32 protein-coding genes and 2 pseudogenes are annotated in these 40,855 nt (G+C 73.6%); 18 read left to right on the forward strand and 16 right to left on the reverse strand.

The window, feature by feature from the left end; translation table 11 throughout:
* Window positions 1–465 precede the first annotated feature (465 nt).
* Complete coding sequence (locus tag AB0A69_RS33050; RefSeq protein ID WP_361429687.1) at window positions 466–915, forward strand: PTS glucose transporter subunit IIA; 450 nt, start codon at window positions 466–468, stop codon at window positions 913–915.
* Window positions 916–999: 84 nt separating this feature from the next.
* A complete protein-coding gene (ptsP, locus tag AB0A69_RS33055) occupies window positions 1,000–2,670 on the forward strand; it encodes a phosphoenolpyruvate--protein phosphotransferase (protein WP_361429689.1) in 1,671 nt (556 codons plus the stop codon).
* 60 nt (window positions 2,671–2,730) lie between these two features.
* On the opposite strand, the gene AB0A69_RS33060 is transcribed toward ptsP, so the two are convergent.
* Both AB0A69_RS33060 and AB0A69_RS33065 read right to left on the reverse strand, forming a co-directional pair.
* Window positions 2,731–3,627 carry a hypothetical protein gene (locus tag AB0A69_RS33060; RefSeq protein ID WP_361429691.1) on the reverse strand — a complete coding sequence of 299 codons (897 nt, stop codon included), beginning with the start codon at window positions 3,625–3,627 and terminating at the stop codon, window positions 2,731–2,733.
* Window positions 3,628–3,640: 13 nt separating this feature from the next.
* Window positions 3,641–4,945 carry an MFS transporter gene (locus AB0A69_RS33065; RefSeq protein ID WP_361429693.1) on the reverse strand — a complete coding sequence of 435 codons (1,305 nt, stop codon included), beginning with the start codon at window positions 4,943–4,945 and terminating at the stop codon, window positions 3,641–3,643.
* Window positions 4,946–4,992: 47 nt separating this feature from the next.
* Here AB0A69_RS33065 and AB0A69_RS33070 point away from each other — a divergent pair, with 47 nt between their 5' ends.
* Window positions 4,993–6,315 (forward strand): aminotransferase class I/II-fold pyridoxal phosphate-dependent enzyme, encoded by a 1,323-nt coding sequence (locus tag AB0A69_RS33070; protein WP_361429695.1) that lies wholly within the window; start codon window positions 4,993–4,995, stop codon window positions 6,313–6,315.
* A 1-nt stretch (window position 6,316) separates the two neighbouring features.
* On the opposite strand, the gene AB0A69_RS33075 is transcribed toward AB0A69_RS33070, so the two are convergent.
* Window positions 6,317–8,311 carry an acetoacetate--CoA ligase gene (locus AB0A69_RS33075; RefSeq protein ID WP_361429697.1) on the reverse strand — a complete coding sequence of 665 codons (1,995 nt, stop codon included), beginning with the start codon at window positions 8,309–8,311 and terminating at the stop codon, window positions 6,317–6,319.
* A 223-nt stretch (window positions 8,312–8,534) separates the two neighbouring features.
* Here AB0A69_RS33075 and AB0A69_RS33080 point away from each other — a divergent pair, with 223 nt between their 5' ends.
* Together AB0A69_RS33080 and AB0A69_RS33085 are read left to right on the forward strand one after the other, a co-directional pair.
* On the forward strand, window positions 8,535–11,027 hold the full coding sequence (locus tag AB0A69_RS33080; protein WP_361429699.1) for a glycoside hydrolase family 31 protein: 2,493 nt from the start codon (window positions 8,535–8,537) through the stop codon (window positions 11,025–11,027).
* 158 nt (window positions 11,028–11,185) lie between these two features.
* Window positions 11,186–11,395 carry a hypothetical protein gene (locus AB0A69_RS33085; RefSeq protein WP_361429701.1) on the forward strand — a complete coding sequence of 70 codons (210 nt, stop codon included), beginning with the start codon at window positions 11,186–11,188 and terminating at the stop codon, window positions 11,393–11,395.
* A gap of 24 nt (window positions 11,396–11,419) precedes the next feature.
* Here AB0A69_RS33085 and AB0A69_RS33090 read toward each other — a convergent pair whose 3' ends face one another.
* The gene (locus AB0A69_RS33090) at window positions 11,420–11,938 is read right to left on the reverse strand and encodes an NUDIX domain-containing protein (RefSeq protein ID WP_361429703.1); all 519 of its coding nucleotides are present in this window, start codon (window positions 11,936–11,938) and stop codon (window positions 11,420–11,422) included.
* A 214-nt stretch (window positions 11,939–12,152) separates the two neighbouring features.
* On the opposite strand from AB0A69_RS33090, the gene AB0A69_RS33095 reads away from it, so the two are divergent.
* Window positions 12,153–12,956: a M15 family metallopeptidase gene (locus AB0A69_RS33095; protein WP_361429705.1), complete on the forward strand. Its 804-nt coding sequence runs from the start codon at window positions 12,153–12,155 to the stop codon at window positions 12,954–12,956.
* 47 nt (window positions 12,957–13,003) lie between these two features.
* Here AB0A69_RS33095 and AB0A69_RS33100 read toward each other — a convergent pair whose 3' ends face one another.
* Genes AB0A69_RS33100 through AB0A69_RS33115 form a run of 4 tightly spaced genes read right to left on the reverse strand, consistent with a single transcriptional unit; the run spans window position 13,004 to window position 17,334 of the window.
* On the reverse strand, window positions 13,004–13,618 hold the full coding sequence (locus AB0A69_RS33100) for an ATP/GTP-binding protein (protein WP_361429707.1): 615 nt from the start codon (window positions 13,616–13,618) through the stop codon (window positions 13,004–13,006).
* Window positions 13,599–14,027, reverse strand: a complete 429-nt coding sequence (locus tag AB0A69_RS33105; RefSeq protein WP_361429709.1) for a DUF742 domain-containing protein — start codon at window positions 14,025–14,027, stop codon at window positions 13,599–13,601. The genes AB0A69_RS33100 and AB0A69_RS33105 overlap by 20 nt, the downstream gene beginning before the upstream one ends.
* A gap of 11 nt (window positions 14,028–14,038) precedes the next feature.
* Window positions 14,039–14,494, reverse strand: a complete 456-nt coding sequence (locus AB0A69_RS33110; protein WP_361429711.1) for a roadblock/LC7 domain-containing protein — start codon at window positions 14,492–14,494, stop codon at window positions 14,039–14,041.
* Window positions 14,491–17,334, reverse strand: a complete 2,844-nt coding sequence (locus AB0A69_RS33115) for a nitrate- and nitrite sensing domain-containing protein (RefSeq protein WP_361429713.1) — start codon at window positions 17,332–17,334, stop codon at window positions 14,491–14,493. The genes AB0A69_RS33110 and AB0A69_RS33115 overlap by 4 nt, the downstream gene beginning before the upstream one ends.
* A gap of 383 nt (window positions 17,335–17,717) precedes the next feature.
* Here AB0A69_RS33115 and AB0A69_RS33120 point away from each other — a divergent pair, with 383 nt between their 5' ends.
* On the forward strand, window positions 17,718–18,194 hold the full coding sequence (locus AB0A69_RS33120; RefSeq protein ID WP_361429715.1) for a hypothetical protein: 477 nt from the start codon (window positions 17,718–17,720) through the stop codon (window positions 18,192–18,194).
* 351 nt (window positions 18,195–18,545) lie between these two features.
* Here the strand turns inward: AB0A69_RS33120 and AB0A69_RS33125 are convergent, their stop codons facing one another.
* From AB0A69_RS33125 to AB0A69_RS33140, 4 genes are all read right to left on the reverse strand, one after another.
* Entirely contained in the window at window positions 18,546–23,258 is a 4,713-nt protein-coding gene (locus tag AB0A69_RS33125; RefSeq protein ID WP_361429717.1) for a hypothetical protein, read from the reverse strand.
* A 28-nt stretch (window positions 23,259–23,286) separates the two neighbouring features.
* Entirely contained in the window at window positions 23,287–24,189 is a 903-nt protein-coding gene (locus tag AB0A69_RS33130; RefSeq protein WP_361429719.1) for a hypothetical protein, read from the reverse strand.
* 472 nt (window positions 24,190–24,661) lie between these two features.
* Complete coding sequence (locus AB0A69_RS33135) at window positions 24,662–26,188, reverse strand: hypothetical protein (protein ID WP_361429721.1); 1,527 nt, start codon at window positions 26,186–26,188, stop codon at window positions 24,662–24,664.
* A gap of 109 nt (window positions 26,189–26,297) precedes the next feature.
* Window positions 26,298–27,017: a GntR family transcriptional regulator gene (locus AB0A69_RS33140; protein WP_361429723.1), complete on the reverse strand. Its 720-nt coding sequence runs from the start codon at window positions 27,015–27,017 to the stop codon at window positions 26,298–26,300.
* Window positions 27,018–27,185: 168 nt separating this feature from the next.
* Between AB0A69_RS33140 and AB0A69_RS33145 the strand changes: the two genes are divergently transcribed.
* From AB0A69_RS33145 to AB0A69_RS33160, 4 genes are read left to right on the forward strand one after another with little or no spacing between them, the layout of a single operon-like run.
* Window positions 27,186–28,466 carry an MFS transporter gene (locus AB0A69_RS33145; protein ID WP_361429725.1) on the forward strand — a complete coding sequence of 427 codons (1,281 nt, stop codon included), beginning with the start codon at window positions 27,186–27,188 and terminating at the stop codon, window positions 28,464–28,466.
* Window positions 28,467–28,489: 23 nt separating this feature from the next.
* Window positions 28,490–29,254, forward strand: coding sequence for a 5-oxoprolinase subunit PxpA (locus AB0A69_RS33150; RefSeq protein WP_361429727.1), 765 nt, complete (start codon window positions 28,490–28,492; stop codon window positions 29,252–29,254).
* Window positions 29,255–29,289: 35 nt separating this feature from the next.
* On the forward strand, window positions 29,290–29,931 hold the full coding sequence (pxpB, locus tag AB0A69_RS33155) for a 5-oxoprolinase subunit PxpB (RefSeq protein ID WP_361429746.1): 642 nt from the start codon (window positions 29,290–29,292) through the stop codon (window positions 29,929–29,931).
* On the forward strand, window positions 29,928–30,794 hold the full coding sequence (locus AB0A69_RS33160) for a biotin-dependent carboxyltransferase family protein (RefSeq protein ID WP_361429729.1): 867 nt from the start codon (window positions 29,928–29,930) through the stop codon (window positions 30,792–30,794). The genes pxpB and AB0A69_RS33160 overlap by 4 nt, the downstream gene beginning before the upstream one ends.
* Here AB0A69_RS33160 and AB0A69_RS33165 read toward each other — a convergent pair.
* The 3 genes and pseudogenes from AB0A69_RS33165 to AB0A69_RS33175 form a co-directional block, all read right to left on the reverse strand.
* A pseudogene (locus tag AB0A69_RS33165) lies at window positions 30,793–31,059 on the reverse strand (hydantoinase/oxoprolinase N-terminal domain-containing protein); the annotation flags it as partial. The gene AB0A69_RS33160 and the pseudogene AB0A69_RS33165 sit on opposite strands and share 2 nt — an antisense overlap.
* Window positions 31,060–31,178: 119 nt before the next feature.
* Window positions 31,179–32,597, reverse strand: coding sequence for a HEAT repeat domain-containing protein (locus tag AB0A69_RS33170; protein ID WP_361429731.1), 1,419 nt, complete (start codon window positions 32,595–32,597; stop codon window positions 31,179–31,181).
* A 232-nt stretch (window positions 32,598–32,829) separates the two neighbouring features.
* Window positions 32,830–33,222 carry an ankyrin repeat domain-containing protein gene (locus AB0A69_RS33175; RefSeq protein WP_361429733.1) on the reverse strand — a complete coding sequence of 131 codons (393 nt, stop codon included), beginning with the start codon at window positions 33,220–33,222 and terminating at the stop codon, window positions 32,830–32,832.
* Window positions 33,223–33,540: 318 nt separating this feature from the next.
* On the opposite strand from AB0A69_RS33175, the gene AB0A69_RS33180 reads away from it, so the two are divergent.
* Both AB0A69_RS33180 and AB0A69_RS33185 read left to right on the forward strand, forming a co-directional pair.
* A complete protein-coding gene (locus AB0A69_RS33180; protein WP_017949565.1) occupies window positions 33,541–33,735 on the forward strand; it encodes a hypothetical protein in 195 nt (64 codons plus the stop codon).
* A gap of 98 nt (window positions 33,736–33,833) precedes the next feature.
* Window positions 33,834–35,318, forward strand: a pseudogene (locus tag AB0A69_RS33185) (hypothetical protein); the annotation flags it as partial.
* Between the two features lie 168 nt (window positions 35,319–35,486).
* Here the strand turns inward: AB0A69_RS33185 and AB0A69_RS33190 are convergent.
* Window positions 35,487–36,992, reverse strand: coding sequence for a PLP-dependent aminotransferase family protein (locus AB0A69_RS33190; protein ID WP_361429736.1), 1,506 nt, complete (start codon window positions 36,990–36,992; stop codon window positions 35,487–35,489).
* Window positions 36,993–37,093: 101 nt separating this feature from the next.
* Between AB0A69_RS33190 and AB0A69_RS33195 the strand changes: the two genes are divergently transcribed.
* The 5 genes from AB0A69_RS33195 to AB0A69_RS33215 form a co-directional block, all read left to right on the forward strand.
* Window positions 37,094–37,765, forward strand: coding sequence for a hypothetical protein (locus tag AB0A69_RS33195; protein ID WP_361429738.1), 672 nt, complete (start codon window positions 37,094–37,096; stop codon window positions 37,763–37,765).
* Entirely contained in the window at window positions 37,762–38,520 is a 759-nt protein-coding gene (locus tag AB0A69_RS33200; protein WP_361429740.1) for a glycerophosphodiester phosphodiesterase family protein, read from the forward strand. The genes AB0A69_RS33195 and AB0A69_RS33200 overlap by 4 nt, the downstream gene beginning before the upstream one ends.
* Before the next feature lie 43 nt (window positions 38,521–38,563).
* On the forward strand, window positions 38,564–39,901 hold the full coding sequence (locus AB0A69_RS33205; RefSeq protein WP_361429742.1) for an MFS transporter: 1,338 nt from the start codon (window positions 38,564–38,566) through the stop codon (window positions 39,899–39,901).
* Window positions 39,902–40,155: 254 nt separating this feature from the next.
* On the forward strand, window positions 40,156–40,530 hold the full coding sequence (locus tag AB0A69_RS33210; protein ID WP_026278069.1) for an RNA polymerase-binding protein RbpA: 375 nt from the start codon (window positions 40,156–40,158) through the stop codon (window positions 40,528–40,530).
* A gap of 70 nt (window positions 40,531–40,600) precedes the next feature.
* On the forward strand, window positions 40,601–40,855 hold a 255-nt coding region (locus AB0A69_RS33215; RefSeq protein ID WP_361429744.1), incomplete at its 3' end, for a beta-L-arabinofuranosidase domain-containing protein.

Here is a 40,855-nt window from a genome sequence, read left to right on the forward strand (position 1 = left end):
CCTCTCGGGCTTTCCTCCGGGCGCTTCCCTTCGGTCTTTCGTGTTTCCAGCTTAGCAGATCCGTTTTCCGTTTCCGCCACCCGCTGGAGCGGGCTACCGGGCCGTTCTTCGCTTTCGCGCTTCCCTTTCCGGCGGGTTCAAACACTATCAGGCTTTCTCCGCCCCTCTGACCACCACCCGGAGGCGTCGGCACAGAGGTGTAGACCACTGGTGTAGACCAGTTAGGATCTCGGCTTGATAGGTGCTGCCGACGACCTGCGACTCACTGTTGTGTCGGGGTCAGGCAGGTGTACGACCCTACCTGCAGCCGGTAGTTGAGGCAAATCGCTCCGGTGCTCCCGAGGGCCATGAACATGGGCTTCTCGGGCGGAACCGGGACATCTCATGACATACGCTTCTGACAGTACGCCGTCCGGGACAGGCAGTGACGGCGACACAGAATCTCCGCCCCCTGGGAGGCTCCCCATGACCATCGTGACGTCGCCGCTCGCCGGCCGGGCCATCGGACTCGCCGCTGTGCCGGACCCCGTGTTCTCCGGGGCGATGGTCGGGCCCGGTACCGCCATCGATCCCGTGCGTGAGCCTTCCGAGGCGCTCTCCCCCGTCGACGGCGTGGTCGTCTCCCTCCACCCGCACGCGTTCGTCGTCGTGGACTCGGAGGGGCACGGGGTGCTGACGCACCTGGGCATCGACACCGTGCAGCTGAACGGCGAGGGCTTCGAGCTCCTTGTGAGCAAGGGCGACACCGTTTCGCGCGGGCAGGCCGTCGTGCGGTGGAACCCTGCGGCCGTCGAGGAGGCCGGCAAGTCCGCGATCTGTCCGATCGTGGCCCTGGAAGCCACCGCCGACTCCCTCGGTGAGCTCCGTGAGAAGGGCGACGTGGAAGCCGGAGAGTCTCTCTTCACCTGGCAGTGAGCGTGCCGCTGTCCCCGGGACGGCGACGGGTCGGACATTCAAACGTGGTGGCGGCGGGCCGCCACTCAATCGGAGACAGGTGTAATGGAGACAACGCTGCGAGGCGTCGGCGTCAGCCACGGTGTGGCGATCGGCGAGGTTCGGCACATGGGCACGGCAGTCCTGGAGCCGCCGGCCAAGCAGATTCCGGCCGATGAGGCGGAGCGCGAGCAGGGGCGTGCTCGCCAGGCCGTGGAAGCGGTCGCGGCGGATCTGATCGCGCGCGGCAATCTGGCCGGCGGTGAGGCCCAGCACGTGCTCGAGGCGCAGGCCATGATGGCCCAGGACCCGGAGCTGATGGCCGACGTCGACCGTCGTATCGCCGTGGGCAGCACGGCCGAGCGGGCGGTGTACGACGCGTTCGCCGCGTACCGGGCGCTGCTCGCCGGGGCCGGGGAGTACCTGGCGGGGCGGGTCGCGGACCTCGACGACGTACGGAACCGGATCGTGGCGCGGCTGCTGGGTGTGCCGATGCCGGGTGTTCCGGACAGTGACGAGCCGTACGTGCTGATCGCGCGGGATCTGGCTCCGGCGGACACGGCGCTGCTGGACCCGTCGCTGGTCCTGGGCTTCGTGACCGAGGAGGGCGGACCGACCAGCCACAGCGCGATTCTGGCGCGGGCGCTCGGTGTACCGGCCGTGGTGGCGCTGCCGGGTGCCGGGGAGCTGGCGGAGGGCACCATGATCGCGGTGGACGGCAGCACGGGTGAGATCTTCGTCGAGCCGAGCGCTGAGCGCCGTGCCGAGCTGGAGCGGGCGGCCGCAGAGCGCAAGGCGGCACTGTCGGCGGCGACCGGTCCGGGGGCGACGTCCGACGGGCACAAGGTGCCGTTGCTGGCGAACGTGGGCGGGCCGGCCGATGTGGCGGCGGCCGTGGAGGCTGGTGCCGAGGGTGTCGGTCTGTTCCGTACCGAGTTCCTGTTCCTGGACGACAGCAAGCAGGCGCCGTCGGAGGACAAGCAGGTCGAGGCGTACCGGAAGGTGCTCGAGGCGTTTCCCGAGGGCCGGGTTGTCGTGCGGGTGCTGGACGCGGGCGCGGACAAGCCGCTGGACTTCCTGACGCCGGCGGACGAGCCGAACCCGGCGCTCGGCGTGCGGGGGCTGCGGGCGCTGCTGGATCACCCGGAGGTGCTGCGGACGCAGCTGTCCGCGCTGTCGAAGGCGGCCGAGGGGCTTCCGGTGTACCTGGAGGTCATGGCGCCGATGGTGGCGGACCGTACGGACGCGAAGGCGTTCGCGGACGCGTGCCGTGAGGCGGGGCTGCGGGCGAAGTTCGGTGCGATGGTGGAGATTCCGTCCGCCGCGCTGCGGGCGCGCTCGATCCTGCAGGAGGTCGAGTTCCTGTCGCTGGGCACGAACGACCTGGCGCAGTACACGTTCGCCGCCGACCGGCAGGTGGGTGCGGTGTCGCGGCTGCAGGACCCGTGGCAGCCGGCGCTGCTGGACTTGGTCGCGCTGTCGGCGGAGGCCGCCCGGGCCGAGGGCAAGAGCTGTGGTGTGTGCGGCGAGGCCGCGGCCGATCCGCTGCTGGCCTGTGTGCTGACGGGTCTCGGGGTCACCTCCCTGTCGATGGGCGCCGCTTCGATTCCGTACGTACGCGCGACGCTGGCGAAGCACACGCTGGCGCAGTGCGAGCGGGCGGCCGCGGCGGCGCGGGCGGCGGACACCGCCGAGGAGGCGCGGCTGGCCGCGCAGGCGGTCCTGTCCGGCGAGTAGGCGCACGGAGGGTGGAGGGGCTTTCCCGCGGTGGCGGGGAAGCCCCTTTCGCTTGCGCGCTCAGTGGTGCGGGGGCGGCAGGTCGTCACTTCCGGTGATGTCGAATCCGGCGAGGTAGTCGACGTTGGGCTCCGGGGAGAGCGGTTCACCGGTGTCGGCGTCGGTGCAGTAGGCGTTGAAGACCTCGGCGGCGCTCAGCGGGATGAGGCGGCCGCGGTCGAGGCGCCAGCCGTGGACGCGGTCGGGGGCGGCCGGTGTGGTGGTGCGCAGGACCAGTCCACCGGCGCTTTGGAGGGCGATGCCGACCGCGAGGACGGTGGTGAACTCGGCGCCTTCGGAGGAGTCGAGCAGGGTGGGGCCGGTGTCCGGGCGCTCGGCGTGGAGCACGGCCAGTAGTTGCTCGTCGCGCGCGGGGATGCTGCAGACGACGTGGTGGGTGCCGGGTCCGGCCTCTTGAAGGAGGCGGTGCAGGAGGTGGGAGGCCCGGTCGAAGGCGTCGCGGCCGATGTCCTGGCCGCAGCGGGCGCACTCTCCGGCGTCGGCGAGGAGCATGGTGGCGTACTCCCAGGTGGCGTGGCGTACGGCTTTGTTGATGAGGGCGGGGACGAGCCGGTCGATGGGTTGTCCGGTGTAGGCGAGGCCGGCGCCGGTGGTGGCGACTTCGGCGGTGAAGCGGCTGCGGCTGGCGGGGCTGTCGGGGTCGAGGCCCGCTTGCGCGCAGTACACGGCGTAGTCCTCGGGGTCGAAGAGGGTGACCGTGGTGTGGCCACCCTGGGAGGCGAGGCTCCTCAGGAGGGCTTCGACCTGGTGGAGGTAGGTCGCGTGGTCGTCGAAGGTGAAGGTGCGGTAGCGGCGCATGGCCGTGAAGTCCTCTTCGTCCGCCAGGAGGCCGACGATGGTCGGGACTTCGCGGCGCAGGGCGCGCCGCATCGCGGTGGTGCTCCGGGTGTGTGCCATGAATCCCCCTGGTTCATCGGTGCTCACTCACCGTAACCGAGGGGTCTGACAACGTGGCTTCGCGGACTCGGTCGCGGACCAGGCGGCGCTGGGCGAGGCAGAGGGCGGCATAGCCGGCGCCGAGGAGGGGCCAGGCGAGTGGGCCCGCGGCGATGACGGCGGTGACGAGGAGCGGTCCCGCGCTGCGCTGGGTGGATGCGGCGAGGCCGTGGACGCCGAGGTAGGCGCCTTGGGCGTCGGTGGGGGCGAGAGCGACGGAGAGTTCCCAGGAGACGACGGCGTGGAGCATCTCCACGAAGGTGAGGGCGATCGCGCCCGCGGTGAGCGTGGCGATGGCGGTCCAGGTGCCGCCGGTCGCGGAGGCCGCCAGGGCGAGGCAGCCCGCGAGGAAGAGGCAGGCGAGCGGGGTGAGCAGGCGTCGGGCGGCGGCGGGGGTGGTGCCGAAGCGGGCGAGCGGCACCTGGAAGACGATCACGAGGACCGAGTTGAGGACCAGCAGCATCGGGGCGAGGCCGACGGGGGCGTCCGTGGCGTGGATGATCCACAGGGGCAGGCCGACCTGGAGGATCGCGTCGTCGAGGAAGAGCGCGGCTTCGGTGGCGGTGTAGAGGAGGAAGGTGCGGTCACGCCAGGGGTTGGAGGGCGGGGCGGGGGTGGGCGTGGCCGCGGAGGTGGTGGAGGCGGCGGCGACGCGCGAGGGTGACGGGGGTTCGGCGCAGCGGAGGGTGAGCGCGGCGATCACGACGTACGAGAGGGCGTTGCCGACGAGCAGGGCCTGGTAGGCGGTGGTGGTGCCGACGGTGAGGGCGGCTGCCGCGGCGAGGCCGCCGAGGGCCCAGCCGATGTTGGCCGCGGTGCGGTTGACGGCCTGGTAGCGGGTGCGTTCGGGGCCCGCGACGCGCGCGGCGTAGAGCTTGGTGAGGACGTTGGAGCCCCGGTCGGGAAGGGCGCCGATGGCGGAGTAGAGCAGCAGGAGGGCGTAGCTGTCGGTGGTGAGGAGGGCCAGGAGGGCGGCGGCGCGGAGGAGTTGGGCGCCGATGAGGACGCGGGTGACGGGGAAGCGGTCGGCGAGGCGTCCGGCGAGTGGGGCGCCGGCGATGCCTATGGCGCCGGAGACGCCGATGAGGATGCCGACTTGGGCGACGGACGCGCCGCTGACCTGGGTGAAGTAGAGGGCGACGGCCGTGGCCCAGAGTCCGGTGCCGGTTTTGTCGATGAGGGTGACGACGAGCATGCGGCGGCCGTCACGGCCCCCTGGGATGTGGATGCGGCTCCGCGTGCGCGGGGTGGGCGCGGTGCGGTGACGGTGCTGGTTCACCGTTTCCCCCTTGACTCCGTATTATGTATTGATACATAGTTGAGTACGTGGCAGCACAATATGCGATCAGTGGGACGTCGGCCAAGGGGATTGCCGCGTCCATCGAGCGGGCCGTGGCCGACGGAGGCCTGGGGCCGGGTGCCGCGCTGCCTCCGGTGCGGCGGCTCGCGGACGATCTGGGCGTCAGCCCCGGGACCGTGGCGACGGCGTACAAGGAGCTGCGGCAGCGCGGGATCGTGGTGACGAGGGGCAGGGGCGGGACCGTGGTGGCGCAGGCGCCGTCGGTCGGGTCGCGGCGGCCGCCGAGGGTGCCGGACGGGGTGCGCGATCTGGCGGGCGGCCATCCGGACCCGGCGTTCCTGCCGGAGCTCCGGCCCCCGTCACCGGTGACGCCGGTGCCCGGGTCGCACCGGGCGTCACCGCGGCTGGCGGCGCTGGAGGAGCTCACGCGCGCGTGGTTCGCGCGGGACGGGGTTCCGGCGGAGCACGTCACCTTCGCGCACGGCGCTCTCGACTGCGTGGCGCGGCTGCTCTCCACGGAGTTGAAGCCGGGCGATTCGGTGGCGGTGGAGGATCCGGGGTTCCATCACCTGCTGGACCTGGTTCCGGCGCTGGGCCTGCGGATGGTGCCGGTCGCGGTGGACGACGCGGGGATGCTGCCCGAGGCGCTGCGGGCGGCCCTTCGCGCGGGCGTACGGGCGCTGGTGTGCAGTCCGCGCGGGCAGAGCCCCAGGGGCGCGTACTTCACTCGGGAGCGGCGGGACGCGCTGGTGGAGGTACTGGCAGGCTCCCCCGAGGTGCTGGTCATAGAGGACGACCACAACGCGGAGATCTCCGGGGCGCCGTCGGCCGTGACGCTGGCGGCCGCCGGGCTGCCGCGCTGGGCGCAGGTGCGCACGGTCTCCAAGCATCTGGGCATCGACCTGCGGTGGGCGGGGCTCGCGTGTGACGCGACGACGCTGGCCCGGCACGACGGGCGGATGCTGCTGACCTCGGGGTGGGTCAGCCACGTGCTGCAGGAGACGGTGGCGCGGCTGATGGCCGACGAGGAAGCCGCACGGCTGGTGAGGCGGGCCGAGGCGGCCTACACCGAGCGGCGGGAGGCGCTGCTCGGTGAGCTGGCGCGGCGCGGGATCGCGGCGCACGGGGCGAGCGGCCTGAACGTGTGGGTGCCGGTGCGCGACGAGTCGGCGGTCGTCAACGGGCTGCGGTCGTACGGCTGGTGGGTGGCCGCGGGGGCCCGCTTCCGGATCGCGGCGCCCACCGCCGTACGGGTCACGACGGCGACGCTGGAGCCGTCCGGCGCGGCGCGGCTGGCCTCGGACTTCGCCGGCGTACTGGGCGAGTCCGAGGCCATGTACGGGGGTTGAGTCAGCCCGTCTTCCCGCCCTTGGCGGCGCGGGTGCGCGCGAGCCCCTCGTAGAAGCGCAGCAGGTCGAGGTTGTCCACGGAGCCGGGGTTGACGGCCTTGGAGAGCTCGGTGCCCTGGAGGAGGCGTTTGACCGGGACCTCGATGCGCTTGCCGGTGAGCGTGTGCGGGACGCCGGGGACCTCGATGATCTCGTCGGGTACGTGACGCGGGGACAGCTCCGTACGGATGGTCCGCTTGATGCGGTCGATCAGCTCGTCGTCGAGGGCGGCCCCTTCGGCGAGGTGGACGAAGAGCGGCATCCAGTAGCCGCCGTCGGGCTCCTCCAGGCCGATGACGAGCGACTCGCGGATCTCGGGGAGGCGTTCCACCGCCTCATAGATATCGGCGCTCCCCATACGGACGCCCTGGCGGTTGAGGGTGGAGTCGGAACGGCCGTGGATGACGACCGAGCCGCGGTCCGTGATCGTGATCCAGTCACCGTGGCGCCAGACGCCGGGGTACATCTCGAAGTAGCTGTCGCGGTAGCGGCTGCCGTCCGGGTCGTTCCAGAAGTGGATGGGCATGGACGGCATGGGCTGGGTGACGACCAGCTCGCCCACCTCGCCGGTCACGGGCTTGCCCTGCGGGTCCCAGGCCTGGAGGTCGGTGCCCAGGCAGGCGGCCTGGAGCTCCCCCACGTGGACGGGGAGGGTGGGGACGGCGCCGGCGAAGCAGCTGCACACGTCCGTGCCGCCGCTGACGGAGGCGATCCACAGGTCGTCGCGGACCTCGTCGTGGAGCCAGCGGAAGCCGTCCGGAGGGAGCGGGGAGCCGGTGGTGGCGACGCACGTGATGCGGGACAGGTCGTGGTCGCGGGACGGGTGGACGCCCGCCTTGCGGCAGGCCATGACGTACGCCGCGGACGTGCCGTAGAGGGTGGTCCCGGTCAGTTCGGCGACGCGCCACTGTGCGCCGGTGTCCGGGTAGCCGGGGCTGCCGTCGTACAGGACGACCGTGGTGCCGGTGAGCAGGCCGGAGACGAGGAAGTTCCACATCATCCAGCCGGTGGAGGTGTACCAGAAGAAGCGGTCCTCCGGGCCGAGGTCGCAGTGCAGGCCGAGCTGCTTGATGTGCTCGAGGAGGATGCCGCCCTGGGACTGGACGATCGCCTTGGGCAGGCCGGTGGTGCCGGAGGAGTACAGGACCCACAGGGGGTGGTCGAAGGGCACCTGCTCGAAGACGGGTTCCGCGTCGCCGTCGGTCAGCGCGGACCAGTCGAGGGCGCCCTCGGGGGCGTCCGTGCCGAGGAGCGGGATGTGGACGACGGCGCGCAGGGTGGGCAGTTCGCGGCGCAGCTCGGCGACGGTGTCGCGGCGGTCGTGCTCCTTGCCGCCGTAGCGGTAGCCGTCGACGGTGAACAGGACGACGGGTTCCACCTGCTGGAAGCGGTCCAGCACGCTGCGCGCGCCGAAGTCGGGGGCGCAGGAGGTCCACACGGCGCCGACGGCGGCCGTGGCGAGGAGGGCGGTGACGGCCTGCGGGATGTTGGGCAGGTAGCCGCTGACGCGGTCGCCGGGGCGTACGCCGAGGGCGCGCAGCTCGGCGGCGAGGGCGCCCACCTGCCGGCGCAGCTCCGCCCAGCTGATGGGCGTCGCCTCCTGGGTCTCGTCGACGTGGAGCAGGGCCGCCGCGTCGGGGCGGTCGGCGGCGGCGCGCAGGGCGTGCTCGGCGTAGTTGAGGGTGGCGCCGGGGAACCACTGGGCACCGGGCATCGAGCGGTCGCCCAGGACCCGCTCGTACGGTGTCGAGAAGCGGATGTCGAACCACTCCGCCACCGCTTGCCAGAAGGTGTCGAGGTGGTCGATGGACCAGCGGTGCAGCGCGGGGTAGCCGCCGTCGGCCGGGGCTCCGTGCCGCTCGGCCGCCCAGGCCTGGAAGCGGGTGACCGCGGCGGTGGCGATACGGTCCTGGTCGGGCTGCCAGAGCGGCTCGGGCTGCGCGTGCTCTGAGGTCATGGGGCTGCTCCCTGGCTGTACGTCCCTGTACGCGGGTCTGCGTGGGTCGCGCGCACGTGCGGGGTGTGCGCGTGACGCGGCTGACAGGGACGATGCCATGTGATCGTTGTTCGCACCAGGGTTCCCCGCCCATGGTCGCGAGGCTGAATATGTGGTCCCACCACGGGTGAACGGCAGTTGAACGGCCCTCCCCCGCGCGTGGGCGGGTGGCAGGGTGAGCCGCATGGACGGTCGTGATCTGGTGCGTTCGGTGAAGGTCTTCTCGACGGTACGGGGCCTGCGGGCCGTGCGCTCGGCGTGGCGGCAGCGCCGTACGGACGCCTGGGGGCTGCCGCCGCGCGGAGCCGAACGGGCGCGGACGCCGGGGCCCGCTCAGGGGGCGCAGCCGCTGCCGGGCGGCGGCGTGGTCACGTTCGCCCGGTCCGTGCTGCGGGTGTGGGTGACGGCCGGCGGCACGGTCTTCTGGGGCTGGGACGGGGCCGAGCCGCTCCCGTCGTACGCGCTGGCCGGCGCCCCTCCGGAGCCGGACCAGCGGGCCGTACTGGAGCCGGACACGGGCGGCGGCTGGCGGGTGGTGGCGGAGCGGGTGACGGTGGCGGTGTCGCGCGACGGCGCTGTGGAGATCCGCACGCCGGGGGGCGTCATGCTGCGCCGGGAGCTGCCGCCCCGCTGGTGGGAGCCGGTGGGCCGGGAGCCCGCGGGCGACGGGACGACGGGCGGGGAGCCGACAGGCGGGGAGCCGACAGGCGGGGAGCCGACAGGCGGGGACCCGGCGGACGGGAGGGCCCCGGCGGGCGGTGCGGCGGCGGGTCCCGTGCGGTGGGTGCAGCGCTCGGAGGTGCCGGCCGACGCGCGGTTCTTCGGGCTCGGCGGGCGGGCGTCGGGGCCACGGCTGCGGGACGGCACGTACCGGCTGTGGAACACCGATCCGGGCGGCGGCTTCGGTCCCGGTGACGACCCGCTCTACATCACCATGCCGGTGCAGCTGGTGGTGTCCGACGCGGGGACCCATCTGGCCTTCCACGACAACTCCTGGGACGGGCTGGTGAGCCTGCGGGAGGGCGAGGAGGGCGCCGGGTCGGGGCACGACCGGCCGGGGGCGAGCGAGGTGCGGATGAGCGGTGGCCCGCTGCGCTGCTGGGTCGTGGTGGGGACCCCCGCGCGCGTGCTGCACGGCTGGACCACCCTGACCGGCGCGCCCGCGCTGCCGCCGTCCTGGGCGCTGGGACCGCAGCACGCGCGGTGGGGCTTCGGCACGGAGCGCGAGGTGCGGCGCGTGGTGGCCGGCTACCGGGAGCACGATCTGCCGCTGTCGGCGCTGCACCTGGACATCGACCACTACCGGGAGCACCAGGTGTTCACGGTGGACCGGGAGCGGTTCCCCGACCTGCCCGGGCTCGCCCGGGAGGCACGCGAGGCGGGGGTACGGCTGGTGTCGATCGTCGACCCGGGGGTCAGGGCGGAACGCGGCAACGCGGTGTACGAGAGCGGGCGGTCGGTCGGGGCCTCGGGTGCGTACGTACGGGACGGGCGGGGCGGTGAGGTGCGGGGGCTGGTGTGGCCGGGTGAGTGCGTGTTCCCGGACTTCACCGATCCCGCCGTACGGACGTGGTGGGGCGGCCTGTACGAGGAGCGGCTCGCGCAGGGCTTCTCCGGGGTGTGGCACGACATGAACGAACCGGTGTCGTTCGCGGCGTTCGGTGACAGGACGCTGCCCCGTTCGGCGCGGCACGCCCTGGAGGGGCGGGGCGGCGACCACCGCGAGGCGCACAACGTGTACGGCCTGACGATGGCCAGGGCGGGCTACGAAGGGCTGCGGCGGCTGCGGCCCCACGAGCGGCCGTTCCTCTTCTCGCGGTCCGGCTGGGCGGGGATGCAGCGGTACGGCGGGACGTGGTCGGGCGATGTGTCGACCGGGTGGCCGGGGCTGCGGGCGTCGCTCTCCCTGGTGCTGGGGCTGGGCCTGTGCGGGGTGCCGTACTCGGGGCCCGATGTGGGCGGGTTCGACGGGATCCCGTCGCCGGAGCTTTTCCTGCGCTGGTTCCAGCTGGGCGCGTGGCTGCCGTTGTTCCGTACGCACTCGGCGATCGACGCGGGGCTGCGCGAACCGTGGGAGTTCGGGCCGCGGGTGCTGCGGTACGCGCGCGTGGCGCTGGCCGAACGCGAACGGCTGCGGCCGTACTTCGTGACGCTGGCCCATCTGGCGCGGCTCACGGGGGCGCCGTACGCGCGGCCGTTGTGGTGGGGTGCTCCGGAGGACCGTGCGCTGCGCGACTGCGAGGACGCCTTCCTGCTGGGCGACGCGCTGCTCGTGGCGCCGGTGATGGCGCGCGGCATGGACCGCCGGGCCGTACGGCTTCCGCGCGGGCGCTGGTACGACACCGCGACCGGCCGGGCGTACGACGGGCCGGGGCAGGTGCTGTTGGACGCTCCGCTGTCGCGTATCCCAGTGCTCGCGCGGGGCGGGGCGGTGATCCCCGTACGGGGCGAGGACGGCGAGGAGGAGCTGGAGGTCTGGGCTCCGGCGGCGGGGCGCACGGGCGGTGGGCTGGTGGTGCGCGACGCGGGTGACGGCTGGGAACGGGCGGAGGTGGAGCGGTACACGAGCCGACTGGTGGACGGCGGGGTCCGGGTGGAGCGGGTGACGGACGACGGCGCGCGGCCGGTGGAGGAACGACGGGTGAGGGTGCGGGGGCTGGGCGCGGTGGCGGGATGACGGCCCCGGCCGGGGCGGGTGGCCGACGGGGGTGGCGGGCTGGGGGTCACGTGTGTGACGGCAAACGGGTGAACGCCACGCACACGCGCGCCGGGTGCGGCGTTACGCAGGGTGGGCCCGGCCGCTCGGTGCCGGGCCGCTCGACGAAGGGATGGACCATGATCAAGCAGGTGCTGGCGGCTGCCGGTGTCGCCGCGGCCGTGCTCGGCGCTTCCGCCTCGGCCGCCTCGGCGGTCGGCGACCGCGGGGTGAACACCCAGAACGGCAACTACTCGGTGCAGGAGTACGGCAACACGGGCAGCGACCCGGCGCTGACGGCCGACCGCAGCGCGGACGAGGCGGCGCTGCGGTCGCTGGATCGCCTGTAGGTCTCAGCAGGGCCCCGCGCGGGATCACCCGGAGGGTGTCCCCGTCCCGTAGCGGCTGGCGAACCAGTTCCGTACGGCCGCGGTGTGCAGCGGGAACGCGAGCTCCGTCGGCGCGTACAGGACGTGGTGGCCCGACGTCTCGGCGGTGGCGGCGGAGGGCGGCAGCCCGGCGGCGGGGCGCTCCGGGAGGAGGCCGAAGAGCAGCAGGTGACCGGCGGGTGAGCTCATGGCGTCGGCGAGGCGGACGTCGGCGGCGGCCGCGGGGATGCCGGTCTCCTCCCACAACTCCCGTACCACCGCGTGCCGCCAGTCCTCCGCGTGGTCGATGAAGCCGCCGGGCAGGGCGACGCCCCCGCGGTGGGGGTCGATGGTGCGGGTGATGACGACGAGGCCGGTCCCGCGTGTGCCGGTGACGGGGAGCAGGGCGACCGCGACCGGCAGGGGGTTGCGGTAGGCGGTGTCGCCGCAGGAGGCGCACGTGCGGGGCCAGTCGGCCGCGGACGGGTAGGGCGCGCCGCAGGCGCCGCAGTGGGAGTCCTTCACAGGGCGGACTGTAGCCGGGGGCCTTGGACCCGGGGCCTCGAGGCTTGGGGGCTGGGCCGGGGCCTTGAGGCTTGGGGCCGGGGCTTGCGGCAAGGCCGGCTCGGGCGAGGGCGTCTCAGAACGAGGCAGGCTCAGGACGAGGGGCTCTCAGGGCGAGGGGCCTCAGGGCGAGGCGGGCTGTACCCGTCCGGGCGGAGCTGGTAGATCCGTGAGCATGACACGACTCGGTACCGCTCTCCGCGCGCTCGTGGCGGCCGCCACCGCGCTCCTCTCCGTGGCGGCGGCACCCGCCGCGCAGGCCACGCCCGAGCCCAAGGCGCCGCAAGAGTTCGTGGCGCTGCGCTCCGTGGATCCGACCATCATCCAGGAGATGCGCTACACCACGGCGCACAACTTCGTCGGCGAGCCGGTGGACGGGTACCGGCAGCCGCTGTGCATCCTCACCAGGCCGGCCGCGCAGGCGCTGCACCGGGCCCAGGTGCGGCTGTTGCGGCAGGGGTACTCCCTGAAGGTGTACGACTGCTACCGGCCGCAGCGTGCGGTGGACCACTTCGTACGGTGGGCGAAGGACCTCCAGGCCGAGCGGATGAAAGCGGAGTTCTATCCGCTCGTGGACAAGTCGCGGCTCTTCGCGGACGGTTACATCGCCGAGAAGTCCGGGCACAGCCGCGGCTCGACGGTCGACCTCACGATCGTGAAGCTGCCCGCCCCGCCGACACGGCCGTACGTGCCGGGCGAGAAGCTGGTGCCCTGCTACGCGCCCCGCGAGGAGCGGTTCCCCGACAACTCCCTCGACATGGGCACGGGTTTCGACTGCTTCGACACGCTGTCCCACACGGACGATCCCCGCATCCAGGGGGTCCAGCGCGCGAACCGGCAGCTGCTGAAGAGCACGCTCGCCGCCCAGGGTTTCGTGAACCTGCCCGAGGAGTGGTGGCACTTCACGTACAAGCCGGAACCCTTCCCGGAGACGTACTTCGACTTCCCGGTGGCACGGCGTTCGGTGGCCGGGCGCTGAACCGACGCTGGAAGACGTGCCACCCGCCGTCCGGGGGCGCGGGGTCCTCAGGGAGCCGCCGGTTCGCGCTGCCGGTCGGCGAGGGTCAGGGCGTGCTCGACGACCGCCACCAGCACCTCCTTGACCGACGCGCGCTCGCGCGCGTCGCACATCAGCAGCGGCACCTCGGGGTCGAGGTCGAGCGCCGCCCGCACCGTCTGGGCGGGGAAGGCGGGCGCGCCCTCGAAGCGGTTCACGGCCACCGCGAAGGGGATGCCCCGCCGCTCGAAGTAGTCGATGGCGGCGAAGCAGTCCTCCAGGCGGCGGGTGTCCACGAGGACCACCGCGCCGAGCGCACCCTGCGCGAGCTCGTCCCACAGGAACCAGAAGCGGTCCTGTCCCGGCGTACCGAACAAGTACAGGACCAGGTCCTCGCGGAGGGTGATCCGCCCGAAGTCCATGGCGACGGTGGTGGTGGACTTCGACTCGACGCCGTGCAGGTCGTCGACGGGCCGGCCCGCCTCCGTGAGGGTCTCCTCGGTGCGCAGCGGCCGGATCTCGCTGACCGCGCCGACGAGGGTCGTCTTGCCCACTCCGAACCCGCCCGCGACGAGGATCTTGAGTGTCACCGGCTCGACCACCGGCCGATTGGCGCGGTGGGAGCTAGAGCGCCCGAAGGCCATTGATCACCTCACGCAGAATGTTCACGTCCGGCAGTTCTGCCGGCGGGACGGGACGGGTTACGTGGACGAGTTCGTCCTCGACGAGGTCGCCCACCAGGACGCGGACCACCCCGACGGGGAGGTCGAGTCCGGCGGCGAGCTCGGCGATGGACTGGGGGAAGTCGCTGCACCGCTCGACGATCTCCACATGCTCCGGGGAGAGCATCTGGTCGCGGCCGGGGTCCTCGGCCGCGGGTTCGGGGACGACCACCGCGATCAGGTCGAGGCGGTGGCGGGTGGCGCTGCTGGTACGGCCGCGGGTCATCGCGTACGGACGGACCACGGGGCCCGCTTCGTCGTCGAACCAGTGGTGTGGCTCCCGGCGGGTCCGGCCTCTGTGCCGGCTGTGCTGCCCTGCTGCGTCACTCATCGCATCCCCCGTTATCCTCCTGCGGTCAGTCCGGTCCGCGGCGCCGTCCCCAGGTGGGCCCCCACCCGCTTGACCATCAGCGTCATCTCGTACGCGACGAGGCCGACGTCGGAGTCGGCGTCCGCCAGGACGGCGAGACAACTGCCGTCGCCCGCCGCCGTGACGAAGAGGAAGGCGTCGTCGAGCTCGACGACGGTCTGCCGGACCCGTCCGGCGTCGAAGTGGCGGCCCACGCCCTTGGCGAGGCTGTGGAATCCGGAGGCGACGGCCGCCATGTGCTCGCTGTCCTCACGGCTGAGGTCCTGGGAGGCGCCGGTGGGCAGGCCGTCGCTGGAGAGGACCAGCGCCTTGCGGATGGAGCCGACGCGGTCGACGAGTTCGTCGAGGAGCCAGTTCAGCTGGCCTGCTGAACCTGGCGCGCCCGGCGAGCCGGTCGACGTGGTTGCTGCGGCGTTCGGTGCGGTCATGGACCGTCCCCCTCCGGTGTCGTTCGTGGTGCTGTCTCACCGCGGAGCGCGCGGGGTGCCGGCGGGGCGTCGCCCTCGGCGTTCTCCCGGCGCCCGCGCTGCCAGCCGCGCTGCATGGCGGCCATGCGGGTGCGTACTGCTTCGGCGTCACGCTCGGCGTCGTGACGGGCGGCGCGCTCACCGGTGCGCCCGGCGTCGCGTCCAGCGTCGCGTTCGGCGTCCCCTGCGGCGGACCGGTCCGTAGATCGGTCGGCGGACCGGTCGGGGGTGTCCCTCAGCTGCGGGGCCAGGCTGGCCTGCCGTACGCGGCGGGGCAGGCCGCCGAGCAGCAGGGTGGCCTCCGGGTCGGAGCCGTGCGCCCCGCGGCTCTGCTCCGCGGTGCCCTCGGTGGCGGGGTGGGCGCGGCCGCGTTCGTCGAGGCGCCGGCCGCGGTGCGCGATCAGGGTCGGGACCGAGGGCTTGCGGCGGGGCAGCGGGACGGGGCCGTCGGCCTGGCGCTCGCGGGCCTGGTCGGCCGTCTGGTGGTGCTGCGTCTCGTCGGAGGCCGCGGAGGAGCGGCCGGTGACCGGACGCAACGGGCTCCTGGGGCGGAAGAGTCCGCCCCGTTCGCTCTCCGTCTCGTCGATGTCCGCGAGGTCGGCGAGGTCCGCGATGTCGCCCAGGCGGCCGAGGGGACCCGTAAGAGGGCCGGTGAGAGCGTCGTCGAAGGGCAGGGCGCCGACCGGAGGCTCCAGCTCGACGGGGCCGTCCAGCAGGGAGGGGTCGAGCCCGGAGGGCACCTGGGAAAGGGCCGCGCGCCGGGGCGGCACCTCGTCGGTGCGGCCGTCGACCGCCCCGCGGTCCAGCGTCTTGCGGTCCAGCGCCTTGCGGTCGCCGGTCCTCCGGTCGCCGGCCCTGCGGTCGCCGCCCTTGCGGTCGAGCCGGAAGCCCGAGCCCTGGGTTTCGGGCGCCTCGGTGAGCAGCGCGGCCGGGATGAAGACGACCGCGGTGGTGCCGCCGTACGGGGAGGGCTGGAGCGACACCCGTACGTTCTGGCGCTGGGCGAGCCGGCTCACCACGAAGAGGCCGAGCCGGTCGGTGTCGGAGAGTTCGAACTCCGGTGTCTCGGCGAGACGCAGGTTGGCGTCGAGCAGCGCCTCCGGGGCCATACCGAGCCCGCGGTCGTGGATTTCGAGGGTGAAGCCGTTGGCCACCGGCTCGCCGTGCACCTGGACGGCGGTGTGCGGCGGGGAGAACACCGTGGCGTTCTCCAGGAGTTCGGCGACCAGGTGGGTGAGGTCGGCGACGGCCGGCCCGCTGACCCCGATGCGCGGCAGCCTGCGCACCTCGATGCGTTCGTAGTCCTCGACTTCGGCGACCGCCGCCCGTACCACGTCCATCAGCTGGACGGGCTTGCGCCACTGGCGGGAGGGGGCGGCACCGGAGAGGATCACGAGGCCCTCGGCGTGACGGCGCATGCGCGTGGTCAGGTGGTCCAGTTTGAACAGGTCGGCCAGTTCGTCCGTATCCTCCGTACGACGCTCCATGGTGTCGAGGAGGGTGAGCTGGCGGTGCAGCAACACCTGGTTGCGGCGGGCGAGGTTGACGAAGACCTCGGAGACGCCGCGGCGCATGTCGGCCTGCTTGACGGCGGCTTCGACGGCGGCGCGCTGCAGGGTGTTGAGGGCCTGGCCGACCTGGCCGACCTCGTCCTTGTCGTACTCGAGCTGCGGCACTTCGGTCTCGACGTCGACCTGTTCGCCGGCGGCCAGGCGGCGCATCACGCTCGGCAGGCGTACGCCGGAGACCTCCTGGGCCTCCTTGCGCAGCCGCCGGAGGTCGCGGACGAGGTCGCGGCCTATGCGGACGGAGACGATGATCGAGACGAGCAGCGCGAGGAAGCCGAGGACACCGGCGATCCCCGCCTTGAGCAGGACGTTGTACGCGGTCGGCTGCACGCGGTCCTGGTAGCGGTCGCCCGCCTCGGTGTTGGCCGAGGCGAGGTGGTCCAGGACCGGGGTGGCGGCGTCCCGCCAGTGGGACGCCTGGACGGTGCGGGGTGTCTCGGTGGCGCCGGCGGCTATGAGCGCCTCTTCGGCGTCGCGCAGCGGTTCGGTCGCGGGGCTGCGCCAGTACTGCTCGAAGAGCTCGCGTTCGGAGCCGGGCAGGAGCTCCAGGTTGACCTCGTAGAAGAGCCGGCGCTGGGCGACGAGGTCGGTGAGGGCGCGGATCTCCTCGGGGGTGATACGCCTGTTGATGAGGGCGGAGGAGACGAGGGCGTCCTCGCGGGAGAGCATCTCGCGGGCACGCACGACGCCGACGAGGGCGCGGCCCTGCTTGTCCATCTCCACGTTCTCCAGGGCGTGGAGGTTGAGGAGGAAGGTGTAGCAGGGGTCGACGAGGCGGTTGTAGAACTCGAGCGCCTGCATGCGGCCGACGGCACGGTTCTCGACGGAACGGCGCAGTCCGGAGAGGCCGTCGAAGGCTTGGAGGAGCGAGCTCAGCCGACGGGCCGCCTGGGGTTGCATGGCGTCGGTGACGCCGGAGTCGGCGGCGTTGGCCCGGATGCGGGCGATGGTCCGGTCGGTGGCGGCCTGTTCGCGGCGCAGGGTGGGGAGGGCGTCGGACGCGCGTGGATCGGCGAGGTAGACGAGGGTCTGGCGGCGTTCCCGCTGGATGACGCGGACGGTGTCCTCCAGGGGGTAGCCGACCTTTTCGACGATGTAGCCGACGTCGAGGAGTTGGTCGGCCTCCCGGCCGGTGAGGAGTGTCGCGAACCCCCACAGCCCGGTGAGGGAGACGAGCGGCACGAGCAGCAACGCCACGATCTTCCTGCGGATCGACTTCCCGCGAAAGCGCATGGCCTCCCCCAGCTCGGACCCGACCGGTGAGGGTGCCGTCCGGCGCGGGTGTACACATCAACACATCAACAAACGGCGCGAGCCTACTACTGCATCGCAGGCATCTCGAAGGTGCGTCCGGGCGATTTTCAGCCGCGGGACGGGGCGTCGATCACGGGTTTTCCGGGTATTCGCCGCCCTGGCACTTCCGTCTGCGGTGGATGGTCCCTGGCGGGGCGACATGTGCCCGGCGGTAACGGTTGGCTGGAACTGTGCGTTCCGCGGGGAATCTTCGCCGTCGGCCGGACGTCTACGAACAGGGGAGGCGCGGAACTGTCGGCGTAAAGCGGCTCATGACGGGCAGCCACCCTGAAAACGGTCGGCTGTGGGGAGTGGCGGTTGCGATGACGACGGAGCGGCGGGAACTGTGGGTGGAGGAACCGGCGACGCGGCGCAGGCTGCCCGATCCGGTCCGTACGGCGGCGGTGCGTGCCGTGCTCGTCGCCTCGCTGACCCTGATACAGGCGACGGTGGCGTTCCTGTGCACGCTGGCGGGCTCGTGGTTGGCGTTTCCGATGGTGCTGAGCAGCATCGCCAGCACGGTGGTGGCGACGTGGGCGGCGGCGGACGTGTGGGTCACCCGGCAGGTGTGGAACCAGCGCCATGGTGTCGTCTCCGTGCCGAGCAGCACGGCGCGTCAGCTGCGGCGTGAGCGGCGTATGGCCCGCCGGGCGGCGCGCGTGCAGACGCGGGCGGCGCGGGAGGCGGCACGCATACGGCTAGGCGGGGAGGAGGCCGGCGCGGGTGCCGGTACCGGCGCGGGTTCCCGTTCGGGTTCCGGCCGCGGGCGGCAGGGCGCGGGAACGCTCTCCCGGGCCTGAGGCACACCGGAGCCGGTGCCTGCCGGGCGCTGGTGCCTGGCAGGTGCCGGTGCCTGCCCGGGCGGCGGTGCCCTGGCCGGGCAATGGCGCCTGGCCGGTGCAACCTGCCCGTGCGGCGGTGCCTGGCCGGGCAATGGCGCCTGGCCGGGCGGCGGTGCCTGCCCCAGACGCTCGTGCCTGCCCGGCTGCCAGTGCCTGCCCGGGCGGCGGTGCCCGGCAGGAGCCGGTCTCCGGCCCGGGGCGCCGCGAGGCGGGCCCCTGACGATCACCGGGCTGCTGCGCCGCAACGCCCAGCAGTCCGCCGACCGGCCCGCGCTCCGGCGGGCCCGGAATCCGGCGGCGGTTCCGCGGCTACTCCGCGGAGGGCGCCGGCTCGGGCGCCGGCGTGCGCTTGAACATGCGCGTCGCCGTGATCTCGCCGTGCACGGCCGCCTCCCCCGCCGGGCTCTGCTGCGGCAGCCCGGGCCGCAGGTGTTCCTCGACGCTGATGTACTTCAGCCCCGCGCGCAGGTCCGCGTCGTTGCGCAACCGGATGACCAGCGGGAACTCCGCGAGCGCGGTCGTGTCGAACAGGCCCGTCGTGTACAGCAGCTGGACGCCGAGCGCGTCCGACACGGCCCGCTGCAGCTCCAGCAGGTACGTGGCGTTGGCGCGGCCGATCGGGTTGTCGAGGAAGAGCGTGCCCGCGTGGCGGTGCTTGTCGCGGCCCCGGTCGTTGCTGCGCAGGGCGGCCATCGTGCAGTAGAGCGCGATGGCGGCGGTGAGCAGCTGCCCACCGGAGAAGACGTCGCCCATCTGCCCGACCGGTACGCGCTCGGCGCGCAGCACCGCGTCGGGCTTGAGGATCTCCACGGCCACGCCCTTGGGCTGCAGGGCGGCCTGGACGCCCCGCAGCAGCAGCGACATGCCGTCGCGGCGCAGGTCGGAGTTCTTCTTGACGGCGGCGCGGGTCGCCTCGTCGATGACCTCGCCGAGCCGCTCGGTCAGCGTCGCCTGGTCGGGCTCCTCGAACCGGATGCGCAGGAACTCCTGACCGGACCACTCGCCGAGCCCCTCGGGCAGCCGGGAAAGGCGCTGGGCCGAGCGGAGCGTGGTGAGCGCGGACTCCACCAGCCCGCGCAGCCGGTCGACGATGGAGTCGCGGTTGCGCTCCAGCTGCGCCAGCTCGTCGGTGAGCACGCGCAGCCGGGGCGCGAACGCCTCGGCCCACTTGGCGGCGTGCTCGGGCAGCGCGGAGGCGGGCAGTTCACGGATCTGCTGGCGGGCCGGGGTGCGGACCTGTTCGTACCGCGTGGAGTTGGCGTGCCGGATGAGGACGTCGCAGGCCTCGCGTACGGCGGCCTCGGCGGCCGACAGGTCCTGGGAGCAGCCGCGCAGGGAGCGGCGGGCCTCGGCGGCGGACTGCCGCGCCTCCTCCAGGCTGCCGGGGTACGGCTCGGGGGCCTCCGGCTCCTCCTCGGTGGCGTGGTCGCGCAGGAGGTCGCGCAGGAGCGCCGCCGTCTCGTCGAAGCCGCCGGCGGCGTCCTCGGCGGCGCGGTGCGCCTGGACGAGACGGGCGTGCGAGGCGCGGGCGGCTTCGAGCTCGTCCGTGCGGGCGGCCAGATCGGCGGTGGCGGAGCGCAGGAGGGACTGGGCGTGGTCGGGCTCGGTGGGGATGAGCTCCTCGGGGAGCTCGGTGTGCGACTCGCCGTCCGCGGGGGCGAGGCGTTCGGCCTCGCCGCGCAGACGGCCGAGCTTCTCGCTGGCCTCGGAGGCGCGGGTCTCCAGCATCTGGACGAGGGACTCGGCGCGGGCGGCGGCGGCCTGGCGGGAGGGGCCGTCGGCGCCGTCCGGGCTCTGGAGGAGTTGTTCGGCGCGGGTGCGGACCTTGTTGGTGAGGCGGTCGAGCTCGGCGAGGGCGGCGGACTCGTCGCTCTCGGCGCGGGCCTGCTCGGCGCGCAGGTCGGCGCCGACGCCGACCTTCTCGTACAGCTGCGAGGCGGCGCGGTACGCCTCGCGCAGGGCGGCCAACGGTACGCGCGGGGCGTCGCCGTCCTCCTCCGGCAGGTTCTCCGGGGCGCCGGCGATCTCGGAGCGCTCGGCGCGCAGGGCGCGGGCGGTGCGGTGGGCGTCGTCGGCGGCGCGCTGGGCGGCGCGGCGGTCCTCGTCGGCGGCGCGTGCCCGCTCCAGGCAGGTCTGGGCGCGGGCCTCGTACTCGGCGGCCTCGTCGGCCAGTTCGCGCAGGCGGGCCTGCCAGCCGGCCCGTTCGCGCAGCCGGAAGGCCAGGCCCGCGAGGGCGTCGGCGACACGGCGGGCGCGCTGCGCGGCGTCCTGCCGCTCGTCGCGTACGCGGGCGGCGTCGGCGGCCGCCTCCTCCGCCTCGGCCCGTACGGTACGGGCTTCGGCGAGCGCGGCCTCGGCCGCTTCGGCGGCCACGCGCGCGGTGGCGGCGGCTTCCGCGAGCTCGGTGAGCATGCCGGGCGGGCAGTCGGCGCGCCAGGAGCCGATGCGGGCGGCGAGCGAGCGGTCGCGGGTGAGGCGGGCGGCGAGGGCGCGGATCTCCTCGTCGCGGGCGGCGGCGCGGGCGCGCAGGGCCTGGCGCTCCTCGTCGGCGGCGTGCTCGTCGTGCATGGCCGGGTTCGGCGGCACGAGGAACACGTCCGTGTCCGTGTCCGTGGGCGCCGGCACGGGCGCGAGGAGCGCGGCCGCGGTGCCCACGGCGACGGCGGAGCGGGGCAGCAGGGCGGCGTCGGCGAGGGCCTCGCGGGCCCGGGCGTACGAGACGGGGTCGGTGATCACGACACCGTCGACCAGCTCGGGCCGGGCGGCGAGGACGGCGGCGTGGTCGGCCGGGTCCACGGCCTGGGCGAGGTAGCGCCAGCCGGGGAGCGCGGGGATGCCCTGTTCGCCGAGGAACTCGACGGTGGCGAGGACGTCCGGGCCGGGTGGCAGCAGGCCGCCGTCGCCGAGGGCGCCGAGGATGCGGGAGTCGTCGGCGGCGGCGGTGCGCAGCTCGAAGAGCTTGCGCTCGGCGGTGGCGATGCCCTGGTCGAGGAGGTCGCGCAGCTCGTCGGCGTACCGGTCGAGCTCCTCGGCGGTGAGGGGGCCCTGGGCGGCGGGGCGGGTTCCGGTCGCGGCGCCGTCGATGCCGTCGGTGCCGTCGGATACCGCGTCCTGATCGGACGGGTCGCCGTCGCCGCGGCGGGGTGCCGGGACGACCGAGGTGCCGGGCGGGGTCGGCCCGGGCAGGCTCAGCAGTTCGGCGAGGCGTTCCTCGGCGGCGAGGGAGTCGGCGGCGCGGCGCTCGGCCTGGTAGGCGTTCTCGGCGGCCTGGGCGGCGTCGGCGGCGCGGGCGGCGGCCAGTTCGGCGCGGGACTCGGCGGCGGCGGCCTCGCGGGCGCGTTCGGCCGCGGCGCGGGCGGTTTCGCGGGCCTCGTCCCAGGCGGCGACGGTGGTCTTTTCGGCGTCGCTGGCCGCGAGCGCGGCGCGCGCCGGGTCGGCGTCGGGGGCGGTGTCGTCGAGCCATCCCGCGCGTACGGCCTCGGCGGTCTCCTGCTCGACCTCGGCGAGGCGCTGGCGCAGGTGACCGGCCTCGCTGCGGGCGCGCTGGGCCTCGGTGGCGGCGGCGGTGGCGTCGCGGTGGGCGGTCTCGGCCGCCTCCTGGAGGGCGGCGGAGCGCTCCTCCTCCTCATCGGCCTGCCGCTCCCCGTCCGCGGCGGCGGCGTGCAGCGCCCGTACGAGGTCGGCGGCGGCCTTCGCGCGGGCGGCGAGCGCGGGTGCGGCGTCCCGCTCGGCCTCGCGGATGGCGGCGGACACACGCGTCGAGCGGTCGGCGGCGGCGCGGTGGCGCAGGACCACTTCGGTGGCCTGCCAGGCGGAGTGCAGCGTGCGGGCGTCGATCAGCTCGCGGCGCTGCGCGGCGGCGCCCTTCTCGGCGGCGGTGAGCGCCAGGGAGGCGTGGCGGTAGGCCAGTTCGGCGGCGATGTGGGAGGCGCGGGCGCGGACCTGCTCGGCCTCGGTGACGGTGTCGGCGGCAGCGGTGACCTGCTCGGCGAGGGTGGCGGCGCGGCCGCGCTCCTCGGCGGCGTGGGCGGAGAGACGGCGGGCGAGCGTACGGGTGCGGCGCTCGGCTCCGGCGTGGACGTCGCGCGCGCGGGCGCGGGTGTCCGCGGCTTCGACGATCCGGCCCAGGAGATCCACGGAACCGGCGGTGAAGTCGCGTTCGGCGGTGAGTTCGGCGCGGCGGCCGAGCTTGTTGCCGAAGCCGCTGACGAGGTCGGCGAGGCCGTCGGTGTCGCGGGTGTCGGTGACCGCGCGCAGCAGCAGGTCGGTGAAGTCGGAGTCCTTCTTCACCGCGAAGAGGCCGGCGGCCTCGCCCTCGTCGGCGTTCATCTCCCGCTGGTAGCGGAAGAGTTCGGGGTCGAGACCCAGGTCGCCGAGGTGTTCGTTCCAGCGGTCGTGGATCTCCTCCCAGTAGACCTCCAGGTGCGGGTACGCCTTGCCGGCCTCGGTGAGGGCGTCGCGGAAGCCCTTCATGGTGCGGCGGCGGCCCTGGGCGCCGGAGACGCCCTCGGCGGGCGCGCGGACGGCGGTGGACTCGGCGACCGGGAGAGAGTCGAGGCTGAGGCCGGGCCCGGGGCGGAAGGAGTACCAGGCCTCGGCGAACTTGCGCGGGTCGTTGGAGACCTGCCGGCCGCGCCACTCGCTGACCTTGCCGACGACCACGAGCTCACCGGTGAGGGTGTGCTGCCACTCCAGGGCGACGTGGCCGCAGTCGTCGGCGAGCAGGAACTTGCGCAGCACGCCGGAGCTGGCGCCGCCGAGGGTGTTGCGGTGGCCCGGCAGCATCACGGAGAAGATCAGCTTGAGGAGGACGGACTTGCCGCCGCCGTTCTCGAGGAAGAGCACGCCCGCGGGGGCGGGGCGACGCGGCGGGCCGACCGGCTCCTCCTCGAAGAACTCCGCCTGGGTGGGGGCGGGGTGGGGCACGGGCGCGCCGACTCCCCGCAGGTCCAGCACGGTGTCGGCGTAGCGCGCACCGGCGGGCCCGATGGAGTAGAGGCGGACCCGGGACAGCTCGTACATGGCGGCGGACTTTCGCTTCTGGTCTGGGTTACGCGTGGAAGGGCAGGCCGGCGTCGGCGACGAGGTCGAGGTCGTCTCCGTCGGGCGGCGGCAGGAGGGTGGCGGAGCCGTCGCTCACCGGCACGACGCCCAGCTCCAGCAGCTCGGCCATGGCGGCGTTGCCCGCCATGTCCCGGACCTGGAGCTGGTAGCGCGCGGTGGTGCGGTAGGAGCCGCCGCCCTCGTCGCCGGTGCGCTGGAGGAAGCCGGATTCGGTGAGGAAGGCGACCGCCTTGCCGATGATGCCGGTGGTGGAGCCGGCGAGGCGGCGGGCGTCCTTGGTGGCGCCGGTGGCGCTGCGCCGGGCGTAGATGCGCCAGGCGGCCTCCAGTCCGGGGGCGTCGGTGGCCGGGTCGGTGTTCTCGCCCTGCTGCTCGGCGCGCTCCTCCAGGCGGCGGCACGCCTGGCGGACGAAGGCGTCCACGCCGTTGACGGTGATGCGGCCGATGTAGGTGTCGTCGGCGAGGTCCTCGGGGCGGGGGAAGGCCAGGGCGGCGACGGCGAGGTGGGCGAGGCCGTGGAGGAACCGGTCGGCGGAGTCGGTGGAGGCGCGGCGGGCGTAGTCGCCCATGCGGACGGCGAAGACGGAGTCCTCGCCGGCGGTGACGGCCATGCCGGCGCGCGGGGAGACCTCCAGGACGATGAGCCCGAGGCCGGTGGCGACGGCGTCGGCGAGGCGGGCGAAGGCGGGCTCCTCGCGGTAGCGGCGCAGCAGGTCGGCGTACTCGGCGTCGCGGGCGGGGAGCAGCTTGGGCTGGAGCCCGAAGGAGACGAGCCGGGCGGCGTCGGCCGCGTCGGCGGGCGTGACGGTGCCGGAGGCGGCGGGCTCGGACGCCTGCGGGGCGTCGAGCTCGCTCCACGCGTCGGCGTGCTCTGCGTGGTGGTCGCTCACGGCTGGGGCTCCTTGCTGGGGGCGGGTCGGTACGGGGTGCGGGGGCGGGGCGCGGTACGGAGACGGCGCTCGGTACTCGGTCGGCGCTCGGCGCGGAGGTGGCCCACGGTACGGAAGCGCCGCCCGGCACGGGCTACGGCAACGGCGGCGGGCGCCGGTCCGGGTGCCGGCAGAGGTGCGGGCGCGGGCGCGAGCACGCGTGCTGTCCGGTGCGCTGTCGGGCGCGTCGGGGTCCAGCGCCGGGTCGGGCGCGTCGCGGTCCAACGTCGTGTGGGGCGCGTCGCGGTCCAGCGCCGTGCCGGGCGCGCGGTCCGGGGCAGGGCCGGGCGGTCGGTCCGGGGAGCTGCCGCGCGAGCGGTCCGGGGCAGGGCCGGGCGGTCGGTATGGGGCAGAGCCGGGCGTAGGGCCCGGGACGCTGCCGGGCGGTCGGTCCGGGCGTGAGGTCGCCGCCGCTGCGGCGCGGGGCGGCGCGTCATGTCGCGTCCGTGCGGTCCGCGGCCATGCCCGCCGCGTCCAGCAGGGCCGTACCGACGATCAGGTCGGCGCCGCCGAACTCGGGATCGTCCAGTTCGGTGCCGTCGTCGACGGCGAAGAGGAGCCGCTCCTCGCCCTGCCGGTAGGCCGTACCGACCGGGGGACTGGCCGCGTGGATCGCCAGGAGGGCGACGAGGTACGGCAGTTCGGGGTCGCGGCGGCGCGCTTCGGCGAGGAGGCCGGAGAGCCGGCGCGGGGCGTCGTGCTCCAGGTCGAGCAGCTCCATGGCGGCGGCGAGCTGCTCCTCGCTGAACCGGCTGTCGTCCGGGGTGGCGATCAGGTCCGGCTCGGGCATCTCGGCGCCGAGGTGCTCGCGCTCCAGCGGCGGTGTGAGCAGCAGGTCGACCAGGTCGCCGAGGCGTACGGAGGCGGGGGTGCGCAGGCCGGTGCCGTGCGCGAAGTAGGCGTCGGTGACGCGGAGGGACTGCTCGAGAGGGAGCGGCAGCAGCGGGGCGACGAGCTGGCCGTACAGGTCGAGGCCCGCACGGGCGGTGGGGGTGGCGAAGGCCTGCCGGTCCTGTTCGGCGCGGAACAGCGGGCCGGCCTCCAGCAGCCGGGACTGGAGCTGGGTGTGGCGGCGGATGCAGTCCTTGACGATGTCGACGAGCTCGGCGGCGCGCCGCTTGTGCTCCTGGTCCTCGGCTTCGTCGCGCGCTTTGCGGATGTTGGTGAGGATGGCGTTCTCGTGGCGGTACCGGTCGGCGACGTGTGCGAGCGCCTCCTCGATCATGTCCGGCACGGTCTGGAGCCAGTCGACGGCGCGGACGTTGCGCCGGGTGGCCTCCAGGGTCTTGCGGAGAGTCTCGGCGTACTGCACGGTGCGGTAGCGCGCCTGCTCGGCGGCGAGCTGGGCGTCGGCGAGGCGGCCGCGGCTGATGAGCACCTCCAGCTTCACCTCGGCGGCGATCTGGGCGCTGGTGACATCGGTGTCGAGCGCTCCGACGAGGACGTTGACCGCTTCGTCGGTGGTGCGGAGGTAGACGGTGCCGCCGTAGCCGGGGACTTCCTCGAGGAGCTTGAAGTCGTAGTCCCGGCGCACGTAGACGCCGTCGGGCCCGAAGGTGCCGTACACGGCGCGGAAGCCGCGGTCGACGCTGCCGACGTTGATCAGGTTCTCGAGGACCCAGCGGGCGACCCGTTCGTGCTCGGCGGTGGGCCGCTGCGGGGCCTGGGCGGCGACCCTCGGCAGCAGCCGGGCGACGATCTGCTCGTGGTCGGCGCCGGTGTCGAAGTCCATGTTGAGCGTGACGAGGTCGATCGCGGAGAGCGCGATCTCCGCCATGCCGTAGACCGAGTACTCCCCCGCCAGGTTCGCCTTGCGGGCGTCCAGGTCGTGCAGCGGCGCGGTGCACGCGAGCGCACGCAGCCGCCGCGCCAGCCCTTCGTCGGCGGCCGGGCCCTGAGCAGGCCGCGGCCCCGCGCTGAGCTGGGGCGGAGCGAGATCCGTCGAGACAGGCGAAGTCACGCTGCACAGATTAGGTCCTCGGACTGACAACGGTCGAAACGGCGCAGACGGCCCCGTCCCGGCCGCCCCCGGGGCACCTCACCGGAACACCGCCCGGGGCCGGTGCTCGTCAGGCGCCGGGTCCGGCGTCCGGCTCGACCAGGTGTGCGTAGACGTCGACCAGCTGGTCGCGGGAGTCGTCGAGGTAGTCCGCGAGGAGCCGTTCCGCCTTCACCCGCTCACCGGCACGCAAGGCGTCGAGAATCTCCCGGTTTCGCATGAGATAGGGCTCGTGCAGGGCGCGGGGGTCGTCGACCCTGTGGAAGGCAAGGCGGAGTTCGGCGAGGACCGAGCGCATCAGTTCGTCGGTGCGCGCGCTGCCCGCGAGGGCGACGAGCTCGCGGTGGAAGTGGATGTTGGCCGTGGAGACGCCCTTCCAGTCGCCGTCGCGGGCGTCCCGCTCCCCGCCGGTGACCGCCAGGATCAGACCGTGGAGCTCGAACGGCGGCTTGCCCAGGCCGTGGACGACGGCGCATTCGACGAGCCGCCGCGTGCGGTAGATGTCCACGACGTCGTCAACCGTGAGGACCCGCACGAAGACGCCGCGGTTGAGCTCGTGGACGAGCAGGCGTTCATGGGTGAGGAGCCGGAAGGCCTCGCGCAGGGTGTTGCGCGACACCCCGAGCGCCCCGGCGATGCTGTCCTCGGAGAGCCGGGCGCCGGGTTGGAAGAAGCCCTCGGCGATGCGGGTGCGCAGGATGTCGGCGACCCGCTCGGCCGTGCTCGTACGCCCCAGCAGCGCACGGTCGTCCGCCAGTCCGCCGGCCGCCTCGGAGCCCGTCGCACTCACCACGCACCTCTTCCCGCCGTCCCGCACCCGTCGCCGCCTCGGCCCGCTCATCGTAGAAGGAAAACCTCAGGTCGGAACGGGGGACAACCCCCTTGTCGGATCGTTCAACAATCCCCTACCTTGGGGCTACCGCACGGCTCCGCTCCTCCCCTCTTACGCGAGGTGCCGATGAGTACGACCCAGACCCCTCAGGCCACCCAGGGCGAACAGCCCGAGGACAAGGGCGCGTTCGCCTGGCTGCGCGCCCTCGGGCCGCGCGGCCGGCGCGCCTTCGGTGGCGCGTTCGGCGGGTACGCCCTGGACTCCTACGACTTCTTCACGCTGCCGCTGAGCATGGTGGCCATATCGGCCTACTTCGGCCTCACCAGCGGTCAGACCGGACTGCTCACCACCGTCACCCTCGTCGTCTCGGCGGTCGGCGGCGTGCTCGCCGGGATCCTCGCCGACCGAATCGGCCGGGTGAAGGCACTGATGATCACGGTCATCACGTACGCGCTGTTCACCGTCCTGTGCGGCTTCGCGCCGAACTACGAGACGCTGCTCGTCTTCCGCGCCCTCCAGGGCGTCGGCTTCGGCGGCGAGTGGGCGGTGGGCGCCATCCTGGTCGCCGAATACGCCTCCGCGAAGCACCGCGGCCGCACGCTGGGCGGCATCCAGAGCGCGTGGGCGGTCGGCTGGGCGCTCGCGGTCGTCGTCTACACGCTGGTCTTCCACTCCCTCGACGCGGACACCGCGTGGCGCGTGATGTTCTGGACGGGCGCGCTGCCGGCCCTCCTGGTCATCTGGGTCCGCAGGAACGTCGAGGACGCGCCCCACGTCGCCCAGGTGCGCGCGGCGAGCCGCGAGCGCGGTTCCTTCACCGCGATCTTCCGCCCGGGACTGCTGCGGACGACGCTGTTCGCGATGCTGCTGTCCACCGGCGTCCAGGGCGGCTACTACACCCTCGCCACCTGGGTCCCGACGTACCTCAAGGACGACCGGGGTCTGACGGTCATCGGCACCGGCGGCTATCTGACCTTCCTGATATCCGGTGCCTTCATCGGCTACCTGACGGGGGGTTACCTCACCGACCGGCTCGGCCGGAAGCGCAACATCGTGATCTTCGCCTTCCTGTCCGCGCTGTCCATCCTCGCCTACACCAACATCCCCTCCGGCGCCGACGGACTGCTGCTCGTGCTCGGCTTCCCGCTCGGCTTCTGCATGTCGGCCATCTTCAGTGGGTTCGGCTCGTTCCTGGCGGAGCTGTACCCGACGGCGGTGCGTGGCACCGGGCAGGGGTTCACATACAACACCGGCCGCGCGGTCGGCGCGTTCTTCCCGACGCTGGTGGGCTTCCTCGCCGACAGTTGGGGCGTGGGCGGGGCGCTGGTCTTCGGCGCGATCGGGTACGGCATCGCCGTGCTGGCTCTGCTCGGGCTGCCGGAGACCCGGGGCCGCGAGCTCGCCTGACGCACTCCCAAGGAGACATCACCATGACCTGGTCCTCGATCGACCTCAACGCCGACCTGGGCGAGGGTTTCGGCCGCTGGCGGCTCACGGACGACGAACAGCTCCTGTCCGTCGTCACCAGCGCCAACGTCGCCTGCGGCTTCCACGCCGGCGACCCGGTCACCATGCGGCGCGTCTGCGCGCTGGCGGCCGAGCGGGGGGTCCGGATCGGTGCCCAGGTCTCCTACCGTGACCTGGCCGGCTTCGGGCGGCGCTCCATGGACGTGCCCGCCGACGAGCTGGCCGCCGAAGTGGCCTATCAGATCGGCGCCCTGGAGGTGTTCGCCAGAGCGGCCGGGACTCGCGTGTCGTACGTCAAACCGCACGGCGCGCTCTACAACCGCGTGGTCCACGACGAGGAACAGGCCCAGGCGGTGGTCGACGGGGTGCTGCTGACCGGCGAGCGGCTGCCCGTGCTCGGTCTGCCGGGCTCGCGGCTGCACGAGACGGCGGGCGAAGCGGGGTTGCCCGTCGTCGCGGAGGCGTTCGCGGACCGGGCGTACACCGCCGCGGGGACGCTCGTGCCGCGGCGCGAGGAGGGGGCCGTGATCACCGATCCGGCGGCCGTGGTGGAGCGGTCGGTGTCCATGGCCACGCTCGGAGAGGTCACCTCCCGGTGCGGCCGACCGGTCGCCGTCCACGCCCGTTCCCTGTGCCTGCACGGGGACACGCCGGGCGCGGTGGAGCTGGCCCGCGAGATCCGTTCCCGTCTGGAGGACTCGGGTGTGCGGGTGGAGGCGTTCGTATGAGGACGCCGGGCATGGGGCCGGGCGTGAGGTCGACCATCAGGGCGCTGGCCGTGGGTGAACGGGCCCTGCTGGTCGAGCTCGGCAGCGGTGAGGAGGCGCAGGCCTTCCACGCCGAGGTGCTGCGCCGCCGTGCGTCCGGCGCGCTCCCCGCCGTACGGGAGATCGTGCCCGCGGCGCGGACCGTGCTGCTCGACGGGGTGGAAGACCCCGGACGCCTCGCGGAGCAGGTCACCCGGTGGGAGATGGAGCCACTGCACGCGCGCGTGGACCCGGTTCTGGAGATTCCCGTCCGGTACGACGGTCCGGACCTGGCTGTGGTGGCGGCGCTGTGGGGCGTGGAGGCGGAGGAGGTGGCGAGGATCCATTCCGGGGTGGAGTATCGGGTGGCGTTCTGCGGCTTCGCACCGGGCTTCGGCTATCTGACCGGCCTCCCCGCGCGGTACGAGGTGCCGCGCCGCTCCACCCCCCGCACCTCCGTCCCGCCCGGTTCGGTGGCGCTGGCGGGCGCGTACACCGGTGTCTACCCGCGCTCCTCGCCGGGTGGGTGGCAGCTGATCGGGTCGACGGACCTGGTGCTGTGGGACCCGGCGCGCGAGCCGGCGGCGCTGCTGGCGCCGGGCACCCGGGTGCGGTTCGTTCCCGAGCCCGGCTCCCGCGACCGTCTGGAGGGCAGATGACCGACCGTGCCTTCGCGGTCGTACGGGCCGGGGCGCTGACCACCGTGCAGGACCGGGGACGGTTCGGCCACGCCCACCTGGGCGTGCCGCGCTCGGGTGCCCTCGATCCGTATGCGAGCGGGCTCGTCAACCGGCTGGTCGGCAATCCGGTGGGCGCGGCGGTGCTGGAGACGACCGTCAACGGCTGTGCGGTGCGGCCGCGGTGCGCGGTGACCGTCGCGGTGGGCGGCGCTCCGTGCCCGGTGACCGTGGACGGGCGGCCGGTGGCCTGGGGCGCGGCGGTACGCGTGCCCGAGGGGGCCGTGCTGGAGGTGGGCGCGGCGGTGCGCGGTCTGCGCTCCTATGTGGCGTTCGCCGGAGGTGTGGCCGCCGAGCCGGTGCTGGGCAGCCGCTCCACGGACCTGCTCTCGGGGCTGGGCCCCGCGCCGCTGCGGGACGGGGCCGTGCTGCCGCTGGGCCGGGCGCCGTCCGGGGCCGCGGCCCTGTACGACACCGTGCCCTGGCCCGGCCCGCCACAGGAGCTGGTCCTGCGGGTGCGCCTGGGCCCGCGCCACGACTGGTTCACGGACGCGGCGCTCCGCACCCTCGCCACGCGCACGTACCGCGTGTCCCCCGCGAGCAACCGGATCGGGCTGCGCACCGAGGGGCCGCCGCTGGAGCGGTCCGTCGCCGGTGAGATGCCCAGCGAGGGCATGGTCTTGGGCGCGATCCAGGTACCGCCGGACGGGCGGCCCGTGGTGTTCCTCGCCGACCACCCCACGACCGGCGGCTATCCGGTGGTCGCGGTGGTCCGGGAGCGGGACCTGGCGGCCGCGGCGCAGGCGGTGCCGGGGACGCCGGTGCGGTTCGTGGTTCAGTCCTGAGGACGGTGGGTTCCCCGCGCCGCTCCAGGAGGGCGTTGGTGGCGACCGTGGTGCCCATCTTGACGGAGTGGACGCGCTCCGCCGGTACGGGTTCGCCCGGGCGGAGCCCGAGCAGCAGCCGGATTCCGGCGACGGCGGCGTCCCGGGGGTGCTCGGGGTCGGGCGAGAGCAGCTTGCGCGTGACCAGGCGCCCGTCGGGGCGCCGGGCCACGATGTCGGTGAAGGTGCCGCCCCGGTCGATCCAGAACTCCCAGCGCCCGGTCATCTCCCCATTCTCGGTGAGGACGGCGCCACGCGGGCGTTTCCCCATGGCGGGATCAACCGCCGGGAGCAGCCGCCGGGGTCAAGCGCGGCGGGGCAGCGTGGCCGGTCGGCGCGGTGGCCTCAGCCGGTCGGTGTGTCCGGACCGATCCTGCTGCGTACGGCCAGTTGCACCTCGTCCTCCTCCGCCGGGTCGGCGGCGAGGTGGCGCAGCCGTTCGGCGACGCGTATGTCCCCGGTCTCGGCGTGCAGGGCGGCGATCTCCCTGGTGGTCTCCTCACAGTCCCACAGGCACTCGACGGCGAAGCCGGTGGCGAAGGAGGGGTCGGTCGCGGCGAGGGCGCGGGCCGTGCGGCCGCGCAGCTGGGAGGCCGCGGTCTCCCGGTAGATGTGGCGCAGGACGGGTGCGGCGCAGGCGATGCCGAGCCGGCCGGCCCCGTCGACGAGCGGGTAGAGCGCGAGCGCGTCCGGGCCGTGGGTCCGTACGGCCTCGCGCAGAGCGCCGAGCACCAGGGCGGCGTCCTGGGGGCCGCCCCGGGAGGCGAGCACGCCGGCCGCCGAGCCGCCGAGCGCGTCGGGCCGGTGCACCCAGCCGCGTGCCCGGTCGACGGCCGCCTCTCCGCACATCCGCTCGAAGGCGGCGACGGCGGCGTCGGCGACGGTACGGGAGCCGTCGCCCGCGGCGGCCTCGATCAGGTCCAGGACGGCGGGGTCCCGCGCCTCGGCCAGGTAGTGCAGGGCGGCGCAGCGGGCGCCGTCCGAGCCGCTGCGGGCGGCTTCGAGGATCAGGGTCCGGTCCTCGGGCCCCGCGACGGCCGTCAGGCAGCGGGCGGCGGGCACGTGGAGCGCGGAGCCGCGCTCCAGGCCCTCCTCGGCCCAGTCGAAGACAGCCTGGACGCTCCAGCCGGGGCGTGGCCCCGTGGGGCGCATCTGGCGCTGCCAGCGGTCGAAGGAGCCGCGTTCCTGGGCGGCGCGCACCCGGGCGCCGACGGCGTCCCGCCGGTCCTCGGCCCACAGCCGCCACGGGCGGGGCTCGAAGGCGTCGCGTACGGCGGCGGCGAGCTCGGCGTCGCCCTCCGGGGTGGCCGGGAAGCGGGCGAGTACGGGCTCGGCGAGCGCGCGCAGCGCGGAGTCGTCGTCGCGCAGCGCGAGCTCGTCGAGGGCCCAGGTCCAGTTGGCGCCGGTCTCGGCGTACCCGCGCAGCAGCACGAGGGCGTCCGCACGGCCGTACGAGGCGAGGTGGCCGAGTACGGCGAGGGCGAGCCCGGTACGGGACTCGTCCGTGTCGAGGTGGTCCTCGGGGCCGAAGAGATGGGCCTCGACGGCGTCGAGCCCACCGTGCAGGTCCAGGTAGAGGCGCGCGTAGTAGAGGGAGCGGTTCTCGACCTGCCAGTCCTGGCGCGGGTCGTTCAGGACGCAGTGGTTGAGGGCGGCGAGGGCCTCCGCGCGTGGCGCGGCGAGCGCGTGCAGCGTGCCGTCGCCGCGGCCCCTCTGCAACAGGCCGAGCAGCGTACCGCTCGGCGCTATGACCGGATCGAACATGGAAAATGCCTCACATCAAGCTGTCGACGCAACCGGGGGTCCCCGGTGAACGGTGGGGTGCCTAGGCCGCGCAGCAACATGTGGAGCCGCTCGTCGTCTTCCGCTTGGTGTCGACCATCTTCCTCTGCCTCTCGTCGGTGGCCCCCTGTGGGCCCGACGTCATGATGACCCAGCCATTTCGCCACCGCGACCACATTTACGGCACCCTTCTCGCCTGGGGTTCAGTCCCCGTTCACCGGGACTCGAACAGCTCCAGCAGGTGCGCCTTCCCAAACATACGGGCGGTGTCCACGGCGGACGGAGTCCCGGCTTCCGGATCCGCGCCCGCCGCGAGGAGGGCGCGCACCACGTCGTCCTCGCCCTTGAAGACGGCGCCGGCGATGGGCGTCTGGCCGCGGTCGTTGACGCGGTTGGGGTCGGCACCGCGGCTGAGGAGGGCCTCCACGGCCTCGGCGTGGCCGTGGTAGGCGGCGAGCATCACCAGGGAGTCGCCCTTGTCGTTGGTGAGGTTCGGGGACACGCCGTGGTCGACGTACTCGGCGAGTGTCTTGGCGTCCCCCTGGCGCGCCATGTCGAAGATCCTGGACGCCAGCTCGATCACCTCGGGGTCCGGAGTCTCACTCATCGGACGGACCGCCTTTCACGTCGTTGACCCGTATCCGCGTCGGCCGTGCTGACCTGCGCGGACGTGGGTGGAACCAGTACGCACGGCGGGTCGCCGTGCAAGTGAACCGACAGGGTACTGCCCGGGCCGTGAGGCGACTCCGTCAGGTAGTGGGAAAGATCACCTCAAGGCGGTCATGGACGGGGGGCGACAAGGGTCGGCGTACGCCGATCCAGCGAAAACTCCGACATTTCACCCATTTGCATCTTTTGTCGCATTGATACTTGCGGTGAGCTTGGAAGTACTCAAGGTGACTGTCCCCTCACCCAGGAGAAACTCATGATCCTGTCCATCTCCGGCGTGGTCCTGCTCGGCATCATCGTCTTCCTCTTCTTCAAGAAGGACGGGCTCAAGGCCTCCCACGCCCTCGTCTGCGCCCTCTTCGGCTTCTACCTGGCGGGTACCGCCATCGCACCGAGCATCACGGCGGGCGGCGCGAGCCTCGCCAGCCTGCTGGGCGGGATCAAGTTCTGACGCCCACGACCCCTCCCATCCCTTCAGGCCCTCAGGAGTACGACGTGGCCCGGCGACCACTCCCCCGCATTCCGAGCAGCCGCGCCCTGAGCAGCCGCGTGCTGAACAGCCGCGTGCTGAGCAGCGGCAGCCACCGGATCGCACGGAGCCGAGAGATCGCGCGAACGGCCGCCGACAGCGCCACGGACGTCCTCCATCCGCTGATCACGATCACCCGTGGTCTGCGGAGGCTGGCCGCGGCGGGCCGCGTCAAGTGGGCGGCGACCCCCAAGGACCGGCGCGGTCCCGCGCTGTTCCTCGCCGCGGCCTGCGTGCTGGTCGTCGCCCTCGCACCGTACGGGCCGCTGCTGGCGCTCGTGTCGGTGATGGGCGCGGCGGGGTGGCACGGACGCGAGCGCCCGGTCGTGAAGACCGGGCCCGACGAGGCGGAGAAGGAGCGACTGAAGGCGCTCTACGAGGCCCTGGTGCCCCACTTCTCCGTCCCCGAGGACCCCGCTCCGCTCTTCGCCCACGGCGGGGAGTGGAGCAAGGCCCTCAGCGACTTCGACTTCGACGCGGACGGGCGGCCGACGCGGCTGCGGATCGCCTACCCGGCGTACTTCCCCGACGGGGACGCCGCCGCGAGGGCCCGGATCGAGCACCTGCTGCACGCCAAGTCCGGGCGCGGCCGCGAGTACTTCTTCCAGTGGTACGAGGAGGAGAACCAGCTCCTCATGAGGGTGCTGCCCGCGCTGCCGACCACCATCGCGGCGCAACCCTTCGTGACCGCGCCCGGCGAGACGGTGTTGGGGTTCACCGACGACGACGCGGTACAGCGGACCATGCCCGTCCGCGCGGGCGACGAGCGGCACGACGCGCCGCCCGTGGTGTGGCGGACGGGCCCCCGCTCGACGGAGCCGCACCTGCTCGCCGTCGGCGCCCCCGGCAGCGGCACCACGTCGCTGCTGCGCTGCCTCGCGCTTCAGGCGCTGGACCACGGCGACGTGGTCATCGTCGACGGCAGCGGCACCGGGGAGTACGCGTGCCTCACCGGACGCACCGGAGTGCTGGGCGTCGAGTGCGGGCTCGCCGGGGCGCTGACCAGCCTCGAATGGGCGGCGCACGAGACCGAGCGGCGGCTGATCGCGGCGAACCGGGCCCGCCAGGCGGGCCGCCCGGCCCCCGAGGACACCAAGCGGCCGCTGTGGATCCTGGTCGACCGGCCCGCCGCCCTCGGGCACCTGGCGGCCGCCGACGGGCGCACCGACCCGCAGGAGCTGCTCGGGGTGCCGCTGCGGCACGGCAGGGCGGCGCAGGTCACCGTCGCCGTGGCGGAGCAGTTCGACGGCCTGGACGCGCTGAGCGAGGCCGTACGCACGCACACGCGCGCCCGGGTCGTGCTCGGCCCGGCCTCACACGAGCAGGTGGAGTCCGTCCTCGGCGCGGCGCCGCACACCACGCCCCCGCCGAGTGTGCCGCCGGGGCGCGGGTACGCACGGCTGGGTACGGGACCGGTCCTGCGCCTCCAGGTGCCGGCGACGCCGGACCCGTACGACGACGCGACGAGCGAGGCGCACCGGCAGGCGGTGCTGGAGCTGCTTCCGGAGCCGCAGCACCTCACTGACACGGTGCGGCTGCAGCACCTCGCGGGCAGGCCGCGGGAGACCACGACGGGCTGAGGGGCCCGGCCGGGTAGGCCCCGCGGACCGTCAGGCCCGAGCCCCCCGGCCGGGGCCGGACTCGTGCCGGAGCCCGGCCGAGCCCGCCGACCGTCAGGCCACGAAGGTGCGCGGCGCTTCGGCGGAGGGGCTGCCCGGGGCGCCGGACTCGACGAGCCGTGCGGCCGCCGCCAGGCGGGCCGCCGCCTCGTCGGCGACCGGGCCGCCGACCGTGAAGGGCAGCCGTACGTACCCCTCGAAGGCGCCGTCCACGCCGAAGCGGGGGCCCGAGGGGACGCGGACGCCGACGCGTTCGCCGACCTCGGCGAGGCGGGAGCCGGAGAGGCCGCCGGTGCGGACCCAGAGGGTGAGGCCGCCCAGAGGCACGTCGAACTCCCAGCTGGGCAGCTCCCTGCGGACCGCCGCGACCAGCGCGTCGCGGTTCTCGCGCGCCTGCGCGCGGCGCAGGGCGACCGCCTCCTCCCAGCCGCCGGTGCTCATCAGCCAGGTGACGGCCAGCTGCTCCAGCACCGGGGTGCCGAGGTCCGCGTAGGCGCGGGCGGCGACCAGGGAGCGGATCACGTCGGGTGCCGCGCGGACCCAGCCGATGCGCATGCCGGCCCAGAAGGCCTTGCTGGCCGAGCCCACGGTGATCACCGTGCTGCCGCCCGGGTCGAAGGAACAGACCGGGCGGGGCATCTCCAGTCCCTCCTCCAGGTACAGCTCCGTCATGGTCTCGTCGACCACGAGCACCGTCCCGGCGGAGCGGGCGGCGTCCACCAGCTGGCGGCGCTGCTCCTCGTCGGCGAGGGCGCCGGTGGGGTTGTGGAAGTCGGCGACGACGTACGCGAGACGGGGCCCGGCGTCGCGGAAGACCTGGCGCCAGCGGGGCATGTCCCAGCCGGTCAGGCCCTCCGCCATCGCGACCGGCACCAGCCGGACGCCGGCCTCGCGCATCAGCTGGAGGATGTTGGCGTACGACGGTGACTCGACGGCGATGCGCTCGCCGCGGCCGGCGAAGAGGTGGCAGATCGCGTCGATGGCGCCCATCGCGCCCGTCGTCACCATGATCTGCTCGGGCATGGTGGGGATGCCGCGTGCGGTGTACCGGTCGGCGAGCATCTGCCGCAGCGCGGGCAGCCCGGCCGGGTAGTCGCCGTGCGTGTGGGCGTACGGCGGCAGCTCCACCAACGCCCCCTGCACGGCGCGGGTCAGCCAGGGCTCGGGCGCCGGGAGCGACGCGCAGCCCAGGTCGATCATGGAGCCGAGGGACTCCGGCGGCAGCGGTTCCAGGCCGCGCGCGGGCAGCGGGTTGCCGGCCGGTACGGCGGTCCAGCTGCCGGCACCGCGCCGGGACTCCAGGAAGCCCTCCGCGCGCAGCGCCTCGTACGCGGCGGCGACGGTGGTGCGGCTCACCGAGAGGGCGAGGGCCAGTTCGCGCTCGGCGGGCAGGCGGGCGGCGACCGGGACACGGCCTTCCAGGACCAGCAGCCGGATGCCGTCGGCGAGCGCGCGGTAGGCGGGCGGCTTGCGGGTTCCGGGGCCGGCGGGGCGGGGCTGCTGGGCGGTCAGCTGCCGGGCGAGCTGGGCCGCACCCACCGCGGAGGTCCACTCGGTCATGGAATTCAGTCCACCTTCCTGGAATTGGCCATGGTTGGAGTCCAATTCCCGCACCCAGAGTGACATGAGTCAGTCCACCACCACCACTCCGGGGGCACACTTTGTCCATCACCTCGCTGGGAGGCCTGCGCGGGCGGCGTCTGCCGCGGCGCCTGGTCCAGCTCTACGTCGGTCTGGTCCTGTACGGCGTGAGCTCCGCCCTGCTCGTGCGTGCCGGGCTGGGCCTGGAGCCCTGGAACGTGCTGCACGAGGGCCTGGCGGAACGCTCCGGGCTGTCGATCGGCGTGGTCTCGATGCTCGTCGGCGTCGTCGTGCTCCTGCTGTGGGTCCCGCTCCGGCAGAAGCCGGGGCTCGGCACCGTCTCGAACGTCCTGGTCTTCGGCGTCGCCATCGACGCCTCGCTGGCGGTGCTGCCGGCCGCCCACGGCCTGGTGGCGCAGGTCCCGATGATGGTGGCCGGCATCCTCCTCAACGGTGTGGCGACCGGGCTCTACATCGCGGCCCGCCTCGGGCCCGGCCCGCGCGACGGGCTGATGACGGGGCTGCACCGCCGTACGGGCCGGTCGATCCGGCTGGTGCGTACGGCCATCGAGGCCGGGGTGGTGCTCGCCGGGTTCCTGCTGGGTGGCTCGGTGGGGGTGGGCACGGTGGCGTACGCCCTGGCGATCGGGCCGCTCGCCCAGCTGTTCCTGCGGGTCTTCGCCGTCCCGGACACGGGCGTCAGCACGGTGGTCGCCCGGCGGACACCGCGGCGGGCCATACTGCGGCGGTGACTCGCCATCCTTACCTCGACCACCCGTCGCCCATACCGTTCGCCCATCGCGGCGGGGCCGCGGACGGGCTGGAGAACACGGTGGCCGCCTTCCGGCGTGCCGCCGTGGCCGGTTACCGCTACTTCGAGACCGACGTGCACACCACCGCCGACGGCCGGCTCGTCGCCTTCCACGACGCGACGCTGGACCGCGTGACGGACGCCCGGGGTCGGATCGCGCGACTGCCCTGGAGCGTGGTCGGCCGGGCCCGGGTGGCGGGCAGAGAACCGCTGCCGCTCTTCGAGGAGCTGCTGGAGGAGTTCCCGGAGGCCCGCTGGAACGTGGACGTCAAGGCGGAGGCCGCGCTCTTGCCCCTGCTGGAGCTGATCCGGAGGACGGACGCCTGGGACCGGGTGTGCGTCGGCTCCTTCGACGAGGGCCGGGTGGCCAGGGCCGTGCGCCTCGCGGGGCCGCGCCTGGCGACCTCGTACGGGGTGCGGGGGGTGCTGGGGCTGCGGCTGCGCTCGTACGGGATCCCGGCGGCGCTGCGCGGGGGCGCGGTGGCGGCGCAGGTGCCGGAGAGCCAGGGCGGGGTGCGGGTGGTGGACCGGCGGTTCGTCCGGGCCGCGCACGAACGGGGTCTTCAGGTGCACGTCTGGACGGTGAACGATCCGGAACGGATGGCCGCCCTGCTCGATCTGGGGGTGGATGGCATCATGACCGATCATCTGGAGACGCTGCGCACGGTGCTGACCGACCGGGGAGTGTGGGTCTGAGGCCCGGGCCGTCTCACCACGGGGACGAACGAGGGGGGCGGCCGTGACCGTCGGAACCGCCGAGCGGGCAGACCGGATACGCGAGCAACGGGGCTGGTACTTCTACGACTTCGCGTGCTCCGTCTATTCGACGAGCGTGCTGACGGTGTTCGTCGGCCCGTATCTGACGTCGGTCGCCAAGGCGGCCGCGGACGCGGACGGTTTCGTCCACCCCCTGGGTATCCCGGTCCGCGCGGGTTCGGTCTTCGCGTACGCGGTCTCCGTCTCGGTCGTGCTGGCGGTGCTGGTGATGCCGCTGGCCGGGGCGGTGGCCGACCGGACGGGCCGCAAGAAGCCGCTGCTGGCGGCGTCCGCGTACCTGGGGGCGACGGCGACGACGGGGCTGTTCTTCCTGGACGGGGAGCGCTATCTGCTCGGCGCGTTCCTACTGATCGTGGCCAACGCCTCGCTCGCCGTCTCGATGGTGCTGTACAACGCCTACCTGCCGCAGATCGCGGAGCCGGAGGAGCGGGACGCGGTCTCCTCGCGCGGATGGGCGTTCGGCTATACGTCGGGCGCGCTCGTCCTCGTAGTCGATCTCGTGCTGTACACGGGCCACGACTCCTTCGGGGTGTCGGAGTCCGAGGCGGTACGCATCTGCCTGGCGTCGGCCGGTCTGTGGTGGGGAGCCTTCACTCTGATACCGCTGCGCCGGCTGCGCGACCGGCAGGTGGCGGCGGCCGGCGGGGAGGGCGCCGTCGGGTCGGGGTGGCGGCAGCTGATGGCGACCCTGCGCGACATGCGGCGCCATCCGCTCACGCTGTCCTTCCTGCTGGCGTACCTCGTCTACAACGACGGCGTGCAGACGGTGATATCGCAGGCCTCCATCTACGGCTCCGAGGAGCTGGGCCTGGACCAGACGACGCTGATCACGGCGGTGCTGCTGGTGCAGGTCCTGGCGGTGGCCGGCGCCCTCGGCATGGGCCGCCTGGCGCGCGTGTACGGGGCCAAGCGGACGATCCTCGGGTCGCTCGCCGTGTGGACGCTCATCCTGGCGGCCGCGTACTTCCTGCCGGCCGGCGCGCCTGTCTGGTTCTACGCCCTTGCGGCGGCGATCGGTCTGGTGCTGGGCGGCAGCCAGGCGCTGTCGCGCTCGCTCTTCTCGCACCTGGTGCCGCGCGGCAAGGAGGCCGAGTACTTCTCGGCGTACGAGATGAGCGACCGGGGGCTGAGCTGGCTGGGGCCGCTCGTCTTCGGCCTCGCGTACCAGGTCACCGGCAGTTATCGGGATGCGATCATCTCGCTCGTGGTCTTCTTCGGGCTGGGTTTCGCCCTGCTCGCGCGGGTACCCGTGCGGCGTGCGGTGGCGGCCGTGGGAAACCCCGTACCGGATCGGATTTAGCCACAGAACAGAAGTCCGGTAGTGTACGCCTTTGGCCTGCCAGGCGGACCGTTACTGCGCGCCGAAGAAGTGAAGACGCTGGGTGACATCTTCTGCCAGATGTGACAAACCGGGCACTGGTGGGTACAAAAAGGGGCGGCACGTTGGGCGACGCATGACCCGCAACGGGAATCTTTACCGCCGACCGGACGTTGACCGGATGACGACGACAGCGACACCTGTCCTGTGGGCGACAAGCCCGGGAGGCACGATTCATGAGTGAGCGAGCTCTTCGCGGCACGCGCCTCGTGGTGACCAGCTACGAGACCGACCGCGGCATCGATCTGGCCCCGCGCCAGGCGGTGGAGTACGCATGCGAGAAGGGGCATCGTTTCGAGATGCCCTTCTCGGTCGAGGCGGAGATTCCGCCGGAGTGGGAGTGCAAGGTCTGCGGAAGCCAGGCACTTCTGGTGGACGGGGACGGCCCCGAAGAGAAGAAGGGCAAGCCGGCGCGTACGCACTGGGACATGCTCATGGAGCGGCGCACTCGCGAGGAGCTGGAGGAAGTGCTGGCCGAGAGGCTGGCGGTCCTGCGGTCCGGCGCCATGAACATCGCCGTGCACCCGCGCGACAGCCGGAAGTCCGCCTGATCGCGTGACCGGGCCGGCACCGCGCCGGCACGGAAGCAAGCAAGAGCCGCGGGGCGGCGGTACACCGAGCGTGTACTTCCAGGCCGCCAAGAACTTCTTCGGCATGGTGGTCCCGCACCGCGCGTACGCCAACGGCGGCACCGGCGGCAACTACCCCGGCTCGAACAACAACATCGAGCTGTTCCAGAACCGGGACAACATCGCCAACTCGATCGCCCAGGGCGGCGCCGAGACCTGCACCACCTACAACCTGATCAAACTCGCCCGCAACCTGTTCTTCCACGAGCAGGACCCGGCGTACCTGGACTACTACGAGCGGGGTCTG

It is taken from the genome of Streptomyces sp. NPDC045431, from assembly GCF_040646655.1.
In the GTDB taxonomy this organism is placed as follows: domain Bacteria; phylum Actinomycetota; class Actinomycetes; order Streptomycetales; family Streptomycetaceae; genus Streptomyces.

Excerpts from the sequence above, each read along its gene's own strand:
- AB0A69_RS33050 (WP_361429687.1), top strand. The coding sequence starts at position 466 with ATGACCATCGTGACGTCGCCGCTCGCCGGCCGGGCCATCGGACTCGCC.
- ptsP (WP_361429689.1), top strand. The coding sequence starts at position 1,000 with ATGGAGACAACGCTGCGAGGCGTCGGCGTCAGCCACGGTGTGGCGATC.
- AB0A69_RS33060 (WP_361429691.1), bottom strand. The coding sequence starts at position 3,627 with ATGGCACACACCCGGAGCACCACCGCGATGCGGCGCGCCCTGCGCCGC.
- AB0A69_RS33075 (WP_361429697.1), bottom strand. The coding sequence starts at position 8,311 with ATGACCTCAGAGCACGCGCAGCCCGAGCCGCTCTGGCAGCCCGACCAG.
- AB0A69_RS33080 (WP_361429699.1), top strand. The coding sequence starts at position 8,535 with ATGGACGGTCGTGATCTGGTGCGTTCGGTGAAGGTCTTCTCGACGGTA.
- AB0A69_RS33085 (WP_361429701.1), top strand. The coding sequence starts at position 11,186 with ATGATCAAGCAGGTGCTGGCGGCTGCCGGTGTCGCCGCGGCCGTGCTC.
- AB0A69_RS33095 (WP_361429705.1), top strand. The coding sequence starts at position 12,153 with ATGACACGACTCGGTACCGCTCTCCGCGCGCTCGTGGCGGCCGCCACC.
- AB0A69_RS33100 (WP_361429707.1), bottom strand. The coding sequence starts at position 13,618 with ATGGCCTTCGGGCGCTCTAGCTCCCACCGCGCCAATCGGCCGGTGGTC.
- AB0A69_RS33105 (WP_361429709.1), bottom strand. The coding sequence starts at position 14,027 with ATGAGTGACGCAGCAGGGCAGCACAGCCGGCACAGAGGCCGGACCCGC.
- AB0A69_RS33110 (WP_361429711.1), bottom strand. The coding sequence starts at position 14,494 with ATGACCGCACCGAACGCCGCAGCAACCACGTCGACCGGCTCGCCGGGC.
- AB0A69_RS33115 (WP_361429713.1), bottom strand. The coding sequence starts at position 17,334 with ATGCGCTTTCGCGGGAAGTCGATCCGCAGGAAGATCGTGGCGTTGCTG.
- AB0A69_RS33120 (WP_361429715.1), top strand. The coding sequence starts at position 17,718 with ATGACGACGGAGCGGCGGGAACTGTGGGTGGAGGAACCGGCGACGCGG.
- AB0A69_RS33125 (WP_361429717.1), bottom strand. The coding sequence starts at position 23,258 with ATGTACGAGCTGTCCCGGGTCCGCCTCTACTCCATCGGGCCCGCCGGT.
- AB0A69_RS33145 (WP_361429725.1), top strand. The coding sequence starts at position 27,186 with ATGAGTACGACCCAGACCCCTCAGGCCACCCAGGGCGAACAGCCCGAG.
- AB0A69_RS33150 (WP_361429727.1), top strand. The coding sequence starts at position 28,490 with ATGACCTGGTCCTCGATCGACCTCAACGCCGACCTGGGCGAGGGTTTC.
- AB0A69_RS33160 (WP_361429729.1), top strand. The coding sequence starts at position 29,928 with ATGACCGACCGTGCCTTCGCGGTCGTACGGGCCGGGGCGCTGACCACC.
- AB0A69_RS33170 (WP_361429731.1), bottom strand. The coding sequence starts at position 32,597 with ATGTTCGATCCGGTCATAGCGCCGAGCGGTACGCTGCTCGGCCTGTTG.
- AB0A69_RS33175 (WP_361429733.1), bottom strand. The coding sequence starts at position 33,222 with ATGAGTGAGACTCCGGACCCCGAGGTGATCGAGCTGGCGTCCAGGATC.
- AB0A69_RS33180 (WP_017949565.1), top strand. The coding sequence starts at position 33,541 with ATGATCCTGTCCATCTCCGGCGTGGTCCTGCTCGGCATCATCGTCTTC.
- AB0A69_RS33190 (WP_361429736.1), bottom strand. The coding sequence starts at position 36,992 with ATGACCGAGTGGACCTCCGCGGTGGGTGCGGCCCAGCTCGCCCGGCAG.
- AB0A69_RS33210 (WP_026278069.1), top strand. The coding sequence starts at position 40,156 with ATGAGTGAGCGAGCTCTTCGCGGCACGCGCCTCGTGGTGACCAGCTAC.